This window comes from Streptomyces sp. NPDC047081 (assembly GCF_040643775.1).
In the GTDB taxonomy this organism is placed as follows: domain Bacteria; phylum Actinomycetota; class Actinomycetes; order Streptomycetales; family Streptomycetaceae; genus Streptomyces.
The window spans coordinates 112,822-170,492 of record NZ_JBEYUY010000022.1 but is presented as its reverse complement, the minus strand read 5'-3'; the positions used below and the strand labels follow the sequence as shown (position 1 = coordinate 170,492).

General features: G+C 70.2%; 43 protein-coding genes and 2 pseudogenes (2 of these 45 only partly in view). 10 read left to right on the top strand and 35 right to left on the bottom strand.

From position 1 onward, the window contains the following. The 9 genes from ABZ848_RS34170 to ABZ848_RS34130 form a co-directional block, all read right to left on the bottom strand. Positions 1-1,583, bottom strand: the 5' portion of a protein-coding gene (locus ABZ848_RS34170) for a proline--tRNA ligase (protein ID WP_360838188.1). Its footprint begins 121 nt before the window's first position; 1,583 of the gene's 1,704 nt are visible here — the first part of the coding sequence; the start codon lies at positions 1,581-1,583; its stop codon lies beyond the left edge, outside the window. 73 nt (positions 1,584-1,656) lie between these two features. Then, entirely contained in the window at positions 1,657-2,226 is a 570-nt protein-coding gene (locus ABZ848_RS34165; RefSeq protein WP_360838186.1) for a GNAT family N-acetyltransferase, read from the bottom strand. Positions 2,227-2,280: 54 nt separating this feature from the next. Beyond that, positions 2,281-3,129, bottom strand: a complete 849-nt coding sequence (locus tag ABZ848_RS34160) for a GNAT family N-acetyltransferase (RefSeq protein WP_360838184.1) — start codon at positions 3,127-3,129, stop codon at positions 2,281-2,283. Positions 3,130-3,226: 97 nt separating this feature from the next. Further along, entirely contained in the window at positions 3,227-5,014 is a 1,788-nt protein-coding gene (locus tag ABZ848_RS34155) for an alpha-L-fucosidase (protein ID WP_360838183.1), read from the bottom strand. Between the two features lie 194 nt (positions 5,015-5,208). Then, the gene (gene ispG / locus ABZ848_RS34150) at positions 5,209-6,366 is read right to left on the bottom strand and encodes a flavodoxin-dependent (E)-4-hydroxy-3-methylbut-2-enyl-diphosphate synthase (protein ID WP_360838181.1); all 1,158 of its coding nucleotides are present in this window, start codon (positions 6,364-6,366) and stop codon (positions 5,209-5,211) included. A gap of 167 nt (positions 6,367-6,533) precedes the next feature. After that, positions 6,534-7,826, bottom strand: a complete 1,293-nt coding sequence (locus tag ABZ848_RS34145) for a site-2 protease family protein (RefSeq protein WP_360838223.1) — start codon at positions 7,824-7,826, stop codon at positions 6,534-6,536. 8 nt (positions 7,827-7,834) lie between these two features. Next, positions 7,835-9,088 carry a 1-deoxy-D-xylulose-5-phosphate reductoisomerase gene (gene dxr / locus ABZ848_RS34140; RefSeq protein WP_360838180.1) on the bottom strand — a complete coding sequence of 418 codons (1,254 nt, stop codon included), beginning with the start codon at positions 9,086-9,088 and terminating at the stop codon, positions 7,835-7,837. Between the two features lie 86 nt (positions 9,089-9,174). Next, positions 9,175-11,106 carry an acyl-CoA dehydrogenase family protein gene (locus ABZ848_RS34135; protein ID WP_360838178.1) on the bottom strand — a complete coding sequence of 644 codons (1,932 nt, stop codon included), beginning with the start codon at positions 11,104-11,106 and terminating at the stop codon, positions 9,175-9,177. A 111-nt stretch (positions 11,107-11,217) separates the two neighbouring features. Further along, positions 11,218-12,027 (bottom strand): endo-1,4-beta-glucanase, encoded by an 810-nt coding sequence (locus ABZ848_RS34130; protein WP_360838176.1) that lies wholly within the window; start codon positions 12,025-12,027, stop codon positions 11,218-11,220. A gap of 225 nt (positions 12,028-12,252) precedes the next feature. Here ABZ848_RS34130 and ABZ848_RS34125 point away from each other — a divergent pair, with 225 nt between their 5' ends. After that, a complete protein-coding gene (locus ABZ848_RS34125) occupies positions 12,253-13,269 on the top strand; it encodes a LacI family DNA-binding transcriptional regulator (RefSeq protein ID WP_360838174.1) in 1,017 nt (338 codons plus the stop codon). Between the two features lie 84 nt (positions 13,270-13,353). After that, positions 13,354-15,392 (top strand): annotated as a pseudogene (locus tag ABZ848_RS34120) (TIM-barrel domain-containing protein). A gap of 1 nt (position 15,393) precedes the next feature. Here ABZ848_RS34120 and ABZ848_RS34115 read toward each other — a convergent pair. From ABZ848_RS34115 to ABZ848_RS34080, 8 genes are all read right to left on the bottom strand, one after another. Next, positions 15,394-15,987 (bottom strand): chorismate mutase, encoded by a 594-nt coding sequence (locus ABZ848_RS34115; protein ID WP_360838222.1) that lies wholly within the window; start codon positions 15,985-15,987, stop codon positions 15,394-15,396. Positions 15,988-16,022: 35 nt separating this feature from the next. Then, the gene (locus tag ABZ848_RS34110) at positions 16,023-16,739 is read right to left on the bottom strand and encodes a hypothetical protein (RefSeq protein WP_360838172.1); all 717 of its coding nucleotides are present in this window, start codon (positions 16,737-16,739) and stop codon (positions 16,023-16,025) included. A 35-nt stretch (positions 16,740-16,774) separates the two neighbouring features. After that, positions 16,775-19,036 (bottom strand): glycoside hydrolase N-terminal domain-containing protein, encoded by a 2,262-nt coding sequence (locus tag ABZ848_RS34105; protein ID WP_360838170.1) that lies wholly within the window; start codon positions 19,034-19,036, stop codon positions 16,775-16,777. Further along, complete coding sequence (locus tag ABZ848_RS34100; RefSeq protein ID WP_360838168.1) at positions 19,033-21,018, bottom strand: beta-galactosidase; 1,986 nt, start codon at positions 21,016-21,018, stop codon at positions 19,033-19,035. The genes ABZ848_RS34105 and ABZ848_RS34100 overlap by 4 nt, the downstream gene beginning before the upstream one ends. After that, positions 21,018-23,213 carry a 1,4-beta-glucanase gene (locus ABZ848_RS34095; protein WP_360838220.1) on the bottom strand — a complete coding sequence of 732 codons (2,196 nt, stop codon included), beginning with the start codon at positions 23,211-23,213 and terminating at the stop codon, positions 21,018-21,020. The genes ABZ848_RS34100 and ABZ848_RS34095 overlap by 1 nt, the downstream gene beginning before the upstream one ends. Before the next feature lie 124 nt (positions 23,214-23,337). Then, the gene (locus ABZ848_RS34090; RefSeq protein WP_360838166.1) at positions 23,338-24,276 is read right to left on the bottom strand and encodes a carbohydrate ABC transporter permease; all 939 of its coding nucleotides are present in this window, start codon (positions 24,274-24,276) and stop codon (positions 23,338-23,340) included. Further along, entirely contained in the window at positions 24,273-25,310 is a 1,038-nt protein-coding gene (locus ABZ848_RS34085; protein WP_360838165.1) for an ABC transporter permease subunit, read from the bottom strand. Before ABZ848_RS34085 ends, ABZ848_RS34090 begins: the two co-directional genes overlap by 4 nt. A gap of 27 nt (positions 25,311-25,337) precedes the next feature. Then, positions 25,338-27,029 carry an extracellular solute-binding protein gene (locus ABZ848_RS34080; RefSeq protein WP_360838163.1) on the bottom strand — a complete coding sequence of 564 codons (1,692 nt, stop codon included), beginning with the start codon at positions 27,027-27,029 and terminating at the stop codon, positions 25,338-25,340. A 348-nt stretch (positions 27,030-27,377) separates the two neighbouring features. Between ABZ848_RS34080 and ABZ848_RS34075 the strand changes: the two genes are divergently transcribed. Continuing rightward, positions 27,378-30,212 carry a glycoside hydrolase family 3 C-terminal domain-containing protein gene (locus tag ABZ848_RS34075; RefSeq protein ID WP_360838162.1) on the top strand — a complete coding sequence of 945 codons (2,835 nt, stop codon included), beginning with the start codon at positions 27,378-27,380 and terminating at the stop codon, positions 30,210-30,212. Between the two features lie 97 nt (positions 30,213-30,309). Here ABZ848_RS34075 and ABZ848_RS34070 read toward each other — a convergent pair whose 3' ends face one another. The 3 genes from ABZ848_RS34070 to ABZ848_RS34060 all read right to left on the bottom strand — a co-directional run bounded on the left by ABZ848_RS34070 (position 30,310) and on the right by ABZ848_RS34060 (position 36,196). Next, positions 30,310-31,755, bottom strand: coding sequence for an aldehyde dehydrogenase family protein (locus ABZ848_RS34070; protein WP_360838160.1), 1,446 nt, complete (start codon positions 31,753-31,755; stop codon positions 30,310-30,312). Between the two features lie 255 nt (positions 31,756-32,010). Then, positions 32,011-33,672 (bottom strand): PucR family transcriptional regulator, encoded by a 1,662-nt coding sequence (locus ABZ848_RS34065; protein WP_360838158.1) that lies wholly within the window; start codon positions 33,670-33,672, stop codon positions 32,011-32,013. 127 nt (positions 33,673-33,799) lie between these two features. Continuing rightward, on the bottom strand, positions 33,800-36,196 hold the full coding sequence (locus tag ABZ848_RS34060) for an ATP/GTP-binding protein (RefSeq protein ID WP_360838157.1): 2,397 nt from the start codon (positions 36,194-36,196) through the stop codon (positions 33,800-33,802). Between the two features lie 280 nt (positions 36,197-36,476). Between ABZ848_RS34060 and gabT the strand changes: the two genes are divergently transcribed. Beyond that, a complete protein-coding gene (gabT, locus tag ABZ848_RS34055; RefSeq protein ID WP_360838155.1) occupies positions 36,477-37,811 on the top strand; it encodes a 4-aminobutyrate--2-oxoglutarate transaminase in 1,335 nt (444 codons plus the stop codon). A 221-nt stretch (positions 37,812-38,032) separates the two neighbouring features. After that, complete coding sequence (locus ABZ848_RS34050) at positions 38,033-38,863, top strand: phosphatase PAP2 family protein (RefSeq protein ID WP_360838153.1); 831 nt, start codon at positions 38,033-38,035, stop codon at positions 38,861-38,863. Here the strand turns inward: ABZ848_RS34050 and ABZ848_RS34045 are convergent. From ABZ848_RS34045 to ABZ848_RS34010, 8 genes are all read right to left on the bottom strand, one after another. Then, the gene (locus tag ABZ848_RS34045; RefSeq protein WP_360838151.1) at positions 38,802-40,604 is read right to left on the bottom strand and encodes a glycoside hydrolase family 18 protein; all 1,803 of its coding nucleotides are present in this window, start codon (positions 40,602-40,604) and stop codon (positions 38,802-38,804) included. The two genes, ABZ848_RS34050 and ABZ848_RS34045, sit on opposite strands and share 62 nt — an antisense overlap. Before the next feature lie 70 nt (positions 40,605-40,674). Further along, a complete protein-coding gene (locus ABZ848_RS34040) occupies positions 40,675-41,136 on the bottom strand; it encodes a hypothetical protein (protein WP_360838149.1) in 462 nt (153 codons plus the stop codon). Positions 41,137-41,266: 130 nt separating this feature from the next. Beyond that, positions 41,267-42,694 (bottom strand): FAD-dependent oxidoreductase, encoded by a 1,428-nt coding sequence (locus tag ABZ848_RS34035; RefSeq protein WP_360838147.1) that lies wholly within the window; start codon positions 42,692-42,694, stop codon positions 41,267-41,269. 29 nt (positions 42,695-42,723) lie between these two features. Then, a complete protein-coding gene (locus ABZ848_RS34030; RefSeq protein ID WP_360838145.1) occupies positions 42,724-43,524 on the bottom strand; it encodes an ABC transporter permease in 801 nt (266 codons plus the stop codon). Next, entirely contained in the window at positions 43,525-44,448 is a 924-nt protein-coding gene (locus ABZ848_RS34025) for an ABC transporter permease (protein WP_360838143.1), read from the bottom strand. It lies immediately after the preceding gene. Further along, complete coding sequence (locus tag ABZ848_RS34020) at positions 44,448-45,611, bottom strand: ABC transporter ATP-binding protein (protein ID WP_360838142.1); 1,164 nt, start codon at positions 45,609-45,611, stop codon at positions 44,448-44,450. The genes ABZ848_RS34025 and ABZ848_RS34020 overlap by 1 nt, the downstream gene beginning before the upstream one ends. Continuing rightward, positions 45,608-46,858, bottom strand: coding sequence for a spermidine/putrescine ABC transporter substrate-binding protein (locus ABZ848_RS34015; protein ID WP_360838140.1), 1,251 nt, complete (start codon positions 46,856-46,858; stop codon positions 45,608-45,610). The genes ABZ848_RS34020 and ABZ848_RS34015 overlap by 4 nt, the downstream gene beginning before the upstream one ends. 54 nt (positions 46,859-46,912) lie before the next feature. After that, positions 46,913-48,448: a gamma-aminobutyraldehyde dehydrogenase gene (locus ABZ848_RS34010; RefSeq protein WP_360838138.1), complete on the bottom strand. Its 1,536-nt coding sequence runs from the start codon at positions 48,446-48,448 to the stop codon at positions 46,913-46,915. A gap of 212 nt (positions 48,449-48,660) precedes the next feature. On the opposite strand from ABZ848_RS34010, the gene ABZ848_RS34005 reads away from it, so the two are divergent. Further along, positions 48,661-49,260 carry an NADAR family protein gene (locus ABZ848_RS34005; protein WP_360838136.1) on the top strand — a complete coding sequence of 200 codons (600 nt, stop codon included), beginning with the start codon at positions 48,661-48,663 and terminating at the stop codon, positions 49,258-49,260. Here ABZ848_RS34005 and ABZ848_RS34000 read toward each other — a convergent pair. After that, a complete protein-coding gene (locus ABZ848_RS34000) occupies positions 49,212-49,991 on the bottom strand; it encodes a DUF4190 domain-containing protein (protein ID WP_360838135.1) in 780 nt (259 codons plus the stop codon). The two genes, ABZ848_RS34005 and ABZ848_RS34000, sit on opposite strands and share 49 nt — an antisense overlap. Positions 49,992-50,268: 277 nt before the next feature. On the opposite strand from ABZ848_RS34000, the gene ABZ848_RS33995 reads away from it, so the two are divergent. Together ABZ848_RS33995 and ABZ848_RS33990 are read left to right on the top strand one after the other, a co-directional pair. Next, positions 50,269-51,315, top strand: a complete 1,047-nt coding sequence (locus ABZ848_RS33995; RefSeq protein ID WP_360838134.1) for an adenosine deaminase — start codon at positions 50,269-50,271, stop codon at positions 51,313-51,315. 19 nt (positions 51,316-51,334) lie between these two features. Continuing rightward, positions 51,335-52,021 (top strand): glycerophosphodiester phosphodiesterase, encoded by a 687-nt coding sequence (locus ABZ848_RS33990; RefSeq protein ID WP_360838133.1) that lies wholly within the window; start codon positions 51,335-51,337, stop codon positions 52,019-52,021. Here the strand turns inward: ABZ848_RS33990 and ABZ848_RS33985 are convergent. Next, positions 52,018-53,667: a sigma-70 family RNA polymerase sigma factor gene (locus ABZ848_RS33985; RefSeq protein WP_360838131.1), complete on the bottom strand. Its 1,650-nt coding sequence runs from the start codon at positions 53,665-53,667 to the stop codon at positions 52,018-52,020. The genes ABZ848_RS33990 and ABZ848_RS33985 overlap by 4 nt on opposite strands. Before the next feature lie 213 nt (positions 53,668-53,880). Between ABZ848_RS33985 and ABZ848_RS33980 the strand changes: the two are divergent. After that, positions 53,881-54,293, top strand: a pseudogene (locus ABZ848_RS33980) (serine hydrolase domain-containing protein); the annotation flags it as partial. 34 nt (positions 54,294-54,327) lie between these two features. Here ABZ848_RS33980 and ABZ848_RS33975 read toward each other — a convergent pair. From ABZ848_RS33975 to ABZ848_RS33955, 5 genes are all read right to left on the bottom strand, one after another. Beyond that, positions 54,328-54,852 (bottom strand): hypothetical protein, encoded by a 525-nt coding sequence (locus ABZ848_RS33975; protein WP_360838130.1) that lies wholly within the window; start codon positions 54,850-54,852, stop codon positions 54,328-54,330. Between the two features lie 43 nt (positions 54,853-54,895). Then, entirely contained in the window at positions 54,896-55,408 is a 513-nt protein-coding gene (locus tag ABZ848_RS33970; protein WP_360838128.1) for a hypothetical protein, read from the bottom strand. Continuing rightward, positions 55,392-55,883, bottom strand: a complete 492-nt coding sequence (locus tag ABZ848_RS33965; protein WP_360838126.1) for an RNA polymerase sigma factor — start codon at positions 55,881-55,883, stop codon at positions 55,392-55,394. The genes ABZ848_RS33970 and ABZ848_RS33965 overlap by 17 nt, the downstream gene beginning before the upstream one ends. Before the next feature lie 88 nt (positions 55,884-55,971). Then, a complete protein-coding gene (locus tag ABZ848_RS33960; protein WP_360838125.1) occupies positions 55,972-56,610 on the bottom strand; it encodes a class F sortase in 639 nt (212 codons plus the stop codon). After that, a complete protein-coding gene (locus ABZ848_RS33955; RefSeq protein ID WP_360838124.1) occupies positions 56,607-56,963 on the bottom strand; it encodes a sortase-dependent protein in 357 nt (118 codons plus the stop codon). Before ABZ848_RS33955 ends, ABZ848_RS33960 begins: the two co-directional genes overlap by 4 nt. Before the next feature lie 219 nt (positions 56,964-57,182). Between ABZ848_RS33955 and ABZ848_RS33950 the strand changes: the two genes are divergently transcribed. After that, on the top strand, positions 57,183-57,671 hold the 5' portion of the coding sequence (locus ABZ848_RS33950; RefSeq protein ID WP_360838123.1) for a YceI family protein. It continues 192 nt past the right edge of the window; only the first 489 of its 681 coding nucleotides appear in the window; it begins with the start codon at positions 57,183-57,185; its stop codon lies beyond the right edge, outside the window.

Genomic DNA, 57,671 nt, shown 5'->3' with positions numbered 1-57,671 from the left:
ACGCCGATGAGCTCGGCGTCCGTGAACTTGACGCCCGGGGAGACGCCGGCGCGGTCGTCGACCAGGACGCGCAGGCCCGCCGCGCGCAGCTTGTCGGAGACCTCCAGGGCCAGCTCGATCTGGAGGGCCTTGCCCGCGGCGACGACGTGCACGTCGGCCGGGGCGACCTCGGCGGGCCAGCACAGGCCCTGCTCGTCGGCGGTCTGCTCGGCGAGGGCGGCGACGGCGCGGGAGACGCCGATGCCGTAGGAGCCCATGGTGACGCGGACCGGCTTGCCGTTCTGGCCGAGGACGTCGAGCTTGAGAGCGTCGGCGTACTTGCGGCCCAGCTGGAAGATGTGGCCGATCTCGATGGCGCGGTCCAGCTTGAGGCCGGTGCCGCAGTTGGGGCAGGGGTCGCCCTCCTGGACGACCACGACGTCGACGTACTCGTCGACCTCGAAGTCGCGGCCGGCGACGACGTGCTTGGCGTGCATGCCGTCCTTGTTGGCGCCGGTGATCCAGGCGGTGCCGGGGGCCACGCGCGGGTCGGCGATGTACTTGACCTTCTCGCCCAGGCCCTGCGGGCCGACGTAGCCGCGGACCAGGTCGGGGCGGCCCGCGAAGTCGGCCTCGGTGACCATCTCGACGACGCCCGGCGCGAAGTGCGCCTCGACCTTGTCCATGTCGACCTCGCGGTCGCCGGGCACGCCGACGGCGATGATCTCGCCGTCCACCTTCACGAGGAGGTTCTTGAGCGTCTCGGAGGCCTGGACGCCGAGGTGGGCGGCGAGGGTCTCGATGGTCGGGGTGTCGGGGGTCGGGATCTCTTCGAGGGCGGGGACGGCGGCCGCGTCCACCGGCTTGAGCTCGTACGTGATCGCCTCGGTGTTGGCCGCGAAGTCGCAGTTCGGGCAGTCGGCGAAGGTGTCCTCGCCGGCCTCGGCCGGGGCGAGGAACTCCTCGGACTTGGAGCCGCCCATGGCGCCGGCGGTGGCGGCGCAGATGCGGTAGTCGAGGCCGAGGCGCTCGAAGACGCGCTGGTAGGCCTCGCGGTGCAGGGCGTAGGACCGGGCGAGGCCCTCGTCCTCGGTGTCGAAGGAGTACGAGTCCTTCATCAGGAACTCGCGGCCGCGCAGGATGCCGGCGCGGGGGCGGGCCTCGTCACGGAACTTCGTCTGGATCTGGTAGAGGATGACCGGCAGGTCCTTGTAGGAGGAGGCCTGGTCCTTCACGATCAGCGTGAAGATCTCCTCGTGGGTGGGGCCGAGCAGGTAGTCGCCGCCCTTGCGGTCGTTCAGACGGAACAGCTCCGGGCCGTACTCGTCCCAGCGGCCGGTGGCGTCGTAGGGCTCGCGGGGCAGCAGCGCGGGGAGGCTGACCTCCTGGGCGCCGATCGCGTCCATCTCCTCACGGACGATCCGCTCGACGTTGGCCAGCACCTTCTTGCCGAGCGGCAGCCAGCTCCAGATGCCGGCGGCGGTACGACGGACGTAGCCGGCGCGGACGAGCAGCTTGTGGCTGAGGACCTCGGCGTCCGCCGGGTCGTCGCGCAGGGTCTTCGCCATCAACTGGGACATGCGCTGGACCGGTGCGTTGGCCATGGTTCTCGTACTCCTGCCGGGTAAGGGTGATGGCTAGGAGGTTAGCCGGGCGGGCTGTGGTGGTGGAAATCCGTCAGCGGTGGCGCAGTGGGAGCGGGGCGCCCATCACGGCGTACGGCTTGGGGGCGCTGGGGAAGAGGACCTGACGGGCCAGGTCCTGGTAGCCGAGGGAGCGGTACAGGCCGCGGGCGGGGCTGTCGACGTCGATCGCGGAGAGGATCGAGCGGGGTTCGGTGGCGCCGTCGGTGATCGTGGTGATCAGGGCGCGGCCGATGCCGAGGTTCTGGTGGCGGGGGTGCACGTGCAGCTCGGTGATCACGAAGGAGTCGTCGAGCCAGTGCTCGTGGCCCTGGGCGCGGAGATAGGGCTCCACGACCGTGGACCACCAGTGGGTGCGGTCGTTCGGCATGCCGTAGACGAACCCGACCAGGTCGCCGCCGACGGTCGCGCCGAGCGCGCGGGCCCCGGGGTAGGTCATGTGCCGCACCACGATCTGCCGGCGCACGGCGACCTCGTCGGCGCCGAGCCCGAAGGCGATCGCCTGCACCGCGAGCGCCTCGTCGACCCGGGCGGACAGATCGAGCGGACCGATCACGACGTCGTCGGGCCGGCGGCGATGTCCGTGACCGGGAAAGTGCAGCATGCGGGGGAGACTACAGGTCCCGTACGAGCCTCAGAACAGCACCGTGAACAGCGGCTAGAACAGAACGCTCATGAACGCGCCGACCTCCTGGAAGCCCACGCGCAGGTACGTCCTTCTCGCCGGGGTGTTGAAGTCGTTGACGTAGAGGCTGACCACCGGGGCCACGTCCGCCAGGGCGTAGCGCAGGACCGCCGCCATGCCGGGGGCCGCGATGCCCCTCCCCCGGTACTCGGGGGCCACCCACACGCCCTGGATCTGGCAGGCCTGCGGCGTCGCCGCGCCGATCTCCGCCTTGAAGACGACCTTGCCCCGGTCGTCCAGGCGGGCGAAGGAGCGGCCGGAGCCGACCAGTTCGGCGACCCTGGCCTGGTACAGCAGCCCGCCGTCCCCCGCGAGCGGCGAGACGCCGACCTCCTCGGTGAACATCGCCACGCACGCCGGCATGATCGTCTCCATCTCGTCCTTGCGGATGCGGCGGACGTACGGATCCGGGGCGATGTCGGCGGGCATGCGGTCGGTGACCATCAGCGGCTGGTGGGCGCGGACCTCGCGGGCCGGGCCCCAGCTGGATTCGAGCAGGCGCCAGAGCTGCGTGGTGGGCTCGGCCGGGCCGACGATCGAGGAGCAGCGGCGGCCGGCCCTGCGCGCGCGGTCGGCGAAGGCGCGCACGGCGCGCGGGGTGGCGCAGATCGGGACCAGGTTGGCGCCGGCGTAGCAGAGGGAGGTCAGCATGCCGTCCTCGTAGAAGCCCCACATCTCGCCGCCCAGCCGCCAGGGGTCGAGGCCCGCGACCTGCACCCGGGACGTCACGAAGGCGTTCGCGACCGGCTCGCGGTCGAGGACGGCGAGCGCGGCGTCCAGGTCGCTCGGTTCGAGCACCCGGGAGGTGGTCTGGGTCAACACGTGCGGGACCTCACCCTGAGGGTTCGCTGATCTCCGCACTGTACCTGCCGATTTTGTGCCGCGCCGCCCCGTGCGGCGACGCGGCAGAGCGGGTGCGTCAGCCGTGGCCCGTGGGGTGGCCGTAGCCGACCTGTATCTCGTCGATCCGCAGCTGTCGGTAGAAGGCGGGGACGGTCGCGGCGGACCAGGTCGTGGGCACGTCGAGGCGGAGGTAGCGGGTGCGCAGCCCGGCCGGGAGGTCGATGAAGCGGATGCCGCGCGCACTCTCCAGCACGCCCGCCTTCACCTCGCTCCAGGTCGTCCCGTCGTCACTCACGGACACCGTGTAGTCCTTGATCCGCGCCGAGTCCTCCTTCCGCCCGAAGGTCTCCCTGTTGTACGTGGGCGACCACTCGCGCTGGTTGATCCCGAGGTAGTCGGCCTTGCGGACCCGCCCCAGGTCGAGGGTGTAACCGGCGGGCAGGACGCCCTTGTTGTCGGTGTAGGTGCTGAAGTCGCCGTCGGTGAGGGCCGGTTCGGACGCCTGCACGGCACCCGTCGGGTACACGCCCTCGCGCTGCGGCGCCGTACGCACCTTGAAGACCGTGTCGTACGGGTCCCAGTCGGCGATGCCCTTGATGGTGAGCGTGCCGCCCTGCTGGTCGAAGTGGAGCCTCTTGCCGGTGCGCAGGTCGGTGATCTTCTCGACGCGGTAGCCGTTGTCGCGGATGCGGACCTGGTCGCCGGTGGTCGGCCGGGTGGTGACATGGACGTACTGCGTGCGATGCGGGTCGGCGCGGCTGACGGTGATGTAGCCGTACGAGCCGTCGTTCCAGGCGCCGGGCTGCATGCCGCCGTACATGAAGCCGCCGCCGTAGACGCCGTGCAGGGACTGCCAGATGGGCGGGAGGTAGTCCTTCATCAGGTCGAGGAACTTCTCCTGCTGGGGCGGGAAGCGGCCGTCGACCATGGCGGTGAAGTCGGCGAGGGAGAGGATGGAGTTGCCCGCGTTGGCGATGTACCGGTCGACGTTGAGGCCCGTGGACACCGGGCGGTCCTGGCCGTCGTACCACCAACTGCCCGTGTCGGGGACCTTGTAGCAGGACTCGGTGAGGCGGGGCTGCGGGGTCCAGATCGCCGACGGCTGGTCGTACGGCGGGGTCATGCCGACCTTCTGCTCGTGGGACACCATGTCCATGATCGGGGTGTCCTCGTTGTTGTTGCTCAGGGTCATGTCGGGGCGCAGCTGCCGGATCTGCTCGTAGAGCTGGTGCTGTTCCCAGTACTCGTTGTCGTTGTCGATCCAGAAGCCGGACAGCTTCGGGTAGTTGCGCATGACCTCGAAGAAGTTGTCGTAGCTGAACTCACCGAAGCCCTCGCGGGTGGTGAGGTCGACGTCGTGGCCCTTGTAAGCGGAGTAGGCGGCGGAGTCGAGGGTCTCGACGCCCTGTTCGTCGTGCCACTTCGGGTCGTCGGTCATGTAGAGGACGACCTTGAGGCCCTTCTTGGCGGCCGCATTGATCAGTTCGCCGAGGATGTCGCGCTTTGTGGAGCAGGAGCCGGGGATCGCCGACGGCCAGGGGCGGGCGTAGCCGAGGCGGGAGTGGAAGGTGGCGAGCACGATGTAGCTCGCGCGGATCTTGCGGGCCTCGTCGACCCAGTAGTCCGGGTCCCAGCCGCCGTCGGTGACGTCCTTCTCCCAGCTCGCGCAGTCGAGGTGCTTGGGCGCGGTGAACATGCCCCAGTGCAGGAACATGCCGGCGGTCGCGTTGCGGAGGGTGGACTGGCGGGGCGGGTAGGCGGGGGCCGGCGCCGGGGTGTCCGTCCGTGCGTGGGCGGCGGGGGCGGTGGCGAGGAGCAGGGCGATCAGCGTGGTCCACAGGGCGAGGAGTCTGCGGCGTCTCATACAGTCAGCCACCTTGGTCATCCGACGTATATGGGCTACGTGCGTATCGTTCGGGACAGGAGAGCCGGTGCGGCCCACAACTTCCCGCCATACATCGGAGCTGTCAAGGTGATGGGACGTAATTGGAAACAACACTTACGCCCCGCCACAAGGAATGTGACGGGGCGTGGGAGTGCGTCGGAGTGAGCGGCGGGTCAGCCCGCGACGGAGACCTCGGGCTCGCCGGAGGCGACGCCGTCCGCCTCCATCTGCTCGGCCAGCTTCATGGCCTCCTCGATCAGGGTCTCCACGATCTTGGACTCGGGGACGGTCTTGATGACCTCGCCCTTGACGAAGATCTGCCCCTTGCCGTTGCCGGAGGCGACGCCGAGGTCGGCCTCGCGGGCCTCGCCGGGGCCGTTGACGACACAGCCCATGACGGCGACGCGGAGCGGGACCTCCATGCCGGTGAGTCCGGCCGTGACCTCTTCGGCGAGCTTGTAGACGTCGACCTGGGCGCGGCCGCAGGACGGGCAGGAGACGATCTCCAGACCGCGCTGCTTGAGGTTCAGCGACTCCAGGATCTGGTTGCCGACCTTGACCTCCTCGACCGGCGGGGCGCTCAGCGAGACCCGGATCGTGTCGCCGATGCCCTGCGAGAGCAGCGCCCCGAAGGCCACCGCCGACTTGATCGTGCCCTGGAAGGCGGGGCCCGCCTCGGTCACGCCGAGGTGCAGCGGGTAGTCGCACTGGGCGGCGAGCTGCTTGTACGCCTCGATCATCACGACCGGGTCGTTGTGCTTCACCGAGATCTTGATGTCCCGGAAGTCGTGCTCCTCGAAGAGCGACGCCTCCCAGAGGGCGGACTCGACAAGGGCCTCGGGGGTCGCCTTGCCGTACTTCTGCAGCAGCCGCCGGTCGAGGGAGCCGGCGTTGACGCCGATGCGGATCGGGGTGCCGTGGTCCTTGGCGGCCCGCGCGATCTCCTTGACCTTGTCGTCGAACTGCTTGATGTTGCCGGGGTTCACACGGACCGCGGCGCAGCCGGCCTCGATGGCGGCGAAGACGTACTTCGGCTGGAAGTGGATGTCGGCGATGACCGGGATCTGCGACTTCTTCGCGATGGTCGCGAGCGCGTCCGCGTCGTCCTGCGTCGGGCAGGCCACGCGCACGATCTGGCAGCCGGAGGCGGTGAGCTCGGCGATCTGCTGGAGGGTGGCGCCGATGTCGGACGTACGGGTCGTGGTCATCGACTGCACGGACACCGGGGCGTCGCCGCCGACCGCGACGGATCCGACCTGGATCTGCCGGCTCTTCCGACGCTCGGCAACCCTGGTCGGAACGGACGGCATGCCGAGAGAAATCGCAGTCATCTGCTGTGCAACCCCAAGTCGTGGATCAAGGTCCGGTCCCGGAACAACGGGCTCCAGGCTTCGAGATTACGGCACCCGCGCAGGCCCGAGCACATCCCGCCCTCAAACGCACTCAAAGGAAGGCGGCCCGGAACCGAGGGTCCCGGGCCGCCGCGAACTCCGGATGGCTAGGTGATTTTCACCGGGTTAACCACGTCCGCCACCAGCACGAGCAGCGTGAAGCAGACGAAGATTCCGGCCACCACGTACGCCACCGGCATCAGCTTCGCCACGTCGAACGGGCCGGGGTCCGGGCGCTTCAGGACCTTCGCCACGTTCCGGCGCAGGGACTCCCACAGCGCCCCCGCGATGTGCCCGCCGTCCAGCGGCAGCAGCGGGAGCATGTTGAACAGGAACAGGGAGAGGTTGAAGCCGGCGACCAGCATCACGAACATCGCCAGCTGCTGGGTGGCCGGGATGTCCAGGGTGAAGATCTCGCCGCCGACCCGGGCCGCGCCGACGACGCCCATCGGGGAGTCGGCCGCGCGCTGGCCGTCGCCGAAGGCCGCGTCCCACAGGCCCGGGATCTTGCCGGGCAGGCCCGCGATGGAGTCGACGGCGTCGCCGACGCGGTCGCCCATCCAGGTCAGGGACTCGCCGAAGTCCTGCTTGACGATGCCGGTGGCGGCGCTGAAGCCGAGGAAGCCCGCGCTGACGTACTTGCCCTCGACGATCTGACCGCTGGAGTCCTTCTTGGCGACCTGGTTGGTGGCGATCGTGGCGTGGAGGGTGACCTCCTGGCCCTTGCGGTCGACGACGATCGCGACGTTCTTGCCGGGGTCGGAGCGGATCAGGTCGGAGAGCTTGTTCCAGTCGTCCGTCCGGACCCCGTCGAAGGAGACGATCTTGTCGCCGGGCTTGAGGCCGGCCGCCGCGGCCGGGGAGGCCGCGTCGCCCTTCTTGCAGGTGTCGCGGTTCTCGCTCTGTGCGATGACGCACTGGGAGACCGAGCTGACGGTGGTGGTCTGCTGGGAGATGCCGAAGCCCATCAGGACCGTGAAGAACAGCGCCACGGCCAGGATGAGGTTCATGAAGGGGCCCGCGAACATCACGATGACCCGCTTCCACGGGGCGCGGGTGTAGAAGAGGCGGGTCTCGTCGCCGGGGCGCAGCTCCTCGAAGGCCGCCGAGCGGGCGTCCTCGATCATGCCGCGCCAGGGCGAGGTGGAGCGGGCGGTGAGCCGGCCGTCGGGGCCGGGCGGGAACATGCCGATCATGCGGATGTAGCCGCCGAACGGGACGGCCTTGATCCCGTACTCGGTCTCGCCCTTCTTGCGCGACCAGATGGTCGGGCCGAAGCCGACCATGTACTGGGGCACGCGGATGCCGAAGAGCTTGGCCGTGGACAGGTGCCCCAGCTCGTGCCACGCGATCGAGACCAGCAGGCCGAACGCGAAGACGACTATGCCGAGGATCATCATCAAGGTCGTCATGCACGCGCCTCCGCGATCGCCGTCAGTTCCCTGGCCCGGGCCCTTGCCCAGGTCTCCGCTTCGAGGACGTCCGACACGGTGAGTGAGGTTCCCGTACGCGGGGTGCCGTGCTCCTCGACCACCCGTGTCACCGTCTCCATGATCCCGTTGAAGGGCAGCGCGCCGGTGCGGAACGCCTCCACGCACTCCTCGTTGGCCGCATTGAACACCGCCGGGGCGGTGCCCGCGAGCTCACCCACGTGCCTCGCAAGGTTGACCGAAGGGAACGCGTCATTGTCGAGCGGGAAGAACTCCCACGTCGACGCCTTGCTCCAGTCGAAGGCCGGGGCCGCGTCCGGGACGCGCTCGGGCCAGCCGAGGCCGATGGCGATGGGCCCGCGCATGTCGGGGGGCGTCGCCTGGGCGATGGTCGATCCGTCCGTGAACTCAATCATCGAGTGGACATACGACTGGGGGTGCACGACCACCTCAATGCGGCTGAAGGGAATGTCGTAGAGGAGGTGTGCCTCGATCACTTCCAGCCCCTTGTTCACGAGGGTCGCGGAGTTGATCGTGATGACCGGGCCCATGGCCCAGGTGGGGTGCGCGAGCGCGTCCTCGACCGTGACGTCCGCCAGCTCGTCCTTCGTACGCCCGCGGAAAGGACCGCCGGAGGCGGTGACGACCAGCTTCCGCACATCCGCGCGCGTCCCCGCAGCCAGCGCCTGGAACAGCGCCGCGTGCTCGGAGTCGACCGGGATGATCTGCCCGGGCTTGGCGAGCGCCTTGACCAGCGGGCCGCCGACGATGAGCGACTCCTTGTTGGCGAGCGCGAGGGTGCGGCCCGCCTCCAGGGCGGCGAGGGTCGGGGCGAGGCCGATGGACCCGGTGATGCCGTTGAGCACGGTGTGGCAGTCGGAGGCGGCGAGCGCGGTGGCCGCGTCGGGCCCGGCGAGGATCTCGGGCAGCGCCTCCCCGGCGCCGTAAAGCCCGCTCAGGGCCTCCCTCAGCTCCGGTACGACGTCCTCGCGGGCGACCGCGACGGTCCGCACCCGCAGCCGGTGCGCCTGCTGGGCGAGGAGGCCGACCCGGCCGCCGTTGGCGGAGAGCGCGGTGACCCGGAACCGGTCGGGGTTGCGCAGCACGAGGTCGATGGCCTGGGTCCCGATCGAGCCCGTGGAACCGAGGATCACCACGTCCTTGGGGCCGCTGCCCGCCACCGGGTCATAGACGAGGTGTGGATCCGCGAGGGGTGCTGGACTGTCGCTCATCCCTCCATTGTTGCCGTAAGGACGGTGTGTGAGGACAGCGCGTCCCCCTCTCGGGGGCGTGGAGGGGAACACGCTGTCGGGACGGGTCAGCGGATCGGGCGGTGGACGTTCTCCATCTTCGAGGGGCCGGGGTCCGCCTCGGCGATCCACAGGCCCTCGCCGGAGGGGTCGACGATGCCCTCCTCCAGCCACTCGTAGGTGCCGGACATGACGCCCTTGACGACCTTGCGGTCCAGGTCGTCGGTGTTGTTCCACAGGCGGCCGAAGAGTTCCTCGACGCGCAGCCGGGACTGGCGGCAGAAGGCGTCGGCGAGCTGGTAGGCCTCGCGGCCGTGGTCGCCCTGGCTGCGCAGGAGCTCGGCGCGGACACAGGCCGCGCTCATCGCGAAGAGCTCCGCGCCGATGTCGACGATCCGGCCCAGGAAGCCCTGCTTGGTCTCCATCTTCCCCTGCCAGCGGGACATGGCGTAGAAGGTGGAGCGGGCCAGCTTGCGGGAGGTGCGCTCGACGTAGCGCAGGTGCGGGGAGAGGTCCACTCCGTGCTTGAACTCGCCGTAGGAGTAAGGGAGTTGCCCTTGGCCCGCGACCAGCTTCGGCAGCCATTTCGCGTAGAAGACGCCCGCGTTCGCGCCCGCCTTCGCCTTGTCCTGGAGGGACTTCTCCGGGTCGATCAGGTCACCGGCGACGGACAGGTGGGCGTCGACCGCCTCGCGGGCGATGAGGAGGTGCATGATCTCCGTCGAGCCCTCGAAGATCCGGTTGATACGGAGGTCGCGCAGGACCTGCTCGGCCGGAACCGCCCGCTCGCCGCGGGCCCGCAGCGACTCCGCCGTCTCGAAGCCGCGGCCGCCCCGGATCTGGACCAGCTCGTCGGCGATCAGCCAGGCCATCTCGGAGGCGTACAGCTTGGCGAGGGCGCCCTCGATCCGGATGTCGTTGCGGTCCTCGTCGGCCATCTGCGAGGACAGGTCGAGTACGGCCTCCAGCGCGAAGGTCGTCGCCGCGATGAAGGAGATCTTCTGGCCGACGGCCTCGTGGTGGGCGATCGGCTTGCCCCACTGCTCTCGCGCGGCCGACCACTCGCGGGCGATCTTCAGGCACCACTTGCCGGCCGCCACGCAGGAGGCGGGGAGGGAGAGCCGGCCCGTGTTGAGGGTGGTGAGGGCGATCTTCAGGCCCGCGCCCTCCGGGCCGATACGGTTCGCCGCCGGGACCCGGACCTGGTGGAAGCGGGTGACGCCGTTCTCGATGCCGCGCAGGCCCATGAAGGCGTTGCGGTTCTCGACGGTGACGCCGGGCGAGTTCGTCTCGACGACGAAGGCGGTGATGCCGCCCTTGTGGCCCTCTGACTTCGGCACGCGGGCCATGACGACCAGCAGGTCGGCGACCACGCCGTTCGTGGTCCACAGCTTCACGCCGTCCAGGACGTAGTCGTCGCCGTCCGGTACGGCCGAGGTCGCGAGGCGGGCCGGGTCGGAGCCGACGTCGGGCTCGGTGAGCAGGAAGGCGCTGATGTCGGTGCGGGCACAGCGCGGCAGGAACTGCTCCTTCTGCTCGGTCGTGCCGAACAGCTTGAGCGGTTGCGGTACGCCGATCGACTGGTGCGCCGACAGCAGCACGCCGATCGCCGGGGACGCCGAACCCGCCAGCGTCAGCGCCTTGTTGTAGTACACCTGGGTGAGGCCGAGCCCGCCGTACTTGGTGTCGATCTTCATGCCGAAGGCGCCGAGCTCCTTGAGGCCGTTGATCACCTCGTCGGGGATGCGGGCCTCGCGCTCGATGAGGGCGCCGTCGACCTTGGTCTCGCAGAAGTCGCGGAGCTTGGCGAGGAACTCCTCGCCGCGCTGGGCGGCCTCGTCGGTCGGCATGGGGTGCGGGTGGACCAGGTCGAGCCGGAAGCGGCCGAGGAACAGTTCCTTGGCGAAGCTGGGCTTGCGCCACTCCTGTTCCCGGGCCGCCTCGGCCACCTGGCGGGCCTCACGTTCGGAGACGGTGGGTTTGCTGGATGGTGCGGACATGAGGCTCACCTCGCCGCGAATCGGGACTCGGGCCGTAATTGGTTACCGACGGGTGCTACTCGATCGTATGTACCCGATCCGGGCCGACCCCACCACCCTTCGTGCAGCCGTTCAGCCGATGTCGACGGAGTACGACTTCGTGTCCAGGCGGCCGGTTCCCTTGAAAACCTCGGTGCCCGACTCGATGCCGGAGAGGTACTTGTCGTTGCCGAGCAGCTTGCGCCGGACGAGTGCCTGGGTGAAGTCGTCGAGGTTGAGGGTGGCCTTGGTGGTGTTGGTGCGGCGGACGAAGGAGTACACGTTCCAGCCGATGTTCCCCTGGTAGATGTCCCACATCGCCCCACCGAGACTGACGCTGCCGTACTTCGTGCCGAGCGGACCCGCACCGCCCTGCCGGTTGAGCCAGACCATGATCTCGTCGGTGGGCTGGTCCTGCCAGTCGGCGGTGTTCTTGGCGTGCAGCCACAGGTCGTAGGAGACGTTCATGGTGCCGGGATTCGAGCTGACCGAGAAGTCCCAGGTCGTCGTCACCTTCTTGCGGTCGCCGACCCGGATCGGCAGCCCGGTCGCCGCCTTGTCGACCTTCCAGCCCCAGTGCCAGCCGAGCACGGTGCTCGCGTACGACTTCACGTCGTAGTCCTTGCCGGTCCCGCTGTTGGCCAGGCTGTAGTCCGTGCCCCACGAGATCGTCGAGCCCGACTGGGAGTTGGCCCACACGCACTGGGTTCCGGTGTACTTCCCCTCGTTCCACAGGTTGTTGTTCACGTAGTACTTGCCGAGGGTGATCGTGTCGAAGGCGGTGCACTTCTTGTCGGTCTCGCCGGCCTGCGCCACGGTCACGCCGGCCGCCGCCGCGAGGGCGACCACGGAGGCGAGGAGGGTCTTCCTCTTCTTGGACAGGCGCGGTCTGCGGTGTTGCATCGGGGGTCCTTCCGGGGGACGGTTCGTCTACGACCTCTCAGTGGCCGCCGACCCCGCCGGAGGTTGCCCCCACGGCGCCGACACCGTCGTAGGAGAAATACTGTCGAAGCGCTTCGACAACCTATGGACACCCACGCCCGCCAGAGCTAGTGTCGAACCACCCTCACACCCACCCCTGTACCCAATGCGCACTGTCGAAGCGCTTCACACCGCTGGGAGAGCTGGATGGTCACCCTCGCCGAGGTCGCCCAGCACGCCGGAGTCTCGGCGAGCACGGTGAGCTATGTCCTCAGCGGCAAGCGGTCGATCTCCGCGACCACCCGGCTGCGGGTCGAGCAGAGCATCCGCGAACTGGGCTACCACCCGAACGCGGGCGCGCGGGCGCTGGCCAGCAGCCGTTCCAACATCATCGCCCTGATGGTCCCGCTGCGCACCGACATGTACGTACCGGTGATGATGGAGATCGCCATCGCGGTCGCCACGACGGCCCGGACCCATGGTTACGACGTCCTGCTGCTGACCGGCGAGGAGGGCCCGGACGCCGTGCGCCGGGTCACCGGCAGCGGGCTCGCCGACGCGATGATCCTGATGGACGTCGAACTCGACGACGAGCGGCTGCCGTTGCTGCGCGGCACCGACCAGCCGTCCGTGCTCATCGGGCTGCCCGCGGACACAACCGGCCTCACCTGTGTGGACCTTGACTTCAGGGCCACGGGCGCGCTGTGCGTGGAGCATCTGGCGATGCTGGGCCACCGCGACATCGCTGTCATCGGCGAGGCGCCGGCCGTCTACGAGCGGCACACCGGTTTCGCCGAGCGCACACTGGACGGACTCCGCTCGCGCGCCCAGGAGTTGGGGGTACGGCTGCTGCACCGGCCGTGCGAGGGCGGGTACGACGCGATGGCCGTGACGCTCGCCCGGATCCTCGACGAGCGTCCGGGGACGACCGGGTTCGTCGTGCAGAACGAGTCGGCCGTCGAACCGCTGCTCGCGCTGTTGCGACAGCAGGGCCGGGCCGTCCCCGAGGACGTGTCCGTGGTGGCGGTCTGCCCGGACCAGGTGGCCGTGCAGGCCTCGGTGCGGCTGACGTCCGTGGCCATCCCCGCGCAGGAGATGGGCCGTTACGCCGTGGAGCACCTGGTCGCCAAGCTCGACGAGCGAGGAACCGACGAAGTCGTGCTGATCGCACCGGAGTTGACGGTGCGGGCGAGCACGGGTCCTGCGCCCTCCCGTACTTCCTGACCACGCACTGCCTCGAACCGCTCTTTCCGACCCCGCTCTTCGTGTGCCCGTCGGGGCACCCTCATGTCTTCGGGAGCACTCCTCGTGAACCAGCCTGCCGAAAACCGGACTCAGGTCAGCCTCGCGCAGTCGTCGCCCACCGTCGGGACGTTCCGTGAGCGGGACGGGGCGCTGGAGTGGAGCGGCCGTCAGGAGACGCTCCGGATCGAGCCGTGGGGTCCGGACGCGGTCCGGGTCCGGGCGCGGCTCGGCGGTCCGGTCCTGGAGGGGCTGCCGGGCGCACTGCTCGACACGGCCCCGGCCACCGAGAGCAGCGTCAAGGTGAGTGACGGGGAAGGGCAGTTGACCGTCGGGGCGCTGACGGTGGTGGTCAGCGCCGAGGGGCTGATCCGTTTCCTGCGCACCGACGACCTCACCGAGCTGCTGGCCGAGGAGCGGGCCCACTTCTGGTGGCCGGGGTCGCGGCTCTACACGGCCGTCGGCAACGGTCACCACCGGCTGGAGCAGCGGTTCGCCGCGTACGAGGGCGAGCGGCTGTACGGGCTGGGGCAGCACCAGCACGGGCGGTTCGACCAGAAGGGGCTGGTGCTCGATCTGGTGCAGCGCAATGCCGAGGTCGGCATTCCGGTGCTGTCGTCGAGCCGCGGCTACACGCTGCTGTGGAACAACCCGGCCATCGGGCGGGTGGAGTTGGCGGGCAACGGCACCCGGTGGGTCGCCGACTCGGCCCGGCAGATCGACTACTGGATCACGGCGGGCACTCCGGCCGACGGCCAGCGGCGCTACAGCGCGGTGACCGGGCGGACGCCGATGCTGCCGGAGTGGGCTGCGGGGTTCTGGCAGTGCAAGCTGCGGTACCGGACGCAGGACGAACTCCTCGGTGTGGCACGGGAGTACAAGCGGCGGGGGCTGCCGATCTCGGCGATCGTCTGCGACTTCTTCCACTGGACGCATCTGGGCGAGTGGAAGTTCGACCCGTCCGAGTGGCCGGACCCGGCCGCGATGGTCCGTGAACTCGACGAGCTGGGCATCAAGTTGGTGGTCAGCGTCTGGCCGTCGGTGTCCCCGCTGAGCGAGAACCATCCGGTGATGGAGCAGCGCGGGTACTTCATCGGCACGCAGTACGGGCCCATGGCGCACGCGGACTGGCCGGACAAGGAGGTCGCGTCGACCGTCCAGGTGGCGTTCTACGACGCGACCAACCCGGACGCGCGGGAGTTCGTGTGGTCGAAGGTGCGGGACAACTACCTGGTGCCGTACGGATTACAGCCTTCTGGCTGGACGCGTGCGAGCCGGAGCTGAAGCCGGGGTTCCAGGAGAACCTGCGGTACTGGGCGGGGCCGGGGCTGGAGGTCGGGAACAGCTATCCGGCCGAGAACTCCCGTACGTTCTATGAGGGATTGAGGGCCGAGGGAGAAGAGGTCATCACCCTCAACCGGTCGGCCTGGGCGGGCAGTCAGCGGTACGGCGCCGCGTTGTGGTCCGGCGACATCGGGACGGACTTCGCCACCCTGCGGCGGCAGATCGCGGCCGGGCTCAACACCGCGATGTCCGGGATCCCCTGGTGGAACACGGACATCGGCGGCTTCCACGGCGGGGATCCGGACGATCCGGCGTACCGCGAGGTCATGGTCCGGTGGTTCCAGTTCGGGGCGCTGTCACCGCTGATGCGGCTGCACGGCTTCCGGGATCCGGGGATGCCGCTCGGCCCGGACATGACCGGCGGTCCGAACGAGGTGTGGTCGTACGGCGAGGAGGCCGGGGCGATCCTGGAGCGGTACCTGCGGCTGCGGGAGCGGCTGAAGCCGTACGTCCTGGAGGTCATGCGGGAGGCGCACGCGGAGGGGCTGCCGGTGATGCGGCCGCTGTTCCTGGAGTTCCCGGAGGACCAGGGGACTTGGGGGGTCGACGACTCGTACCTCTTCGGACGGGACCTGCTGGTCGCGCCGGTGCTGGTGGCCGGCGCGACGGCCCGCACGGCCTATCTTCCGGCGGGGGCGACCTGGACGGACGCGTGGACGGGGAGGACGTACGCAGGAGGTGCGGCGGTGACGGTCGATGCGCCGTTGGACCGTATTCCGTTGTTCCTGCGGGACGAGGCGCGACTGCCTGTCGCCGAGTAGTTCAGTCCTGGCAGACGGAGGCCAGGGAGCGGACCAGCGCTCGGGTGTGGAGCAGGTCCGGGTGCTTCTGGTGGTGGACCTCGATCACCGCCACGGCCAGTTCCGGCCGGCAGGTCAGGGCCGTGCGCTGCGGGGTCGTGTCGGCCAGGGACTGGACCAGGTCCGTGTTGATGCGGTTGATGGTCTGGCGGACGACGTTCAGGTCGGGCTTGGTCGTCGGGGCCTGGTCGGGGTGGGCTGTCCACTCGGCGTAGAGGCCTCGCTGGACCAGCTTGTTCGCCTCGATCTGGTCTCGGAAGATACGGCGGATCTCTTCCGGATCGGCACCGATCTGCTGGGCCTGGGCGGCGACCGTGTCCAGGACCACCTGTTCGCGTGCGGGGTCGTCGATGGGACTGTCCGTGCCGAATTTCGCCGCGGCGACGAGGTCGGCGGTGGCCAGCCGTTCGGCGGCGAGGGCGGCCACCGGCTGAAGGGCGTCGGCCGGCGCCGTGGACGCCGTCGCCGTCGCCGCGTTGCTCGGTATCGCGAGCAGCGCGACGGCGGCGATCAGGGCTGTGCGGGATGCGGTGCGGTGGGGGGTGGGGATACGCATGGGGTCCATGTAACCCCACCCCGGCCACCTTCTGGTCAACTGCTGGTGACGCTCTCGCTGTTGACGGTGAAGTCCAGGCCTCCGGACGACGAGGTGATCTCGAAGCCGAACTGGAGGTCGCCGATGGTCACGTTGCCGAACCAGCCCTTGGTGTCCTTGATCCACTTCAGGATCGGGAGGATGTTGACGGTGCCGGAGGACGAGTTCGAGGTGCGGACGAAGGAGAACACGTCGTTGGAGCCGTTGTTGCCCTTGTAGACGGTCCAGGTGTGGCCGCCGAGCGTGAGGGTGCCCTGCGAGGTGCCTAGCGGGCCGACGGCTCCGGTCTTGTTGACCCAGAGCATGATCTCGTAGTCGTAGTTGGTGTCCCAGATGTCGTACGACGTGTTGTACGCGCCGGACGACGGCACGGTCACGTTGTAGCTGCTGGAGAGCGAACCGAGCGAGGTGATCGACTTGTTGATCACCTTCTTGGCGTTGGGGTAGGACTTGATGCCGCCGGTGCCCGGGTGGTTGGCGTTGACACCCCAGTTGGTGCCGGAGTTGGCCCAGATGCACTGGCTGCCGGCGCCGGAGCCCCAGATGTTGTTGTAGAGCGTGTAGCCGTTCAGGGTGGTGCTGCCCCACTGGTCGCAGGAGCTCCAGACGGCGGCCGAGGCGGGGGCGGAGGCGAGTCCGACGGTGGCGCCCAGCGCGAGGGCGGGGGCGACGATCGCCATGGTGATCCGCTTCTTCAGCGTGCTTGTTGCCATGGTGTCCCTTCCATGGGTGGGGGGAATTGCGCGGGTTACCACGCCCCCAGGGCGAGGACGTGGTCTTCTCCGGCGACGAGGTCGAGCGGTCGCGCGCCGGAGGAAGTCCGGAGTTCGACGCGGTGGGTCCGGGTGGGGCGGATCACCGCGGTCGCTTCGTGCGGGCTCCAGGTGAGGTCGAGTTCGGCCCCGAACCGGGTGCGGATACCGAGGAGTCGGCCTTCCCGATACACGGCCGGCACCGCGGGCAGCAGGACCAGCCGGTCCGGGGTGGACTGGACGAGGGCCTCGACGATCACGGCCGGCAGGGTGTGCGCGGCATCCGCGTTGTAGACGTCGAGGTGCGGGTAGTGGGCGCTCATCAGCGAGGCGTGGAAGAAGTCGCCCCCGAGGACCTGGCCGAGGGCGTGCGCGACCCGTTCGCCGTCGCGGAGGCGGGCGGCGACCAGGGCGTGGTGCAGATGGCCGTGGGCGGAGTCGTTCTCGGCGCCGCGCAGTTCGAGGGCGCGGTGGGCGGCGGCCGCGAGCTCCGGGGTGTCGTACGGGTTGATCTCGTCGAGCGGCCAGACCCCGTAGAGGTGGCTGAGATGGCGGTGGTCGTAGGTGTCGTCGAGGCCCGGCCAGGCCCATTCGGCCAGCGCGCCGTCGGCGTTGATCCGGTGCGGGGGCAGCCGCTCGGCGAGGGCGCGCCAGCGGTCGGCCTCCGGGGTACCCGGATGGTATTCGGCGGCGGTGAGCAGCGCGTGCCGGGCGGCCGAGAGGTCCATGGCCGCGTTGACGGCACCCCAGCTCGCGTTCGCCGGCCGGTTCTCGGGCGAGTAGGAGGGGACGACGATCAGGTTGCCTTCCTTGTCCACGCGGGTGAGGAAGTCCTCGTAGAACAGGGCGACTTGTCCCAGGGCGTAGCCCGTACGGGGATTCTTCGTCCCCTCGGTCTCGTCGTGGTCGACGAGCGGCTTGAGCAGCCAGTCGGCGCCGGCCGTCCACAGGTGCAGCGGGTATTCACGGCTGAAGTGGTACGACAGCCCGGACTCGCCGTCGGTGTGGGCGGGGGCGACGACACCGCGGCAGCCGAAGACCGTGCGGGCGTTCTCGGCCCAGTCGTCGAGCTGACGGTTGATCAGAGAGGCCAGGGCGGCGGTCACTTCGGGCAGGGCGGCGGCTGCGGCGGACGCGGTCTGGAGGTTGACGTTGGCGTCGTTGGTGAAGGCGCCGGACCAGGCGGTGTCCCAGTCGCCGGTCCACAGGCCGGTGAGACGGGGCGGGTTGAGGCCGCTCGCGGAGAGCAGGTGGTAGCGGCCGGCGGCGAAGAGGCGCTCCAGGAGAGCCGGGCTGTCGGGGCGGGTGAGCAACTCCGAGCCGGGGAGGGCGCGTTCGGCGGGGCCGGCGGCCAGGTCGAGGGTGACGCGTTCGTAGGCGGTGCGGTGGAGGGGGGTGTGGCGGGCGAGGAGGGCGGTGTACGGGTCGGGGGCGGGCGGCGCTGTCGGGTCGGCCGGGGGTTCCGTCGCCGTTGCCGCCCGTGTCTGCGTCGCCATGGCGTCCGCCAGCAGGTCGTGCAGGGTGCGTGCGTGAGGGGCGGTGTCCAGCTCGCCCGTGTGGCGCAGGACGCGGGTCAGCAGGAGGACCGACCGCGCGCCGGTGACCCGTACACCCGGAGGTGTGACCGCCGTACGACCGCCGCTGACCGCGACCAGCGTCAGGCCGGTGTACGCCGTCTCGCTGCCGGGGTAGCGCACGCGCAGGGTGAGCAGGGCGCCCTCGGGCGTGAGCACGGCGCCGTCGCCGATGGCGAGGCCGGCGGGCGCGCCCGGGAGGCGGGGGGCCAGGGCGATGTCCAGGTCGCCGCCGGTGATGTGCTGGACGATCACGTCGTCCGCCCGCGAGACGAAGACGCGGCTGTTCCAGCCCTCGCACTCGGCCTCCACCACGCCCGTGGTGAAGTCGACGGAACGGCGGTACCCGCCCGGCTCCCCCTGGGCCGCCCTGCGCAGTCGTACCTGGAAAGCCGGATGGAAGGGCTGCACCCACTGGAGGTCGCGGCCGTCGGTGAAGGTCTCGGCGGCCTGCAGTTCGCCCGCGAGCAACTCGTCCTGGAGGAGCGGGAGTTGGGCAGCGAGCCGCGGCGGACGGGCGTTCTCGGCGCCGTTGGGGCGGACGAGGGTGTGGTGGGTGACGACGACGCGCTCGTCGTTCCGATCGCCGAACACGAGGGCGCCGTGGTGGCCGTTGCCGCTCAGGAAGCCGTCCTCCCAGCGGGCGGCGGGGCGGGGCTCCCAGGTGCCGTGGATGTGGTTCATGGGCGCAACACCATCACGCCGTACCGGCCGAGCGTGGCCTCGCCCTCGACGGTCGCCCCCGTCAGCAGGTCCTGGTGGCTGCCCGGCACCTCGACGGTCACCGACTCGCGCGCGTGGTTGAGCACGAAGAGCAGGCCACCGCGGCGGACGGCCTCGACCTGGTCGGGCAGCCCGTGCAGCACGGGCCGGACCCCGGCCCCGTCGGCGACCTGGGCGAGCAGGGTGCGCAGGGCGTGCGGCTCGGGGAGCGTGGAGACATACCAGGCGCGCCCCTTGCGCAGCACGGCGGGCAGTCCGTCCAACTCCCCGCCTTTGTAAGCGACTTCGACCGAGCCGCCGTCCTCCTTCTCGATCTCCTCCGACCACAGGGTCCCGCGGAAGCCGTCGGTCTCGACGGTCTCCCCCTCGTCCAGCGGCCACCACTCGTGCAGCGTGCGGATGCCGAACAGCTCGCGCAGCCGGGCGTCCATGCCACCGGCCCGCACCCGGTCGTCCTGGTCCGCGATGCCGGTCAGGAAGCCGGAGACGAGGGTGCCGCCGCCGCGGACGTAGGCCAGTAGGTTGTCGATCGCCGCGTCCGTGAAGGCGTAGAGCTGGGGAATGACGACCAACTTGTAGGCGCTCAGGTCGTGTTCGGGGTGGGCGAAGTCGGCGGTGAGGTGGGCCTGCCAGAGGGCGCGGTGCCAGGTGGTGAGGACGTCGGCGTAGTCGACGCGAGAGGAGAGGCGGCCTTTGTGGACGCCGGCCCACCAGGAGTGCCAGTCGTGGAGGATCGCGATGTCGTTGGCGGTGTGACTATCCGTCACATGCCCGCCGATCTGTTGGAGTTCGGCGCCGAGCCGCTTGACCTCCTGGAAGGTGCGCCCCTCCTCGCCCGCGTGGCCGACCATCCCGGAGTGGAACTTCTCGGCGCCCTGCCGGGACTGCCGCCACTGGAAGTAGCAGACGGCGTCCGCGCCGCGGGCGACGGCCTGGAGGGACCAGAGGCGGTTGAGGCCGCGGGGCTTGGGGTGGTTGACGCCCCGCCAGTTGACGGGGCCCGCCGCCTGCTCCATCAGCATCCAGGGGCCGCGGGCCTGGGAGCGGGTCATGTCCTGGACGAGGGCGCCGTGTTGGGCGCCGAAGGGGTCGCGCGGGTCGGGGTAGAGGTCGACGGAGACGACGTCCTCCTCCGCCGCCCAACGCCAGGCGTCCTGACCGGCCCACAGCGGCATGAAGTTGGTGGTGACGGGGATGTGGTCCGGGCTGTGCCGCCGCACGATGTCGCGCTCGGCGACGTAGCACTCCAGGAGCATGTCGGAGGTGAACCGTTTGAAGTCCAGTACCTGGCCGGGGTTCTTCAGGTAGTGGGCGCGGCGGGGTGTGTGGACCTCCGCCCAGTCGCCGTAGCCCTGGCTCCAGAAGGCCGTCCCCCAGGCGGAGTTGAGGGCGTCGAGGGTGCCGTATCTGTCCCGCAGCCACTGCCTGAAGCGGGCCGCGGCCTCGTCGCCCCAGTCGTAGGTGCAGTACTCGTTGTTGATGTGCCACATGAGGAGGGCGGGGTGGCTGCCGTAGCGGACGGCGAGGTCCTCCGTGATGGCGGCGGCGTACCTGCGGTACACGGCGCTGGAGTGCGAGAAGTGCTGCCGGCCGCCCCACCACTCGGTGCGGCCGTCCTCGTCGACGGGGAGGGTCTCGGGGTGGAGCCGGCCCAGCCAGGGCGGGGGCGAGGAGGTGGGGGTGGCGAGGACGACGCCGATGCCGTTGGCGTGCATCAGATCCATGAGCCGGTCCAGCCAGCCGAACTCCCGCTCCCCCGGCCGGGGTTCGAGCTTGGCCCAGGAGAAGACGCCGAGGGTGACGGAGTTGACGCCGGCGTCCTTCATCAGCCGTACGTCCTCGTGCCAGGTCTCCTCGGGCCACTGCTCGGGGTTGTAGTCACCGCCGAAGAGGATGCGCCCGCGGGTGGCGTCGGCGAGGCCGGCCGCCTTGCCGGGGCCCATCAGACGGGCTCCCCGTACTGGATCCCGCGCCCGTTGGTGGCGAGATAGACCCGCCCGTAGACCCGCGGATCCCCGACGATGGTCTCCCCGATCCACCCCCACTGATGCCGGTCGTCGTTGATCCGCACCCAGCTCTTCGCGCCGTCGTCGGAGCGGTAGACGGCCGTGCCGGCTTCCGTGGAGCCGACCTGGTAGATCGCCGGACAGTCCGCCCCGTCGGCCGCCTTGCCGAAGCCGAGGGTGTACGAGGCCCAGCAGCTGTCGACCTTGGAGAAGGTGGCCCCGCCGTCGGTGGACCGGTACAACCCGTTCCACTTGGCGCTCAGCCACAGATCGCCGGACCTCCCCGGCGCCGCGACCAGCTTGAACTGGCTGTCACCGGAGGGCAGCCCGGACGCACGCTCGGTGAAGGTGAGGCCACTGTCAGTGCTGGCGAGTACTTTTCCCGTATCGGTGTCGTACGCGTAGAAGAGCGTCGGGTCGGCCGGGTCGGCGACCGGCGTGGCGCCCTTCGGGAAGGAGGAGATCTCGGTCCAGGTGGCGCCGTTGTCGTCCGACCGGTGGGCGGGGTACTTGGTCCCGTCCCAGTGCACGAAGGACCACAGCAGCGCGCTGCCGTCGGCGTTGGCGGCGATCGGCCCCGGTGCGTCGTGGGCGATGGAGGGCTGGGCGGCGAAGGGCGCCCAGGTCCGGCCACCGTCGTTCGAGTACGCCCCGTTGCCGTGGTCGCCCCACCCGGTGCGTACGACGTACGCCGGCCTGCCCGCGGCCTGCGCGAGCCCCGTCGCCGACCCGAACACGGGGTTCGTGGCCATGCCGCGGGCCGGCGAGGCCGTGAGCCGCTCGTGGTACATGACCCCGATGTCCCTGGACCCGCTCAGCAGGTGCGCCTCCCCGACCGGGGGCGACACCAGCTGGACCACGGAGGCCTCTTCCAGGCCGCGGATCCGGGGGGCCCAGTGGGTCAGGTCCCGGGTGCCGTAGAGGGTGGCCCCGGTGCCGTACACGACGTGCAGCGAGTCGTACGGATCGACGGCGACGGCCTGGATCCACCAGCCGAACTTCGGCTGGTCGTCCCCCCACTTGAGATAAGGAGTCTCGGACACGTCGAAGACAGCCGCGTCCTTGAGGGACATCCAGGAGCGACCACCGTCGGTGGTCCGGAACAGGGTGTCGACATCGGCCCACCGGTTGTTGGTGGAGACGACGACGGTGCCGGGACGACGGGCGTCGACGGCGACCCCGCCGTACCCGAAGGCGTCACTGCCACCCGGCACGACGGGAGTGACGTCCGTCCAGGTGCCGGCGGCCGTGGCGAGCTTGTGCACGCTGCCGTCGGACTGCCCGTTGGGCCCGGGGGCGTTGGCGTAGCTGACGTACAGCTCACGGGCGTGACAGTCGTAGGCGGCCCGGATTGGCACCTTGGCGGAGACGCCGGAGGGCTGCCCGGGAACGGCCTCCCATGTCTCCCCGTCAGGAGTACGGAAGAGATTGGCGGAGCTCCCGTCCCCGTCACCCCACCCGGCGTACAGGGCGCGCCCGGCGGCGACGAGGAGGGTGACGCCCTGCCCGGAAGCGGACGGCACGCCAGGAAACCCGCTGACGGCTGCCCAAGTGGCACCCCGGTCCGTCGACTTGAGCAGCCCGTCGTGTCTGGTCCCCAGCCACAGCACGTCACTGTCCCGAGGATCGACGAGCAGCCGCTCGCCCATGCCCCGCCCGTCCTCGTTGGCCCCGAGCTTGACGCTCAGATCGGTACGGGTCCAGGTCGCGCCGCGATCGTCGGACCGCAGCACGGCCCCGTTGCCGGCCCAGGACTGGGCGTAGGTGCCGAGGGCGAGGTAGAGCCGGTCGGGGTGGGCGGGGTCCACGGCCATGGCCTCGCCCCCGAGGAGGTTCCAGTCGTCCCAGCCGAGGTGGTCGATGAGGGGGGTCCAGCGGGCGGCACGGTCGTCCCAGCGGTAGGCGCCGCCGATGTCGGTACGGGCGTAGGCGAGTCCGCGTACGGAGGGGTGGAAGAGGACACCGGTGACGAATCCGGTACCGCCGATGACGGCGTTGCGCCAGCGGTAGGAGGGGGCGGTGGTGTTCTCGTCCGCATGGGCGCGCCCGGGGAGGACCGGAAGCGCGGCGATCGCGGCAGCGGCCGCGGTCCCCGAGAGAACGGCACGACGACTCAGCCCGGACGCGAACATAGAAATACCTCGCATTTTAGGATGGGGCGGGCATACCTACCTAGGGGCGCGGGGAACTGCGCGACCAGCCACGTACGACCCGCAGCCGCCGTCAGACCACAGCCCCCACTTCAGCGGGCGTCGGTCACCCCTTGACCGCGCCGGTCAACATGCCCTTCTTGAAATGCCGCTGCACGAACGGCGACAACACAGCCACCGGCAGCAAAGCCATCACCATGACCGCCATCTGCACGGCCAGCCCCGACAACTCCCCCGTCTTGATGGCCTGCCCGAGCCCCACCGGCGCCTGCTGCTTCTGCACCAGCTGGATCATGACGTTCTGCAGCGGCATCATGTTCTGGTCGTTGAGATAAAGGGACGCGTTGAACCAGGCACTCCAGTACCCGACGGCGTAGAACAGCGTGATAACCGCGAGCACCGCCCGGGACAGCGGCATCACGATCTGCCACAGGATCCGGAAATCCCCCGCACCGTCGATCCGCGCGCTGTCGATCAGTTCCTGCGAGATCCCCATGAAGAACCCGCGCAGGACAAGGATGTTGAAGACGCTCACCGCACTCGGCAGGATCAGCGCGAGGTAACTGTCGGTCAGACCGAGGGACTGCACCAGCAGATACGTCGGAATCAGCCCCGCGCTGAAGAACATCGTCGCCAGCAGCAGCATCAGGAACCACCGGTGCCCGAGGGACCCGATACGCGACAGGCCGTACGCGCACAGCACCGACACGGTCATCGAGAAGAGCGTGCCGACGAGGGTGACCAGGACGCTGATGACGGAGGCCCGGGTGACCTGGCCACCGCTCAGCAGCTCCTGGTAGGCGACGAAGGTGATGCCCTTGGGGACCATCACCAGGCCGCCCGCCTGGTCGATGGTCTTCCGGGAGGACAGGCTGGTGACGACCACGATCCAGAGCGGGAAGAGGATGCCGAGGCAGGCCAGGGTCAGCACCAGGCCCTTGCCGGCGGCGCCGACCGGGCCCGGCTCCTCCTCCCACACCGGCCGGGGCGGGGCGGCCCACCGGGACGGCTCCCGTACGGGCGGCTTGTCGACGACGGCGGTCATTTCTTGTACACCCCCTGCTCGCCCATGAGATGGGCCACCTTGTTCGCGGCGAGGACCAGCCCGAGGCTGACCACGCCCTTGATCAGGCCGGCGGCCGCCGCGTAGCCGAAGTCCTGGTTGCGCACGCCGTTCCACCACACGAAGGTGTCGAGGACCTCCGCCGCTCCTGGACCCACGGCGTCGCGTTGGAGCAGGATCTGCTCGAAGCCGACGGTCAGCGCGTCGCCCACCCGCAGCACCAGCAGCAGGGCGATCACCGGCCGCAGCGCGGGCAGCGTGACGTGCCACATGCGGCGCCAGCGGCCGGCGCCGTCCATCGCCGCCGCCTCGTACAGGTCCGGGCTCACCGAGGCCAGCGCGGCGAGAAAGACGATGATGCCCCAGCCGGCGTCCTTCCAGACGCTCTCCGCCGTGACCAGGAACTTGAAGGTCGACGGGTCGGTCATGATGTCGAGGCCGTCGTAGCCGTGCTGCCGCAGCAGCTGTGACAGCAGGCCCGCGCCGCCGAAGATCTGCTGGAAGACGGAGATGACCAGCACCCACGAGAAGAAGTGCGGGAGGTAGAGGATCGCCTGCGACAGCGCCCGTACCCGGGGCCGGACCACGCTGTTGATGAGCAGCGCGAGGGCGATCGGGATCGGGAAGAACAGCACGAGTTGCAGGGAGAACAACACCAGGGTGTTCTTCACCGCGTTCCAGAACGCCGAGTCGGCGAAGATCTGCTGGAAGTTCTCCAGGCCGACCCAGGAACTGTGCAGCATGGACACGATGCCGTTGTCGCTGACGTAGGGGTCGTAGTCCTGGAAGGCGACGATGTTGCCGAGGATCGGCAGGTAGTTGAAGACCAGGAGCAGGACGACCGCCGGCAGGGTCATCAGGATCAGGACGCGGTCGCGCCTGAATCTGAGGCGCAGGCTCAGCTTCCCGGTCATCGTCTTCCCGCGGGTACCGGTGGCGCCGCCGGACGCCACCGGAGTCCTGCCCGTGCTCTCGTCTGCCTCGGCCCTGCTGCGAGGCACCGTGCTGTGGGACACGGCCGTTCTCCTTGCCTCAGTGCCCGGTCAGCTCGCCGAGGATCCGTTGTCGTCGAGCAGCTTCTGGTACCAGTCGCGCAGCTTGTCGCCGCCCTTGCTCTTCCAGTCGGAGACCGCCTGCTGCATGTCGCTGATCTTCTTGCGACCGCGGGTGATGTCGTCCTCCAACTGCTCGAAGTTGTCCATGAGGTTGGTGTAGCGGGACGGCTCGGTGATCATCTGGCCGAAGAAGCTGGACTTCTTGGTGAAGGAGCCCATCCGCTGCTGCCACTCCACCTGCGCCTTGGCGACCTCGGGGAAGTCCGGGTGGGCGATGGTGGAGGCGGGGCTCGCGATCATCACGTAGGCGTTGAGGACCTCGTTGTTGCCCTGGGTGGTCTTGGCGGGCACGCCGTCCTTGACGGTGTAGTCGGTGCCCTCGACGCCGTAATTGGTGAGCATGTACTCCTTGGTGCCGTACGGCGCGGCGGTGACGTTGGCGACGGCCAGCGCGTCGCGGATCACGGACTCCGAGGCCTTCTTGTTGATGAAGGCGAAGATGCCGGCGGGCTGTTCGGCCCAGACCTGCGGGTCGCCGCCGTCGTGGGCGTAGACGTCCATGCCCCAGATCTTGTAGTCCGGGTTCTGGGTGGCCTGTTCGGCGGTGCGGCTCCACCACTGGCTGATGTCCTGGGCGTAGATCAGGAACTCGCCGGCGGCGAACTTGGGGCCGGGGTCGGGGGCGTTCTTGCCCAGCTTGGCGTCGGGGTGCACGACCCCGGCGGCGAAGAGCTTGCGGGTCCACTCCAGCGCTTCGAGGTACTCGTCGGTCTCGATGCGGTTGACCAGTTTGCCGTCGACGAGGTTCCAGCCGAGCGGCTTCTCGCTGCCGGACAGGACGCTGAACATCTGCCAGGCCGTCCACTTCATGTCCATGCACGCCCAGCGCTTGGCCTTGGCGTTGGTGATCTCCTTCGCCAGGGACAGGAACTCGTCGGCCGAGCGCGGGACTTGGTACCCCTCCTTGTCGAAGATGTCCTTGCGGTAGAGGGGCACGATGTTGGTGACGTACGAGGCCGGCATCGGCAGGCCGCGCAGCTTGCCGCCGAAGATGCAGCGCCGCCAGGCGTCGGTCGGGATGGCGGCGAGGTTCGGGTAGTCCTTGACCTTGTCGCCGGACAGATACGGGCCGAGGTCGGCGAACTTGCCGATGATGGCGGTGGGTATCTTGCCGCCCATGTTCCAGTTCGGGATGACCACCACGTCCGGCACCTCGCTGGAGGCGAGGACCGCGCCGAGCTTCTGGTCGTAGGTGTTGCCGTCCTGGTTCTGCCACTGGACGTCGACGCCGATCAGGTCGTTCATCGCCTTGTAGTAGGCGTTGTCCTGCTTGGGCGGGGAGCCCCAGAACGGCGACATGACGGTGACCTTGCCGCCCTTGCCGAGCTTCTTCGGCACCGAGGTCTTCAGGCTCGCCAGGTCGAGCTTGCTGGTGAAGCCCATCGACGAGCCGTACTTGGACGGGATGTCCGGCGTCACCACGTTGCTCGCGACGAAGGTCGGCAGCAGCTTCGCCGCGCCCTTGCCCCCTGAGGAGCCGCCGCCCGACCCGCTGTCCGACCCCCCGCACGCGGCGAGCAGCGGCATCCCGCCCGCCACCGCTGCGGTGACGGCCGCCGTGGAGGCGAGGAAGCTTCTCCGGCTCGGTCCGGAGGGAGCGGAAGCGGCGTTCGGCGTCATTGCGTCAACCCTTCATGGCGCACCAGGACACCCGGCGGTGGCCGTCGGCTGCGGTGTCTCGAGTGGAACTGGCTGAGCTGAAGCGATCCTCCGACCAATGCGGCTGCGTTCGACAGTCGAAGCGCTTCGATGTTGCTGCGAGGTTAAGTGAAGCCCAGAGGGTGCACAAGGGTCGATCCCAAGATTGCTCCGAGGTATCCACGAACCGGCCGCACTCATATGCCGCTTGAAATGTCGGCACGGCTTCGGACTTGTTGCCCCGGGGTGTCTTGACACCCGGTGGTCAATCGAATGAGCATCGAAGCGCTTCGAAAGCGCATGGCCGCTCCATCGCAAGGGGATCCCCACGTGACCGAACAGACGCCGCCCACGCCGCCGTTCCGCGATCCGCAACTGCCCTTCGCGAAGCGCATCGACGACCTGCTGGAGCGGCTGACCCTGGAGGAGAAGATCTCCTTCCTGCACCAGTACGCGCCCGCCGTCGAGCGCCTCGGCGTCGACGCCTGGCGCACCGGTCAGGAGGCCCTGCACGGCGTGGCCTGGATGGGCCCGGCGACCGTCTTCCCGCAGGCCGTGGGCCTCGGCGCGACCTGGAACACGGATCTCGTACGCCGTGTCGGCGAGGCCGTCTCCAAGGAGGCGCGGGCGATGCATGCCCGCGACGACCGTGTCGGTCTCAACGTCTGGTCGCCGACGGTCAACCTGCTGCGCCACCCGCTGTGGGGCCGTAACGAGGAGGGCTACTCCGAGGACCCGAAGCTGACCTCGGCCATCGCGACGGCGTACACCCGCGGCCTGCGCGGCGACCACCCGACGTACTGGCGCACAGCACCCGTGCTCAAGCACTGGCTGGCCCACAACAACGAGACGGACAGGGCGACTTCGTCGTCCTCGGTCCGCCCGCGGGTGCTGCACGAGTACGACCTGCGCGCCTTCCGCGAGACGGTGGAGGCGGGCGCGGTGGCCGGTGTGATGCCGGCGTACAACCTGGTCAACGGCCGCCCCAACCACGTATCGCCGTATCTGCGCGAGGAGTTGCGCACCTGGACCGACGAGGAGCTGCTGGTCTGCTCGGACGCGGGCGCGCCCTCCAACCTCGTCGACCACGAGCACTACTACGACACCCACGAGGAGGCGACGGCGGCCGCCCTCCTCGCCGGCGTCGACAGCTTCACCGACCACGGGACGGAGAGCGCGCAGATCGTCGGGCGCGTCCAAAAGGCGTACGAGAAAGGCCTGTTGACGGAGGCGGACATCGACACCGCCGTCCGCCGCCAGCTCTCCGTGCGCTTCCGGCTCGGCGAGTTCGACCCGCGCTACGACCCGTGCGCCGGCACGCACGACTTCGACACCCCGGCGCACCGCGTGCTCGCGCTGGAGGCGGCCGAGCAGGCGATCGTCCTGCTCAAGAACGACGGCCTGCTCCCGCTCGCCCCCGACACCCGCGTGGCGGTCGTGGGCCTGCTGGCCGACGAGTGCAAACTCGACTGGTACAGCGGCACGTTGATCCACCGCTCGACTCCGCTGGAGGGCCTGTACGAGCGGTTCGGCGCGGAGCGCGTCGAGTTCGCGGAGGGTGTGGACCGTATCCGCCTGAAGACCTCGGCGGGCGCCTTCCTCCAGGTCCCGGCCGTGGACGCCGACGACGAAGTGCGCGGCGCCGAGGGCGCGTTGGACCCGGCCCTGCTCTCCGGCCGCACCGACCTCCCGCCGCTGACCACGGACCCGGCCGGCAGCGAACTCGCCCTGATCGACTGGGGCGAGGGCGTCCTCACGCTGCGCGCGCCCGACGGCCGCTACCTCTCGGTCGCCGACGACGGCTACGTACGCGCCTCCGCGGACCAGCCCGGCGGCTGGGTCGTCCAGGAGACGTTCCGCCTGGAACCCCATGCGAACGGTCACCTCCTCCGGCACATCGGCACGGGTCGCCATGTGTCCGTCGCCACGGACGGAGTGAAGGTTGCCGACGAGAATCCGGAAATCTTCGAGCTGATCATCGTCGAGCGCGGTGAGGAGGCGGTGCGCCGGGTCGCCGAGCAGGCGGACGTGGTCGTGGTCGTGGCGGGCAACGACCCGCACATCAACGGCCGCGAGACCGAGGACCGTACGACCCTGCGCCTGCCCGAGCACCAGGAGCGCCTGCTGCGCGCGGCCCGCACCGCGAACCCGCGCACCGTCCTGACCTTGGTCTCGGCGTATCCGTACACGGTCCGCACGACGTCCCTCTCCGCGGTCCTGTGGACGGCGCACGGCGGCCAGGCGGCCGGCACCGCCCTCGCCCGCGTCCTCTCCGGCGACGTCTCCCCGGCCGGCCGCCTCCCGCAGACCTGGTACGAGGACGACGGCGATCTGCCCGGCCTGCTCGACTACGACGTGATCGGCAGCCGCCAGACGTACCTGTACTTCGAGGGCACGCCACTGTTCCCGTTCGGACACGGCCTGTCGTACGCGAGCTTCTCCTACGCCGACCTGGCGACGACGGTGACCGGCCATGCGGTGCGCGTCTCCTTCACGGTCACGAACACCGGGGACGTGTCGGCCGACGAGGTGGCCCAGCTCTACACCCGCGCCGTCGAGCCGACGGTGCCCCGCCCGCGCCGCGAGCTGGTCGCCCACCGCCGTATCACCCTGGCCCCCGGCGAGAAGGCCGGCCTGACCTTCGAAGTCCCGCTCTCCGCCTTCGAGTTCTGGGACGTGGCGAGCGGCGGATGGCGCCTTGAACCAGGCCCGTACGACCTCCTGGCCGGCGCCTCCAGCGAGGACGTCCGCCTGCGTACGACCGTGCTCCTGGACGGCGAGCCCGGCACCCCGCGCCCGGTCCTCCAACGCGGCCTGGAAGCCGCCGACTTCGACGAGCAGAGCGGCGCGGCGATCGTCGACCGGACAAAGGTGGCGGGCGACGCGGTGACGCCGGAACCGAACCGGACGGCCGAACTGGTCTACCGGGACTGCGACTTGGGCGACGGCGTCACGGAGGTGAGCGTGACGGTGGCGGGCGAGGGGGTCCTCGAACTCTCCCTGGACGGCGGCCCGATACTGGCCGCGCTCAGCCCGGAGACGGCCACGCCCGGCCCGTACGACTACACCACCCTCACCGCCGGCATAGTCGCCGAGGGCGTGCACGACGTACACATCAGACTGCGCGGCCCACTGCGGCTCGCGCACCTCGGCTTCTCCGGTTGAGGGTCCGGACCAGGCCGACGAGTCGAGGGGGCCCGGCACCGGAAGGCATCGGTGCCGGGCCTCTTTGAAGAGGTTACCTGAAAACGATTGTCGTTTACTAGAGGGCGAGGCCCGTCAGCACCAGCACGCGCTCGTACGTGTAGTCGTCCATCGCGAACTTCACGCCCTCGCGGCCGACTCCGGACTGCTTGGCGCCGCCGTACGGCATCTGGTCCGCGCGGTAGGAGGGGACGTCGCCGATGATCACGCCGCCGACCTCAAGGGCGCGGTGGGCGCGGAAGGCGGCCTGGAGGTCGTGGGTGAACACGCCCGCCTGGAGGCCGTACTTGGAGGAGTTGACGGCGGCGAAGGCCTCCGCCTCCCCGTCCACCTTCCGCACGGTGAGAACGGGTCCGAAGACCTCCTCGCAGGAGATCGTCGTGTCGGCCGGTACGTCGACGAGGACGGTCGGCGCGTACGAGGCACCGTCGCGGTCACCACCGGTGAGCAGCTTGGCCCCGGCCTCGACGGCTTCCGTCACCCACGCCTCGACGCGCCTTGCGGCGTCCTCACTCACCAGCGGCCCGACGTCGGTCTTGTCGTCGGCCGGGTCGCCGGTGACCTGGGCCTCGACGGCGGCGACGATGCGGGGCAGCAGCCGGTCGTACACGGACGCGTCGGCGATGACCCGCTGCACGGAGATGCAGGACTGGCCGCCCTGGTAGTTGGAGAACGTGGCGATGCGGGTGGCGGCCCAGTCGAGGTCGGCGTCGGAGGCGTAGTCGCCGAGGACGACCGCGGCGCCGTTGCCGCCCAGCTCCAGGGTGCAGTGCTTGCGCGGCACCGAGTCCATGATCGCGTAACCGACCTTCTCGGAACCGGTGAAGGAGATGACCGGGAGGCGCTCGTCCTGGACGAGGGCGGGCATTTTGTCGTTGGCGACCGGGAGGATGCTCCAGGAGCCGGCCGGCAACTCGGTCTCGGCCAGCAGGTCGCCGATGATCAGGCCGGAGAGCGGGGTGGCGGGCGCCGGCTTGAGGATGATCGGCGCACCGGCCGCGATCGCCGGAGCGACCTTGTGGGCGCAGAGGTTGAGCGGGAAGTTGAAGGGCGCGATGCCGAGGACGACGCCCTTCGGGAAGCGGCGGGTGAGCGCGAGCCGGCCCTGGCCGCCGAGGTCGGTGTCGAGGCGCTGGGCCTCACCGCCGTTGAACCGCCGGGCCTCCTCGGCGGCGAACCGGAACACGGAGACGGCGCGACCGACCTCCCCGCGCGCCCACTTGATGGGCTTGCCGTTCTCGGCGGAGATCAGCTGGGCGATCTCCTCGGTGCGCTCGACGAGACGCCGGCTGACGTGGTCGAGGGCGGCGGCACGCACGTGGGCGGGCGTGGCGGCGAACTCGTCCCGCACGGCGTACGCGGCGGCGACGGCCTCCTCGACCTGCGCGTCCGTCGGCACGCTCACCTTGCCGACGAGCCGCCCGTCCCAGGGCGAGGTGACGTCGAAGGTGTCCTCGCCGGTGACCTGGCGGCCGGCGAGCCAGAAGGCGGTGGTGGAAGTCATGTGGGGTCCCGGCCCTTCCCTGTTGGGGGCGATGTTGCTGGCGTTCGGGTCCACGGTAGGACGGGGTGGGGGTGGGGGTGTTTGGCCGGGGTGTAGTGATGGGGGACATCTACACGCCGGTTTGGCGATTTCAGCCCGTCCGGCGCTTGAGGACGAGGCCGTTCAGGCCGAAGCGGGGGTCTGGGGGCGGCAGCCCCCAGGGACGACAACGCCGAGCACCCCGCAAGCAAGGGGCACCCCCACCAACGCCGCGCGCTACTCCGCCGACGTCGCCTTCAGCGCCAGCCACAACTCCATCCGTACATCCGGATCGTCGAGCGACCGCCCGAGGATCTCCTCCACCCGCCGCATCCGGTACCGCAGCGTATGCCGGTGCACCCCCAGGTCCGCGGCCGCCGCGTCCCACTGCCCGTGCCGGGACAGCCAGGCCCGCAGCGAGGCCACCAGATCCCCCCGCCCGGTCGCGTCGTGCTCGTACAGCGGCCGCAGCAGCCCGTCCGCGAACGCCTTCACCGCGTCGTCGGCCAGCAACGGCACCACCGACCCCGCCGCCAGCTGCTCGTGCTCCACGAACACCCGCCCCCGCCGCCGGGCCACCGACAACGCCTGCTCGGCCTGCTTGTACCCGGCCGCCGCGGCGATCGGCCCGACCGGCGCGGACACCCCGATCACCAGCTCGTCCTCGTCGGCACCGGTCTGCTCCCGCACGGCACCGCCCCGCGCGGCCTCTATCGCGGTCGCGTAGTCCGCGCAGGCGGCCACCGCCGCTCCCCCGTCCGCGGCCAGCACCACCAGCCGCGCCCCTTCCCCGTCTCCCTCGGGTACGACGAGCACGGCCTCCCCCGCCCGCGCGGCCGCCGCCTCCACGGCCTCGGTGAGCCCGGCGAGCGGATCCGCCTCCGCTCTGTCCGCCGCGTTCGTCTTCCCGGCGACCTCCAGATGCGCGTGCGAGTCGACGGACATCCGCACCGCCGAGGCCGACTCGGCGACGATCATCCGGAAGGGCGCGTCCAGCAGCCCGCCGTACAGGTCCCCCGCCACGGCCCGCGCGTGGTCCGGCTCCCCGGCGAGCAGCATCCGCAGCACCGCCGCCCCGATCCGCTGCTCGGCCGCGTGCAGGGAGCGGGACCGCTCGGTCGTGAGCGTGAGCAGCGCGATCGCCGAGTGGACGGCGTACCGCTCCGCCGTACCCGGCGCCGAAGCCGTGCCGACCGCCAGCGCGGCCCGCGGCCGACGTCCGGTGCCGATGGAGTGGAGTTCGACGCGGTCCTCGTTCTCCGGCCCGCCGACCACCGAGGAGGCCGGTGCGGGCCGATCGCGCAGCCGCTCGACGTCCGGGGTGAGCCGTGCGGCCCGCCGTCCCGCCCACTCCGGGGCGGTCGCGACGACGGCACCCGAGGCGTCGTACAGCGCCGCCCAGCCGTCGACCTGCGAGGCGAGCGCGGTGAGCAGCCCTTCCGGCCCCTCGGCCAGCGCCTGCCTGGTCAGCTCGCGCTGCGCGGCGAAGCCGGCCGTCACCGCGCGGTACTGGTCCGCCGCGATCGCCGCGGACACGGCCTTGCTGATGGCGAGGAAGGGGGTGCGCCGCGGGACTTCCAGCAGCGGCAGCCCCTCCTCTTCCGCCGCGTCGACGAGCGCCTTGGGGATCTCCTCGTAGTTCACCCCGACCGCGAATCCGAGCCCGACGACTCCGGCCCCCACCAGCCGCTTCACGTACCGCCGCATCGCCTCCGGGTCCTCCGCGTCCAGTTTCAGCGCGGTGACCAGCAGCAGCTCGCCGCCCTCCATGTACGGCACGGGGTCGGCGAGTTCGCTGACGTGCGCCCAGCGGACGGGTACGTCCAGGCGGTCCTCGCCCGCCCGCACGGTCAGCTTGAGCGCGGAATGGTGGACGAGCGAGGCGAGCGTGGGTGGCATGAGGCCTTCAGGTCTGCGGGGATCGGGCGAACCTTGTGATCATTTGGCCGCCGTGTATGAACGGCTGATGCAGATTCTGCCTCACCGTACGACGCCCCGCCGCGCCGAAGTCCAGACCCGTCCAGGCCTAGGCCCTCAGATCCACCAGCAACGGCGGCGCGTGCTCTCCCTTCACGTTGGTCAGCGAGAGCACGGCGTGCCCTGGCGGGACCTCGTGCGCCAATTCGGAGGCCGACCACCTCTCCCGTTCGACCTGGCGCACAGTCACGGCATCCGTCGTGACTGCCTTGCCGGTGACGAGCTTGCGCAGGGCATGGATGGCACGGGTCATCGGCTGGTCGGCGAAGACCGTGTGCTTGGCGACGTCCCGCGTCTCCACCCACTCGGTGCCCCAGGCCTGGGCGAACCGGCTGCCGTCCCAGGTGGTCACGCCGGAGAAGGCCATGCTGCAGCCGACGGCCCCGTACAGCGGACCGTGCAGGGCTTCGGGGACGTCGCCGACGGTCCGCAGGGCCAGTACCACCCCCGCGTTCTGGGAACGCAGCCGCTGGATCCGCCCTACCGACCCGGTGGTGATCGCCCCGGTGGCGTCGTCGAGGACCAGACAGGCGAAGTGAGGCCGCCGCCTGTCTCGTACGACCGCCCCGAACTGGGCGAGGACGAGCCGCGTGATCAGCCGGCCGGCTTCCTCGTGGCCCTGTTCGGGCAAGTCGATGCGGACTCGCAGCGGGTGGTGGGCGATGGCCCGCAGGGAGAAGGGGCGCGTCGCGCCACCGCCGAAAAAGTCGGCGAAGGCTGGCCGACTGAGCAGCGCGAGCCGGTCTGCCAGGGCACGGCCCACGTCGCCGGCACCGCCCGTCTGCCGGACACGCGCTTCCAGCTCCCGGCGCATGACGGCGTTCTCGTCCGCCGCCAGGGCATCCCGCAGGGCGGTCAGCGCCGTCGGCTCGCCCTCCAGGAGCTCCCGCAGCACGGGCAGGGTCGGGAAACGGCCGTGCACCGCTCGGTAGGGTCCGAGCAGTTGGGCGAGTGCGGTGGCGGCGCCGTGCGTGCCCACGGCGTCAAGGTCGCCGACCAGGCCCTCGGCAAGGACGGCGGCCGCCTCGTCGGGGTCGTCGGACTCGGCGTACGGGTCCAAGTCGTAGGCGGACGCCCGGTCCCCGATCCGTACGATCACGTCGAACGCCGAGTCCGCCGCGAGCGACGCCCCGTCCGAGGAGACCGCGACGAAGGCGCACCGCCCGGTGAGCGCCTGCAGGGCCAGCGACTCGGTCAGGGGTTCGATCAGGTTCCGTGTCTTGCCCGAGCCGGAGGGGCCGACCGCGAGCAGCGAGTTGCCCAGGACGTCGGGGCCGAGCGCGGCACCGGCACCGTGATACGCGCGCGGGGCCCGGTCCGCGGCCACCCAGCGCCCGATCCGCACCTGCCCCTCGAGCAGGTCGTGCTGTGCCGAACGACGGGGCAGGTCCCGGGCGCCGGACGGGTGGGTCCAGGAGGCCGCACCCTGCCGCAGCACGGTGTCCCGGAAGGACGCGAGCCCCGCCTCCTGCCGGGCCACCGTCCAGGCGTGCGCCACCCGGGCACAGTCCACGTCGTTCATCCGGCCGCCGGCCACCTCGGCAGTGAGCAGGTCCGCCGCCTCGTACTGGCCGGCCTCCCGCAACTCGGGCCAATGGGCGCGGGGGCGGTCTGCCGGCGGAGGTGCGGTGCGCTCCGCCGCGGCCCTGCGCGCGGCAAGGCGTTCCTTCGCGTAGGCCCACCAGCCACCGATCCGGGCGAAAGGCCACACCACCAGCAGGGTGATGAGCGCGTAGACGCTGTCGGTGAACAGTTGGGACTGGAACAGGTCATAGCTGCCCGAGATCAAGGCGACGAGGGAGAAGAGCGGGGCGACAACCGGCACGGCGTCCCAGCCGACGCCCGGGAAAGCCTTCGGAAACACCAGGCTGAGCACGACGAGAGCGGCCAGGGCGGCGAACAGGGCGCGAGTGGGCTGGGGCCTGCGGCCGATGAGGTGACGGACGACGCCGGGCCAACTGCCCAGCCGACCTACTGCATAGACGAGCACGGCGAAGAAGACGCCGTTGTAGACCACGAGGGCCTCCGCCCCCTCCAGGACCACATGCCCCTCGTGCTCCTTGGGAGCGACTGTGCCGGCCCACCACCAGTCCTCCGGCGTGAACAGCTTCAGTAGCACCCACTGGTACGGAATGCTGCCCTGCCGCCAAAGTGACCACAGAACCACCGCCACCACGAACGGCACCAGCAGGCCGACAATCGTGGCCGGGGAAAGCCGTTCCCCTTCCTGCTCGGCCTTCGGCGGTCGGTATCCGTAGCGCCAGATGCCGGGTTTCGCGGTTGGGCGGGGCTCGTTGAGCCACTCGGCGACGGGCGCCTGCTTCTGCTCCACACCCGGCGCCCGTGGCGGCCGCGGGGGCATCGCCGGCATGTCCGGCGGACCTGCCGGACGCGGCACAGGATTCGCATGCGTACCCCGCGCGTCCTGCGTCCCGTCGCTGTCCATCGCGTTCGCTCCCTGACCAGCCGTTCCGTCCACCTTCAGCGGTCAATCTAACGCCCCCGCAAGGGGAGTTCACCGATTGCGCGGCCGAGAAGCGCGGACCGTGGTCCATCGGCCGGTCATCGCCGCGGTGTCCACGACGCACCAGCGCTATGTCCACGGCGGACAAGCCCACATCCCGACACCGCCCACATGGAGCATGCCCACCCCCCCTCTCCCCGTCCTAACCTGCGAGAAAAGAAGGCAAGAGTCCGTAAGGCCCGCAACACCCCAGGAGCCCCTCATGAGCGCAATTCCGCAGGAGCGCCGCGTCGTCACCGCCATCCCCGGTCCGAAGTCGCAGGAGCTGCAGGCCCGCCGTACCGCCGCGGTCGCCCAGGGCGTGGGCTCCGTGCTGCCCGTGTTCACCGCGCGCGCGGGCGGCGGGATCATCGAGGACGTGGACGGGAACCGTCTGATCGACTTCGGTTCCGGCATCGCCGTGACCAGCGTCGGCGCCTCCGCCGAGGCCGTCGTACGCCGCGCGAGCGCCCAGCTCGCCGACTTCACCCACACCTGTTTCATGGTCACCCCGTACGAGGGCTACGTGGAGGTCGCGGAGGCGCTCTCCGAGCTCACCCCGGGTGACCACGCCAAGAAGTCCGCCCTGTTCAACTCCGGCGCCGAGGCCGTCGAGAACGCCGTCAAGATCGCGCGTGCGTACACCAAGCGCCAGGCGGTGGTCGTGTTCGACCACGGGTACCACGGGCGGACCAACCTCACCATGGCGCTGACGGCGAAGAACATGCCGTACAAGCACGGCTTCGGGCCCTTCGCGCCCGAGGTCTACCGCGTCCCCGTCGCCTACGGCTACCGCTGGCCCACCGGCCCGGAGAACGCCGGCCCCGAGGCCGCCGCGCAGGCCATCGACCAGATCACCAAGCAGGTCGGCCCGGACAACGTCGCCGCGATCATCATCGAGCCCGTGCTCGGCGAGGGCGGCTTCATCGAGCCCGCAAAGGGCTTCCTGCCCGCGATCAGCGAGTTCGCCAAGGCCAACGGCATCGTCTTCGTCGCCGACGAGATCCAGTCCGGTTTCTGCCGTACCGGGCAGTGGTTCGCCTGTGAGGACGAGGGGATCGTCCCGGACCTCATCACCACCGCCAAGGGCATCGCCGGCGGGCTTCCGCTCGCCGCCGTCACCGGGCGCGCCGAGATCATGGACGCCGCGCACGCCGGCGGCCTCGGCGGCACCTACGGCGGCAACCCGGTCGCCTGCGCCGGCGCGCTCGGCTCCATCGAGACGATGAAGGAGCTGGACCTCAACGCCAGGGCCAAGAACATCGAGGCGATCATGAAGGCCCGCCTCGGCGCCATGGCCGAGAAGTTCGATGTGATCGGTGATGTGCGTGGCCGCGGCGCGATGATCGCGATCGAGCTGGTGAAGGACCGTACGACCAAGGAGCCCAACCCGGAGGCGACCGCCACGCTGGCCAAGGCCTGCCACCAGGAGGGGCTGCTGGTCCTGACCTGTGGCACCTACGGAAACGTCCTCCGCTTCCTGCCCCCGCTGGTCATCGGCGAGGACCTGCTCAACGAGGGCCTCGACATCATCGAGCAGGCCTTCGCGCGGATCTGAGTCAAACGGAATCCGCAGCTCACACACAGGATGCCGGCCTCCTGCGCCTCATCCGTCCCAGCCCTTGCGATCGCTGTGATTCCGGGGCTGGGGCGGTCGGCGTCAGGCCGTGTGAAGAACGTGTGCGAGGTGCATGACGGGACGCGATTCCGCCTGTCTTCCGGCCACCCCCTGCCGTAGGTTCTACCCAGATGAGAGATACACCCCGCCCACAGGGGACTGTGGGCGATTTCAGGCCGTGGCCTCCCCAGCTACGACCTGGTCGTGCCCTCGCGCACACACCCGGAGCTTCCGGCTCCGGATCTCCTCACCGATCGGACAGTCGCCCGCCCCAAACCCCCCGGGACGGGCGTCGATCCGATCTGATCGGCCGCCTCGGAACTACCCCCCCTGTTCCGGGGCGGCCGGCCTCCTTCCTCCTCCTCGGGCTTCCCGCCCTCCTCTTCGCGCTGATCACCTGGCAGGTCGTCTCCGACGGCCTGCTTCTGCGTGTCGACGAGCGGGTCAGCCGGGCCCTCGTCCACCCGGACCGCTTCTCCGAACTCCTCGCCGACCTCGGCAACGTCCAGATCGCGGTACCGGTGCTCGTCCTCGTCCTCCTGTACGTCGCCTGGCGCGGCCGTGGCGCCGGGAGGCCCCGCTGGTGGCTGCCGCCGCTCGCGGCCGCCGTCCTGATGGCGCTGGTCCCGGCGCTGATCGTGCCGCTCAAGATCCTGGTCGACCGCCCGGGCACCCCGGCCGTACCACCGGGCACCGGCTACTACCCCTCCGGCCACACCGCGACGGCCTCCATCGCGTACGGCGCGGCGACCATGCTCCTCCTCCCCTGGCTGAGCAGCACGTACGCCCGCCGCGAGCTCCTCATCACCTGCGCCGTCGTCAACTTCGCCGTCGGCTTCGGTCTGGTCCGCCGCGGCTACCACTGGCCCCTGGACGTGGTGGCCAGCTGGTGTCTGTGCACGGTGCTGCTCACCCTCCTCTGGATGTTCCTCAGCCGAAGTAGCCGTCGAACGTCCGCTGGAACTCCCAGTTCGAGTAGCGGTCCCAGTTGACCGACCAGGTCATCAGGCCGCGCAGGGCGGGCCAGGTGCCATGGGTGCCGTACGAGCCGCAGTTCGACTTCTTCGTCAGGCAGTCCAGGGTTTTCACGACCTCGGCCGGGGCCACGTAACCGTTCCCCGCGTTCGTCGAGGCCGGCATGCCGATCGCCACCTGGTCCGGGCGCAGTGGCGGGAAGACGTTGTTCGCGTCGCCCGCGACCGGGAAGCCGGTGAGCAGCATGTCGGTCATGGCGATGTGGAAGTCGGCGCCGCCCATGGAGTGGTACTGGTTGTCGAGGCCCATGATCGGGCCCGAGTTGTAGTCCTGGACGTGGAGCAGGGTGAGGTCGTCGCGGAGGGCGTAGATCACCGGGAGGTAGGCGCCGCAGCGCGGGTCCTGGCCGCCCCACTTGCCGGTGCCGTAGTACTGGTAGCCCATCTGCACGAAGAAGGTCTCCGGCGCCATGGAGAGCACGAACTTGCTGCCGTACCGGGCCTTCAGGGTCTTCAGCGCCGAGATCAGGTTCACGATCACCGGGGTCTTCGGGTTCTTGAAGTCCGTGTCGTCGGCGTTCAGGGAGAGCGAGTGGCCCTCGAAGTCGATGTCCAGGCCATCGAGGCCGTAGGTGTCGATGATGGACGAGACCGACGACACGAAGGTGTCCCGGGCCGCGGTCGTGGTCAGCTGGACCTGGCCATTGGCGCCGCCGATGGAGATCAGCACCTTCTTGCCGGCCGCCTGCCTGGCCTTGACCGCCGCCTTGAAGTCGGCGTCGGACTCGACGTTCGGGCACTCCGACACCGGGCAGCGGTTGAAGCGGATGTCCCCCGAGGTGGTGGAGGTCGGCTCGCCGAAGGCCAGGTCGATGACGTCCCAGCTGTCGGGGACGTCGGCCAGGCGCGTGTACCCGGAGCCGTTGGCGAAGCTCGCGTGGAGGTAGCCGACCAGGGCGTGCGTGGGCAGGTCCGACGACCCGGTGGACCCGGCGGTCGTGGTGGCCGTCACCGCGGCCGACTTCGCGGACTCACCGGCGTCGTTCACCGCGGTGACCTGGAAGCCGTACGCCGTCGACGGGGACAGGCCGCTCACGGTGGCCGAAGTGCCGCTCGCCGTCTGGACCTTGGTGCCGTCGCGGTAGACGGCGTAGCTCGTCGCGCCCGGTACGGCCGTCCAGGACAGGGCGACGCTGGACGAGGTGACCGTGCCGGTCTTGAGGCCGGTGGGGGCGGCCGGTGGCTGGCCCGGGTCGACGCCGGGGCCGGTCAGGGAGACGTCGTCGGCGTAGTAGGCGCCGGTGCCGTACCAGCCGTGGGTGTAGATGGTGACCTTGGTCGTGGACGCGCCGGTGCGGAAAGTGGTCGTCAACTGCTGCCAGTCCGGGGCCGACTGGGTCCAGGTCGACACATCCGTGGTGCCGGTGCCGCTCGCCCCGAGGTAGACGTACGAGCCGCGGACATAGCCGGACAGTGTGTACTGCGCGTCCGGTTTCACGGTCACCGTCTGCGCGCACTGGGCGTTGTCGCTGCCGGCCGGGGTCGCCTGCAGCGCCGAACTGCCGCTGTGCACAGGTGAGTTGACGGTCGTACCGGCTGTGCAGCTCCAGCCGTCGAGGCCGGACTCGAAGCCTCCGTTCCGCGCCAGGTCCGCGTCGGCCGCACGGGCGGCCGACGAGAGCGCGGTGATGCCGGGCACGGCCAGGAGTACGGCCGTGAGCGCGGCGAGGACGGGTCTGGTGCGTCTTGGGCGGTCCACAAGTACCTCCGGGCATGGGGGAATTGGAGGGGTGGAGCGCACTCAACTTGGTCCAGACCAATCCGGGTTGTCAAGACCTCTCGTCCCCCTCCTCCATGGCCAGGCCCGCCGCCGCCTCGTGCATGGCCAGTTCGAGGAGCGCCGGGTCGGTGAGGGTGCCGGAGCCGTCCGGCGGGACCAGCCAGCGGACCCCGCCGGTGGAGCGGCCCGGGTACGGCACGACGATCCAGGTGCCGGCCCCGGCCGTGCGGATGCCCGTGCCGAGCCAGCGCGCGGCCGTGCCGGGCGGCACGAAGAAGCCCATCCGCGCGTCCCCGAAGTCGACCAGCACCGGGCCGGGTTGGTCGATCACCCGGGTGAGCACGTCGAGCGTCGGATAGCCGAGGTCGGCGGGCAGGATGAGCACGTCCCAGGCCTTGCCCGCGGGCAGCAGCGCGACCCCCAGGGGATTGCGTTCCCACTCCCAGCGACAGGCCTCGGGATCGGGAGCTACCGATGCCAGCCACTCGACTGCCGTCCTCGCCCCAGTCATGTGAAGTCCTCCCTCTCTCTCGTCGACGCGAGTCGCGTCACGAGGGAGAGGGAGGTCTCCGGCGGGCATTACGCGGGTTTGCAGAACCAATTGCGAGTGAACTGGATCACATCCGACTCGTGCGCCGGTCTCAGCTGTCGAAGCCGAGGCCCAGCTTGTCCATGGTCCGCAGCCACAGGTTGCGCCGGCCGCCGTGCGCGTCGGCGCGGGCCAGTGACCACTTGGTGAGCGCGATGCCGGTCCAGGCGAAGGGCTCCGGCGGGAACGGCAGCGGCTTCTTGCGGACCATTTCGAGCGCGGTGCGCTCGGTCTCCTCGCCGGACAGCAGGTCGAGCATGACGTCGGCTCCGAAGCGGGTGGCGCCGACGCCGAGGCCCGTGTACCCGGCGGCGTACGCCACCCTGCCCTGGTGGGCGGTGCCGAAGAACGCCGAGAAGCGCGAGCAGGTGTCGATCGCGCCGCCCCACGCGTGCGTGAAGCGGACGCCCTCCAGCTGCGGGAAGCAGCCGAAGAAGTGCCCGGCGAGCTTGGCGTACGTCTCCGGCCGGTCGTCGTACTCACGGCGCACCCGGCCGCCGTACGGGTAGATGGCGTCGTAACCGCCCCACAGGATCCGGTTGTCGGCGGACAGCCGGAAGTAGTGGAACTGGTTCGCCGAGTCCCCGAGGCCCTGGCGGTTCTTCCAGCCGATCGAGGAGAGCTGGTCCGCGCTCAGCGGCTCGGTCATCAGGGCGTAGTCGTAGACCGGGACGGTGTACGCGCGCACCCGCTTGACCAGGTTGGGGAAGATGTTGGTGCCGAGCGCGACCTTGCGGGCGCGGACCGAGCCGTACGGGGTGCGTACGGCCATGCCTGCGCCGTAGGTCTTCAGGGTGAGGGCGGGGGTGTGCTCGTAGACGCGGACGCCGAGCCTGAGGCAGGCGCGCTTGAGGCCCCAGGCGAGCTTGGCGGGGTTGAGCATGGCGACGCCCCTGCGGTCCCACAGACCCGCCTGGAACGTCGGTGAGTCGACTTGTTCCCGTACCGCTTCGGCGTCCAGGAACTCCACGCCCTCGGCGAGGCCCTCGCGCTCCATCTCCTCGTACCAGTCCCGCAGTTCCCAGGCCTGGTACGTCTCGGTGGCCACGTCGATCTCGCCGGTGCGCTCGAAGTCGCAGTCGAGGTCGTGCCGGGCGACCGCCTTCTCGATCTCGTCGAGGTTGCGGGCGCCCAGCTCCTCGAGCTTGTGGATCTCGTCCGGCCAGCGGGTCAGGCCGTTGGGCAGGCCGTGGGTGAGGGAGGCGGCGCAGAAGCCGCCGTTGCGGCCGGAGGCGGCCCAGCCCACCTCATGGCCTTCCAGCAGGACGACATCCCGCTGCGGATCGCGCTCCTTGGCGATGAGCGCGGTCCACAGTCCGCTGTAGCCGCCGCCGACGACCAGCAGGTCGCAGGTCTCGGCGCCGGTGAGCGCGGGCTCGGGGTGGGGCTTGCCGGGGTCTTCGAGCCAGTACGGGACCGGCTGCGCTTCGGAAAGGGACTTCGTCCAGTTGTTGCCACGACTCATGGCGCTTGGGGCCATGATTTCAACTCCCTACCAGGGCTGTGCGGTTATGCCTTCTGCCGGTTGCGGCGATTGCTGATGACCATCGAGGAAAGCACCAACAGTACGGCGACCAGGAACATGGCCGTACCGATGACATTGATCTGAACGGGTGTTCCGCGCTGTGCCGAACCCCAGACGAACATGGGGAAGGTGACGGTCGAGCCCGCGTTGAAATTGGTGATGATGAAATCGTCGAAGGAGAGCGCGAAGGAGAGCAGCGCGCCCGCGGCGATTCCGGGGGCCGCGATGGGCAGGGTGACCCGCAGGAAGGTCTGCACGGGGCCGGCGTAGAGGTCCTGGGCGGCCTGCTCCAGGCGGGGGTCCATCGACATCACGCGCGCCTTGACGGCGACGACGACGAAGCTGAGGCAGAACATGATGTGCGCGATCAGGATCGTCCAGAAACCCAACTGAGCACCCAGGTTGAGGAACAGGGTGAGCAGCGAGGCCGCCATGACCACCTCGGGCATGGCCATCGGCAGGAAGATCAGCGAGTTCACGGAGCCGCGGGCGCGGAAGCGGTAGCGCACCAGGGCGAAGGCGATCATCGTGCCGAGGACGGTCGCGCCGACCGTCGCCCAGAAGGCGATCTGGAGGCTGATCGACAGCGAGCCGCACATGTCGGCGACCCCGCACGGGTCCTTCCAGGCGTCCGTGGAGAACTGCTGCCATTCGTAGTTGAAGCGCCCCTTCGGTTTGTTGAAGGAGAACACCGTGACGACGACGTTCGGCAGCAGCAGATATCCGAGTGTGATCAGTCCCGCGATCACGACGAGATGGCGCTTGAGCCAGTTGACGAAAGGCATTTAGACCAGATCCTCCGTCCCGGCCCGGCGGATGTAGATGGTGACCATGAGCAGAATCGCGGCCATGAGGATGAAGGACAGAGCCGCGGCCGTCGGATAGTCCAGGATTCGCAGGAACTGCGTCTGGATGACGTTTCCGATCATGCGGGTGTCGGTCGAGCCGAGGAGTTCCGCGTTGACGTAGTCACCGGCCGCCGGGATGAAGGTGAGCAGCGTGCCGGAGACGACGCCCGGCATCGACAGCGGGAAGGTGACCTTGCGGAAGGTCGTGAAGGGCTTCGCGTACAGATCGCCCGCCGCCTCGTGCAGCCGCCCGTCGATGCGCTCCAGCGAGGTGTAGAGCGGCAGGATCATGAACGGCAGGAAGTTGTACGTCAGACCGCACACGACGGCCAGTGGCGTGGCCAGCACACGGTCGCCGGAGGTCCAGCCCAGGGCGTTGGTGAGGTCCAGGATGTGCAGCGAGTTGAGGGCGCCGACCACCGGGCCGCTGTCCGCGAGGATCGTCTTCCAGGCGAGCGTGCGGATCAGGAAGCTGGTGAAGAACGGCGCGATCACCAGGATCATGATCAGGTTCCGCCAGCGTCCCGCGCGGAAGGCGATCAGGTACGCCAGCGGGTAGCCGAGCAGCAGGCACAGGATCGTGGCGGCACCGGCGTACAGGATCGAGCGCAGGAACTGCGGCCAGTACTCGGACAGCGCGTCCCAGTAGGTGGCGAAGTGCCAGGTGACCTTGTAGCCCTCCTCCAGGGAGCCCGTCTGCACGGACGTGGAGGCCTGGTAGATCATCGGCAGCGCGAAGAAGACGATCAGCCAGAGCAGACCGGGCAGCAGGAGCAGGTACGGCGTCCAGCGGCCCCTTTTCCGCGGGGGCTTCTTCTCGGGCACCGGCGCCAGGGGTGGCGCCTCGCTGAGCGTGGCCATCAGGCGGCGTCCTCCTCGACCTCGGCGACGCCGGCGTCGATGTCCTGCGCCGCGTCCAGGCCGAAGGTGTGCGCCGGGTTCCAGTGCAGGACGACCTCGGCGCCGGGCACCAGACGGGCGTCCCGGTCGATGTTCTGGGCGTAGACCTCGAACTCGGGGCAGACGGGGCTGTCGATGACGTACTGGGTGGAGACGCCGATGAAGGAGGAGTCGGCGATCTTGCCGGTGATGCGGTTGCGGCTCTCGGGGATCTCGCCCGCGTCGTCGGCGTGGGTGAGGGAGATCTTCTCGGGGCGCACGCCGACCAGCACCTTGCCGCCGGTCGTCGTCGGCGCGGAACATCGGGACTCGGGCAGCACCAGCTTGCCGCCGCCCGCCTTGAGGACGATGTCGTCGCCGCTCTTGGTGTCGACCTCGGCCTCGATCAGGTTGGAGGTGCCGAGGAAGTTGGCGACGAAGGTGGTGTTCGGGTTCTCGTAGAGGTCGGTGGGCGAGCCGAGCTGCTCGACGCGGCCCGCGTTCATCACGGCGACCGTGTCGGCCATGGTCATGGCCTCTTCCTGGTCGTGCGTGACGTGGATGAAGGTGATGCCGACCTCGGTCTGGATGCGCTTGAGCTCCAGCTGCATCTGACGGCGCAGCTTGAGGTCGAGGGCGCCGAGCGGCTCGTCGAGGAGCAACACCTTGGGGTGGTTGATGAGGGCGCGGGCCACGGCCACCCGCTGCTGCTGGCCGCCGGAGAGCTGGTGCGGCTTCTTGCGCGCCTGCTCGCCGAGCTGGACCAGCTCCAGCATGTCCTCGACCTGCTTCTTCACCGACTTGATGCCGCGCCGGCGCAGACCGAAGGCGACGTTCTCGAAGATGTCGAGGTGCGGGAAGAGGGCGTACGACTGGAAGACGGTGTTCACCGGCCGCTTGTACGGCGGCAGATGGGTGACCTCCTGGTCGCCGAGGAACACCGTGCCGCTGGTGGGCTCCTCCAGGCCCGCGATCATCCGCAGGGTGGTGGTCTTGCCGCAGCCGGACGCGCCGAGCAGGGCGAAGAAGGAGCCCTGCGGGACGGTCAGGTCCAGCGGGTGTACGGCGGTGAAGGAGCCGTAGGTCTTGCCGATACCGGAGAGGCGGACGTCGCCGCTGCTGTCTGTGGTCTTCATCCTCGTCACGCCCCTGTGAGCTTTGCGAACTTCTGCTGGTAGGCCGTCTCTTCCTTCGAGCTCAGCGAGCGGAAGGCGTGCGACTTCGCCTGCATGGCCTTGTCGGGAAGGATCAGCGGATTGGTCGCCGCCGACTTGTCGATCTTGGCTAGGTAGGGCTCCACGTCCGCGACCGGACTCACGTAGTTGATGTAGACGGCGAGTTCGGCGGCCGGCTCGGGCTCGTAGTAGTAGTCGATGAGCCGTTCGGCGTTCGTCTTGTGACGGGCCTTGTTGGGGATCAGCATGTTGTCGGTCGACGTCAGGTAGCCGCTGTCCGGAATGACGTAGCCGACGTCCGGGTTGTCGGCCTGCAGCTGGATGATGTCGCCGCCCCAGGCGACGCACGCGGCGAAGTCGCCCTTGGTGAGGTCGGACGTGTAGTCGTTGCCGGTGAAGCGGCGGATCTGGCCCTTGTCGACGGCCTTCTGGAGGCGGGCGATGACGGCGTCGAAGTCGTCGTCGGTGAATTTCGCCGGGTCCTTGCCCATGTCGAGCATGGTCATGCCGACGGTGTCGCGCATCTCGGTGAGGAAACCGACCCGGCCCTTGAGCTTGGGGTTGTCGAGGAGGTCGGAGACCGACTTCACCTCGACTCCGTCGAGCGCCTTCTTGTTGTAGGCGACGACCGTGGAGATGCCCTGCCAGACGTACGAGTAGGCACGGCCCGGGTCCCAGTCGGGACTGCGGAACTGGTCCGAGAGGTTGGCGTAGGCGTGCGGCAGGTTGGACGCGTCCAGTTTCTGGACGTACCCGAGCCGGATCATCCGGGCGGCCAGCCAGTCGGTGAGGACGATGATGTCCCGGCCGGTGTCCTGGCCGGCGGCGAGCTGCGGCTGGATCTTGCCGAAGAACTCGTCGTTGTCGTTGATGTCCTCGGTGTACTTGACCGTGATGCCGGTCCGTTTGCGGAACTCGTCCAGCGTCGGGTGGTGCTTCTCGCTGTCGTCCACGTCGATGTACTCGGGCCAGTTGGAGAAGTTGACGACCTTCTCCTTGGCCGAGTGGTCGTCGGCGGAGACTCCGCCGCTGGTCTTGCCGGCCGCGGGGATGCCGCAGCCGCTCAGCGTCGCGAGACCGCCGAGGGCGAGTGCGCCGCCCGCGGAGGCGCGCAACAACGACCGGCGGGATGTCGCCGCCGCCCGGCTCTTCTGCAGGCTGCGCCGCATCGCGGCCGCCACGACCGGGGAGAGGCGGTCGGGCTCGTACTGCTCCATGCGCTGATGCCCTTTCGGGAGTGGCGGCCGCGGGTCGGGCGGCCTGCACTGCTTCTATCGGTCCCCGAAAACGGTGCGGTGCCAGTCCTTGCGGGCCACCGCGGTGTTGTCGAACATGACGTGCTTGATCTGGGTGTACTCCTCGAACGAGTACGCGGACATGTCCTTGCCGAAGCCGGACGCCTTGTACCCGCCGTGGGGCATCTCGCTGATGATCGGGATGTGATCGTTGATCCACACGCAGCCCGCCTTGATCTCGCGGGTGGCGCGGTTCGCCCGGAAGACGTCGCGGCTCCAGGCGGAGGCGGCGAGGCCGTACGGGGTGTCGTTGGCGAGCCGGATGCCCTCGTCGTCGGTGTCGAAGGGAAGGACCACCAGCACGGGCCCGAAGATCTCGGACTGCACGATCTCGCTGTCCTGGGCGGCGTCCGCGACCAGGGTGGGGCGATAGTACGCGCCGTTCTTGAGATCTCCCTGAGGAGCCTCGCCGCCGGTCACCACGCGCGCGTAGGAGCGCGCCCGCTCGACGAAACCGGCGACGCGGTCGCGCTGGACGTGCGAGATCAGCGGGCCGAGGTCGGTGCCCGCGGCGAAGGGGTCGCCGAGCCGGACGGTGTCCATGAGGGCGGCGGTCTTCTCTACGAACGCGTCATAGAGGGGCCGCTGTACGTACGCGCGCGTGGCGGCCGTGCAGTCCTGGCCGGTGTTGATGAGCGCGCCGGCGACCGCGCCGTTGACGGCGGCCTCCAGGTCGGCGTCGTCGAAGACGACGAAGGGGGCCTTGCCGCCCAGCTCCAGGTGGAGGCGCTTGACGGTCGCGGTGGCGACCTCGGCGACGCGCTTGCCGACGGCGGTGGAGCCGGTGAAGGAGGTCATGGCGACGTCGGGATGCCCGACGAGATGCTCACCGGCCTCCTTGCCCGTGCCCGTGACGATGTTGATGACACCGTCCGGGATGCCCGCGTCCGTCGCGGCCTGCGCGAACAGCAGTGAGGTGAGCGGGGTGAGCTCGGCGGGCTTGAGCACGATGGTGTTGCCCGCGGCGATCGCCGGGAGGATCTTCCAGGCGGCCATCTGGAGGGGGTAGTTCCAGGGCGCGATCGACCCGACGACACCGATGGGCTCACGGCGGACGTACGACGTGTGGTCGCCCGAGTACTCCCCCGCCGACTGCCCCTGCAGATGCCGGGCGGCACCCGCGAAGAAGGCGGTGTTGTCGATGGTCCCCGGCACGTCGAACTCGCGCGTCAGCTTCAGCGGCTTGCCGCACTGAAGGGACTCGGCGCGGGCGAAGTCCTCGGCACGGTCGGCGAGCACGGCGGCGAACCGGTGCAGCGCGTCCGAGCGCTCGCCCGGAGTGGCGCCCGCCCAGCCGGGAAAGGCCGCACGGGCGGCGGCGACGGCCGCGTCCACGTCATCCGGGCCGGCCAGCTCGTACGTGTAGACGTCCTCGCCGGTCGCGGGGTCGACGACCGCGAAGCCGCGGCCCGAGGTGCCCTTCGTCGGGCGGCCCGCGATGAACTGCGCGCCGTCCGCGAAGCGGTCCTGCGCCGGGAATCGTTCCGGGGTGGCGGTGCCCGGGTTCTGCATGTCGCTCTCCTCCGCCTTCGCCCCGCGGCTCCATGGGGGCGGGTGGCGTAGCTCCAGCTCGATTTGAGTGCCGATCCTGACAGAGCAAAGGGACTCCTACAAGTGATTCCGTTGTTGCCTTTCGGTTACGCGACGGAATCTGTCGACCAGGTGTCGAGTGAGCGTGGAAAAGGGGGGACGGAGTGTCAGTGGTGCCTGCCAGACTCGCGTGCATGGAGAGGATCACGGGGAAGATCGACTCGCGGGAAGCGCTGGTCAGCGCGGTCCGCGAAGGGGCACGGATCAAGTATCTGCACTTCTGGGGACACCGCGCGCGACCGGACGGGCAAGTCGGTCCGAGCTGTCTGAGCCAGTGGTGGCCGTCACCGTTCGTGGTGGACGGGGTGACCTATGGGACGGCCGAGCACTGGATGATGGCACGGAAAGCGCGGCTCTTCGGCGACGCGGAGGCGGAGACGCGCGCGCTGGCCGCGGGGCATCCCTCCCAGGCCAAGAAGGCGGGGCGGCTGGTGCGCGGCTTCGACGAGGCGATATGGGAGCGGGAGCGGTTCGGGATCGTCGTCGAGGGCAGCGTGCACAAGTTCGCGGCGCACCCGGACCTGAAGGCGTTTCTGCTGAACACCGGGGACCGGGTGCTGGTGGAGGCGAGCCCCGTGGACCGGGTGTGGGGCATCGGCCTCGCCGCGGACGACGAGGCCGCGGCGGATCCGGAGCGCTGGCGGGGGCCGAACCTGCTGGGGTTCGCGCTGATGGAGGCGCGGGCTCAGCTCTCGGCGAGCAGCGGGGCCGAGACGCTGGGCGCGGAGTTGTAGTAGGGGTCGTAGTCCGAGCTGTCGTCGTTGTCGTTGATCGCGAGCACGATCCCGACGATCACCAGGGCGATCATGGCGAGGCTCAGGATGATCCCGATGATGCCGGTGATGAAGCCGGCCTGCGCCTGGCCGCGGTTGGTGGCCTCGCCGCGGTCGGCCCGCCGCTTGCCCTTGATCCCGAAGATCACGGCGAGGATGCCGAGGACGAGACCGAAGACGCCGTAGAAGCAGAAGAGACAGCAGGAGACGATGCCGAGCACCATCGCCGAGGTGCCCATGCCGTTCTGCGGGGGCGGCTGCATACCGGGCCAGCCGTAGCCCTGCGGGTAGGCGGGGTAGCCGTATCCGCCGGGCGGCGGGGGCCCCTGGGGAGCGGGCCCACCGGGAGCCATCGGCGGGGGCGGCACGGCGGACTCGGCCCAGCCGCCCTGGGGACCGCCGCCCTGGGGGCCGGGGGCGCCGTAAGGAGGGGTGCCGTGGCCGGGAGCGGCGGCGCCGGGATAGCCGTAGCCGGGGGTGGGCGGGGCGAACCCGTCGGACGGTACGGAGGTGACGGTGGCCTGGTCGTGCATGGACGGCGGCTGCCCGGCGGGCTGCTGCGAGGCGGGCGACTGGGCTTGCGAGTAGGGCTGCTGATCCTGCGAAGCAGGCTGGGCCCCCTTGTCCAACGAGGTCTTCCGCTCCGGCGGCGCCCACGGATCCTGCTCACCCGGCTGTGTCTGCTCCGCCACGTCCCAGTCCCCCTCAATCGTCAGTCACGCCATGGTAAATCCTCGATCAGACGCAACCACGGCCGGTATCCGCACGGTGCCCAATGAACCAGCGCCATGGTCAGCGCCCTTTCTTTAGGGGCGCGGGGCTGTATCTGATTTGCGGCTCCGCCGCGTGGGCGCGACCAGCCCACCACGCACCCGCACCCGCCAACCACCAAGCCCCCCCCCACCCCCGTAGGCGATCTGCCTACCATGACCCAGATTCACCGATCAGCCGATCACCCGGGGAGACACCTTGACCGACCACCGCGCACACGACCCGCACGCCTTCATCGCCGGCCTGCCCAAAGCCGAGCTCCACGTCCACCACGTCGGCTCCGCCTCCCCCCGCATCGTCTCGGAACTGGCCGCCCGCCACCCCGACTCCAAGGTCCCCACCGACCCCGAGGCCCTGGTCGACTACTTCACCTTCACGGACTTCGCCCACTTCATCGAGGTGTACCTGTCCGTCGTCGACCTGATCCGCACCCCGGAGGACGTACGGCTGCTGACGTACGAGGTCGCGAGGGACCTGGCCCGCCAGCAGGTGCGCTACGCCGAGCTGACCATCACGCCGTGGTCCTCGACCCGCCGCAACATCGACGAGCTCGCCTTCATGGCCGCGATCGAGGACGCCCGCAAGGCGGCCGAGGCCGAGTTCGGGACGGTGCTGCGCTGGTGCTTCGACATTCCGGGCGAGGCCGGCCTGGAGGCCGCCGAGGGGACGGCACGGCTGGCGACCGACGACAAGGTCCGGCCCGAAGGACTCGTCTCGTTCGGGCTCGGCGGCCCGGAGATCGGCGTACCGCGGCCGCAGTTCAAGCCGTACTTCGACCGGGCGATCGCGGCCGGCCTGCGCTCGGTGCCGCACGCCGGGGAGACCACCGGCCCGGAGACGGTGTGGGACGCGCTGACGCATCTGCGCGCCGAGCGCATCGGGCACGGCACGAACTCCTTCCAGGACCCGAGGCTCCTTGAGCACCTGGCCGAGCGGCGGATCCCGCTGGAGGTCTGCCCGACCTCCAACATCGCCACCCGCGCGGTCCGCACCCTCGACGAGCACCCGGTCAAGGAGTTCGTGAAGGCCGGGATCGTGGTGACGATCAACTCCGACGACCCGCCGATGTTCGGCACCGACCTGAACAACGAGTACGCGGTCGCCGCGCGTCTGCTGGACCTCGACGAACAGGGCTTGGCTGCGTTGGCCAAGAACGCGGTCGACGCCTCCTTCCTCGACGAGGCCGGCAAGGCCAGGATCCGGGACGAGATCGACACGTACACCGCGGGTTGGCTCGCCCCCTGACACCAGCACAATGGGCGCCATGCAGAACGTGACCGCCGTGGCCCACCGCGGCGACCCCTACCGCGTCCGCGAGAACACGATCGGCTCGCTGCGGTCCGCGCTCGAACGGGGCGCGGACGCAGTCGAGATCGATGTACGGCTCACCCGGGACGGCGTCCCGGTGCTGCTGCACGACGAGACGCTGGAGCGGCTGTGGGGGCACGAACGCCCCCTGGCCTCCCTGTCGGCGGCCGAGGTGCGCGGCCTCACGGACGGCGGGGTGCCGACGCTGGCCGAGGCGCTGGCCGCGACCGAGGGCAGCCGCCTGATGATCGACCTGCCTGGCACGGCGGACGTGAAGGCGGCTCGCCGGGTGGTGGAAGCCGTGCGCGAGGCGGGCGCGCAGGACCGCGTCTACTACTGCGCGGGCGCCACGGAGATGCTCGCGGTCCGGGGCGCCGACCCCGCCGCCGAGATCGCCCTGACCCGCACCACCCTGGCCCCCGCCCGCCCCGCACTCCTCGAAGCGGTCCGCCCCCGCTGGCTCAACTTCCGCTTCTCCCTCCTCGACCACGACCTCACGGCCCACGTCCACCGCTCCGGCTACCTGGTCTCGGCCTGGACCCCCGACACCCGCCGCTCGCTGCGCCGCCTCCTCGACCTGGGAGTCGACTCGATCACCACGAACCGCGTCGACCTGCTGTGCGCCCTGCGCAAGGCCGGTTAGACGCGGGAGCGTCGGGGCACGGTCGCCGGATCGGACGGCGTCCCCCGCGTCACGTACTGCGGTACCGGGGTGTCGTCCTTGCCCGTGTCGCGGACAAGGCCGTAGCGGATGACGCCCTGGGCCGGGCCGGTGGTGATGTCCTTCTCCGCCGCGGCCCAGGTGCTCGGGAAGACGCCGAGGCCGTAGTCGGCGCCGCGTTCGTTCACGGTGAGGGTGACCGTGCCGTCGAGGTAGAAGTACTCGTTCTGCCACATCTGCTGGGTGCCGGCGGGCAGGACGTCGTAACCCGTGGTCCTGCTGCCCATGCCCGTGGCGGTCGTGTCGGTCGTGCTGACCGGGTCGTCCATGCGGCGGCCGCCGCCCGAGGCCACGTGGAAGAGCTTGCCCTTCAGGCCGGTCCAGGAGGGCGGGACCAGGCTGCCGGAGCGGTACTGCGGGGAGATCTGCCAGCGGACCAGGACATAGCCCTGCCCGGTGAGGGTCACGCTGTCGCCGCGGTGGTTCAGGACGGCGTGCGCGCCGCCGGTGCTGGTGACGCCGGACTCCGGGCGGTGCGGCAGCGCGGCGGGCGGGGTGTCCGGGTCCGGTGCCGTGTCCACGGCGTCGACGACACTGCCGTACAGCTCGGTCTTCCGCGTCTGTGACGGGGAGGGGGACGGGGAGGGCGGTGAGGTCGTGGGGGTCGCGGCCTCCCGGCTGTGGGTGGTGGTCGCGGGGCGTGGCGGCGGGGTGTCGGCGGGGCGGGTGACGACGTACGCGCCGCCCGCGACGATCGTCGCGCCCGCCGTGACGGCGACGGCGGGCTTGGTCAGGGCGCCGAGCAGCTTCGCGGACCAGCCGACGGAGGTGGCGGCCGCGGCCGTCTTGGAGCCGAGGGCCAGCGAGAGGGTGAAGCCGGCGGGGAGCGGGACCAGTGCGATGCCGACGAGCAGGCGCTCCGCCGGTACGACGGACTCGCGCGCGTCGCCGCAGTAGGCGCAGCCCCTGATGTGCCGGGCCAGGCGCTTGCGCCAGACCGAGTCGGGGCGGCCGTCCCAGCGGCCGGTCAGCTCCCGCAGCCCGGGACAGGCACCGTCCAGCGCTCGCACGATCCCGCGCGAGGTCTCCAGGCGCTCCTTCATCCGCTGGACGCGGACCGCCGCGTGCTGCCTGCTGATGCCGACCGCGTCGGCCAGCTCGCGCCGGGTCAGCTCCCCCGCGACCTCCAGCCACCACAGCGACAGCAGCTGCCGGTCCTCGTCGTCCAGCCAGCGCACCGCCTCCGCGACCTCGCGCCGCTGGCCCTCCAACTGGAGCCGCAGCACGGTCAGTTCGGCGAAGTCGGCGGCCTCGCGGGCCGCGCTCTCGTCCAGCTGCTGCGGGGACCTGCGGCGCGCCCGGTCCCGTATCTGCCGCATCGCGATCGCCATCAGCCAGGACCGGAAGCTGTCCGGGTCGCGCAGCGAACCGAGGTTGTCGACCGCGCGCAGCATGGTCTCCTGGACGACGTCGTCTACGTCCGCGTGCCCGTTCAGGGCGCGGCCGACGACGTTGTAGACCAGCGGCAGCCAGCCGGCGACCAGCTCGTCCAACGCCTGCCGGTCACCGGCCTGCGCGGCGGTGATGGTGGCACGCCAGTGCCGGCCGGCCTCGGCATACGTCCTCATGCCCGCACCCTCTCAGCCGGGCCCCCGCGGTTGGCAATGTCGGAGATCACACCTCCGGTGACGGCCGGGCGACCTCGCGATAACACTTTTTCGACACGCGGCCCGCCCCGTAGGGGTGAACGAACCCTCACAACTCCCTTTCCTGGCCAGGGATTTACTCGGGGTTCGGCCAGGGTTCCGCGTCCCGCGCGACGCCCCCAGGAGCAGCCCCCCATGCGCCCCCGCACCCCGACCGTCCTCGCCGCCACCCTCGCCCTCGCCCTGACCGCCGGCCCCCTGGCCACCCCCGCCCTCGCCGCACCCGCACCGGCCTCGGCCCGCGCCACCATCACCGCCCCCGACGCCCGTTTCCGCGCCGGTTCGTCGACGAAGGTGGTGACCGCGGCGGCCGTACTGAAGCTCGCGGCACAAGGCCGGATCGACCTCGGCGCACCGGTCCAGCGCTACCTCCCCGGCCTGCTCACCCGCGCCTTCGAGGCGCAGTACGCGAACCTGAGTTCCAACCCGGTACACAGCAGGACTACCTCAACATCAACTACATGATCCTCGGCCTGCTGATCAAGAAGGTGACGGGACGCCCGTACGCCGACGAGGCCGCCCGGCTCGTGCTGCGCCCGGCCGGCATGAACAAGGTGGCCGAGCGGATCGTGCTCGCGGCGCTCAAGTAGCGAGCGCCGGGGCGGGGTTGGGGCCGGTGAGGGTCTCCAGGCGCTTGATCTTCCGGCGGACGACGTACAGCGGGATCACGCCGAACACCCCGAACGACATGTCGATCACCGACCACCAGAAGGGGATCCCGCGGATCGGTCCGCAGATCAGCGCGAGCGGGATGATGCCGGCGCAGGCGATCATCGCGAACTCGACGACCCAGATGTTGCGGACCGGGTCGCGGTAGGGGCCGTAGAACGCGACCGCGATGACGAGGTGGGCGAAGGCGAGCCAGTCCGTGCCGTAGAGCAGGAAGGGGTAGTCCGCGTCGGCGGTGTCGAGGCCGTGCCGGACGCGCTCGATCCACTCCATGAGCGCGGGCAGGTGCTCCGGCGCGGACAGCCACCGGAGCAGGTCCTCGGTCCAGCGCAGTTCGTGCACCAGCGGGAAGGCCGTGGCGCCGCTGAGCACCAGGCAGACGACGAACAGGACCAGCCAGGCGCGGATGCCCTTCAGCAGGGCGGCTCTGTCGCTCATGGCGGCAGCGTACGCCTGTTTCTGAACGTGTTCAAAACTCCTTTCAGGAGCGGCTCGCGCTGACCGAGACCTGGGCGGAGGGCACTTGGCTCGGCTCCGTCGACGGCCGCGTGGTCCGGCTGGTCGGAGTCGGCGTCGGCGTCAGGGAACGCCCTTCGCCCGGGACCGCGGTGGCGGACCTGCCGGGGGCGGCGCTCTCGCGCGGCGCCTTCGTGGGCGTCGAGTCCTCGGGCGAGGCCGAGGGGCTGGGCACCCGCGAAGGTCCGGGCACCGTCGAAGGGCTGCTCGCGGGGGGCGGGGCGAGCGGGACCGTCGGGGCGCCGGGGGTGTCGGTGGCCGTAAGGCGGAGGGGCAGGATGACGAGGGCTGCGACGCCGCAGGTCAGGGCCGCGCCGGCGGCGGCACGCAGGAGGCGGCGGCGGGCGGCGCCGCGGCGGATCGCCTCGTAGCGGCCGGCGGGCGGGCCGAGGTACTGCGTCGGCGGGCGCAGGATGACGGTGAGCGGGTCCTCGGGGTCGTGGTCGTGGTCCGGGCCCTCGTCAGAGTGTGTGATCAAGGCTTCTCCTCAGGTGGGCGCGGAGCAGTTCGCGGGCCGTGTGGAGGTCGGCCTTGACGGTTCCTTCCTTGCGTCCGGTCAGCACGGACACCTCCCGGATCGGCATGTCAGCGTAGTAGTGCAGCAGGATCGGGACACGCAGGCGTTCGGGCAGGGACTGCACGAGGAGTCGTACCGAAGGATCCGTCGGTTCGGCGTGCGGGGCCACCGCCGCCTCCGTCGTCGCGCGGCGCACGGCCCGGCGCTCGCGCTCCAGCTTGCGCCAGTGGTCCCGGACGAGGTTGGCCGCGGTGACGTACAGGAAGCCACGCGGTTCCGCGACGGACGTCCAGCGGGCCCAGAGCCGGGTGAACGCCTCGGAGGCGATCTCGTGGGCCGTCTCGTCGTCGTCGACGAGCCGGCGGCACCAGCCGGCGAGGCGCGGGTAGAGGGCGGCGAACAGTTCGGACGCTGCCTTCTCGCGGGACCGTTTCAAGGTTCTCCAGGTGGGGGGTATGGCGCTCGTAGGGGTAGACCCCGGACCGACGGCGTACGTTCCGTCGGCCCGGGATCCAGGCGGCTGTTCAGTGCTTCGCGGCCGCCGATCCGAGCGTCGCGAAGACGATCACGTTGTCCTGGTAGCCGTCACCGGTGCGCGGGCCGCCGCAGGTGATCAGCCGCAGCTCCGGCCGGTCGACGTTCCCGTACACCTCGTCGGACGGGAACTCGGCCTTGGCCACCGTCTCCACCTTCGTCACGGCGAACTCCGCAGCCGTGCCGTCGGCCCGGCTCACCTCGATCTTCGCGCCCTGCTTCAGGTCGGCCAGGTGCCGGAAGACTCCGTCCCCGTAGGCGCCGACCGTGACATGGCCGAGGATCACCGACGGTCCGGACTGCCCCGGCGTCGGGGAGTGCTCGTACCAGCCCGCCCGGTCGTGCGCCGCGATCGGCGGTACCTGCACGGTGCCGTCGGCCGCCAGCCCCAGCTTCATCACCGGGGTGTCCACCCCGATCGCCGGGATCCGCAGCCCGACCGGGACCGATCGCCCCAGCGCCGGCACCGACTTGGCGGCCGGTGGTGCGGAGGACGCCGAGGATGCCGAGGACTCGGGGTCCGACGGCCGGCTCGCGGACCTGTCGGTCGTGGCGCCGGGGCCGCCGCAGCCGGCGAGCAGGGCGGCCAGGGCCACCGCGGCGAGGGCGCGCCCGGGCAGCCGGCTCACGCCCCGTTCGCCTGCCGGCGGCGCACGAGGAAGACGGCGCCGCCACCGAGGACGAGGGCCGTGGCGGCACCCCCGCCCACCAGGGCACCGGTGCTGGAGGAGTCCGAAGAGGTGGGCGCCACACCGGTGTCGGGCGCTCCGCTCGGTACGACGGAGACCTGATCGCGCGGCACGCGGCTCGGCACGGTGGTGGGCGTGCGCGCTTCGCTGGGGACGGGGCTGGGTGCCTTGGTGGCGACCTGGCTCGGGACGGCGCTCGGGGACGTGGACGTCCCGTCGGCGAACGCGGGCAGCGCGCCCGCCAGTACGGCCGTGCAGGCGAGGGCCAGGGCACTGAAGCCGGTTCGGCGCATGAATCGCTCTCTTTCGTCGGCCCGCCGGTGGTCGGCCGGCGGGCTGGATGACTGATCGAGCGAAGAGACGAGACAGCCGGTACACAGGTTGTAAAGAGCCGGCAAAGTCGCGCGCCGAAGGATGCAGGTGAGCGGCGTGGAAACAATGTGTGCCGACCGTGTGTGCGGGTCCTGAAGGTGTCTTGCGGCGCTTGTTGTCATGACGTAGTTACGTGAATCATGAACCTGTTCACCCGTGCTGCGTCCCTGCGCCGCCCGGCTCCCCCCACCGCCCCCGCCCCCACGACCCCCGCCGCTCCCCAACACCGCCCCGGACAGCAGCAGTTCGCGCCGACCGGCGTGCTGGATCCGGCTCTGGCGGCACTGACCGGAGAGTGGATCGTCGACCCTGCGCACAGCCGGATCGGCTTCTCCGTACGGCATGCCCTGGTGACGACCGTGCGCGGAGCGTTCACGGAGTTCGAGAGCCGTCTCTACTTCGACGGCCGCGACCCCTCGCGCTCGCGCGCCGAGATCGTCCTGTCCACCGCGTCCGTCGACACCGGCGTGGAACAGCGCGACGCGCACCTGGTCGGCCGCGACTTCCTGGACGCCCGCGCCTATCCGCAGATGCGTTTCACGAGTACGGCCGTACGCCTGGCGGGCAACGACGTCTACCGCATGACCGGCGACCTCACCATCAAGAACGTCACGCGCCCGGTCGACCTG

What these genes read in the sequence shown, in the direction of transcription:
- ABZ848_RS34165 (WP_360838186.1), bottom strand. Translation starts at nt 2,226, where the DNA reads ATGCTGCACTTTCCCGGTCACGGACATCGCCGCCGGCCCGACGACGTC.
- ABZ848_RS34155 (WP_360838183.1), bottom strand. Translation starts at nt 5,014, where the DNA reads ATGAGACGCCGCAGACTCCTCGCCCTGTGGACCACGCTGATCGCCCTG.
- ispG (WP_360838181.1), bottom strand. Translation starts at nt 6,366, where the DNA reads ATGACTGCGATTTCTCTCGGCATGCCGTCCGTTCCGACCAGGGTTGCC.
- ABZ848_RS34145 (WP_360838223.1), bottom strand. Translation starts at nt 7,826, where the DNA reads ATGATGATCCTCGGCATAGTCGTCTTCGCGTTCGGCCTGCTGGTCTCG.
- dxr (WP_360838180.1), bottom strand. Translation starts at nt 9,088, where the DNA reads ATGAGCGACAGTCCAGCACCCCTCGCGGATCCACACCTCGTCTATGAC.
- ABZ848_RS34135 (WP_360838178.1), bottom strand. Translation starts at nt 11,106, where the DNA reads ATGTCCGCACCATCCAGCAAACCCACCGTCTCCGAACGTGAGGCCCGC.
- ABZ848_RS34130 (WP_360838176.1), bottom strand. Translation starts at nt 12,027, where the DNA reads ATGCAACACCGCAGACCGCGCCTGTCCAAGAAGAGGAAGACCCTCCTC.
- ABZ848_RS34125 (WP_360838174.1), top strand. Translation starts at nt 12,253, where the DNA reads ATGGTCACCCTCGCCGAGGTCGCCCAGCACGCCGGAGTCTCGGCGAGC.
- ABZ848_RS34115 (WP_360838222.1), bottom strand. Translation starts at nt 15,987, where the DNA reads ATGCGTATCCCCACCCCCCACCGCACCGCATCCCGCACAGCCCTGATC.
- ABZ848_RS34110 (WP_360838172.1), bottom strand. Translation starts at nt 16,739, where the DNA reads ATGGCAACAAGCACGCTGAAGAAGCGGATCACCATGGCGATCGTCGCC.
- ABZ848_RS34105 (WP_360838170.1), bottom strand. Translation starts at nt 19,036, where the DNA reads ATGAACCACATCCACGGCACCTGGGAGCCCCGCCCCGCCGCCCGCTGG.
- ABZ848_RS34100 (WP_360838168.1), bottom strand. Translation starts at nt 21,018, where the DNA reads ATGGGCCCCGGCAAGGCGGCCGGCCTCGCCGACGCCACCCGCGGGCGC.
- ABZ848_RS34095 (WP_360838220.1), bottom strand. Translation starts at nt 23,213, where the DNA reads ATGTTCGCGTCCGGGCTGAGTCGTCGTGCCGTTCTCTCGGGGACCGCG.
- ABZ848_RS34090 (WP_360838166.1), bottom strand. Translation starts at nt 24,276, where the DNA reads ATGACCGCCGTCGTCGACAAGCCGCCCGTACGGGAGCCGTCCCGGTGG.
- ABZ848_RS34080 (WP_360838163.1), bottom strand. Translation starts at nt 27,029, where the DNA reads ATGACGCCGAACGCCGCTTCCGCTCCCTCCGGACCGAGCCGGAGAAGC.
- ABZ848_RS34070 (WP_360838160.1), bottom strand. Translation starts at nt 31,755, where the DNA reads ATGACTTCCACCACCGCCTTCTGGCTCGCCGGCCGCCAGGTCACCGGC.
- ABZ848_RS34065 (WP_360838158.1), bottom strand. Translation starts at nt 33,672, where the DNA reads ATGCCACCCACGCTCGCCTCGCTCGTCCACCATTCCGCGCTCAAGCTG.
- ABZ848_RS34060 (WP_360838157.1), bottom strand. Translation starts at nt 36,196, where the DNA reads ATGGACAGCGACGGGACGCAGGACGCGCGGGGTACGCATGCGAATCCT.
- gabT (WP_360838155.1), top strand. Translation starts at nt 36,477, where the DNA reads ATGAGCGCAATTCCGCAGGAGCGCCGCGTCGTCACCGCCATCCCCGGT.
- ABZ848_RS34040 (WP_360838149.1), bottom strand. Translation starts at nt 41,136, where the DNA reads ATGACTGGGGCGAGGACGGCAGTCGAGTGGCTGGCATCGGTAGCTCCC.
- ABZ848_RS34035 (WP_360838147.1), bottom strand. Translation starts at nt 42,694, where the DNA reads ATGGCCCCAAGCGCCATGAGTCGTGGCAACAACTGGACGAAGTCCCTT.
- ABZ848_RS34030 (WP_360838145.1), bottom strand. Translation starts at nt 43,524, where the DNA reads ATGCCTTTCGTCAACTGGCTCAAGCGCCATCTCGTCGTGATCGCGGGA.
- ABZ848_RS34025 (WP_360838143.1), bottom strand. Translation starts at nt 44,448, where the DNA reads ATGGCCACGCTCAGCGAGGCGCCACCCCTGGCGCCGGTGCCCGAGAAG.
- ABZ848_RS34015 (WP_360838140.1), bottom strand. Translation starts at nt 46,858, where the DNA reads ATGGAGCAGTACGAGCCCGACCGCCTCTCCCCGGTCGTGGCGGCCGCG.
- ABZ848_RS34010 (WP_360838138.1), bottom strand. Translation starts at nt 48,448, where the DNA reads ATGCAGAACCCGGGCACCGCCACCCCGGAACGATTCCCGGCGCAGGAC.
- ABZ848_RS34005 (WP_360838136.1), top strand. Translation starts at nt 48,661, where the DNA reads ATGGAGAGGATCACGGGGAAGATCGACTCGCGGGAAGCGCTGGTCAGC.
- ABZ848_RS33990 (WP_360838133.1), top strand. Translation starts at nt 51,335, where the DNA reads ATGCAGAACGTGACCGCCGTGGCCCACCGCGGCGACCCCTACCGCGTC.
- ABZ848_RS33985 (WP_360838131.1), bottom strand. Translation starts at nt 53,667, where the DNA reads ATGAGGACGTATGCCGAGGCCGGCCGGCACTGGCGTGCCACCATCACC.
- ABZ848_RS33975 (WP_360838130.1), bottom strand. Translation starts at nt 54,852, where the DNA reads ATGAGCGACAGAGCCGCCCTGCTGAAGGGCATCCGCGCCTGGCTGGTC.
- ABZ848_RS33955 (WP_360838124.1), bottom strand. Translation starts at nt 56,963, where the DNA reads ATGCGCCGAACCGGCTTCAGTGCCCTGGCCCTCGCCTGCACGGCCGTA.